The sequence below is a fragment of the Streptomyces longisporoflavus genome (assembly GCF_014649775.1).
Classification (GTDB): domain Bacteria; phylum Actinomycetota; class Actinomycetes; order Streptomycetales; family Streptomycetaceae; genus Streptomyces; species Streptomyces longisporoflavus.
In genome coordinates this window covers 111626-169296 of sequence record NZ_BMTR01000016.1, presented here as the reverse complement: position 1 = coordinate 169296, position 57671 = coordinate 111626, and the positions used below count along the sequence as shown (strand labels likewise).

43 protein-coding genes and 1 riboswitch (2 of these 44 running past the window's edge) are annotated in these 57671 nt (G+C 71.2%); of the genes, 16 read left to right on the top strand and 27 right to left on the bottom strand.

Annotated features, from left to right (window positions below; all coding sequences use genetic code 11):
• Window positions 1–410: the 5' portion of a phosphoribosylglycinamide formyltransferase gene (gene purN / locus IE226_RS29780; protein ID WP_190084494.1), read on the bottom strand. The gene continues 220 nt to the left of window position 1, outside the view; only the first 410 of its 630 coding nucleotides appear in the window; it begins with the start codon at window positions 408–410; its stop codon lies beyond the left edge, outside the window.
• Between the two features lie 174 nt (window positions 411–584).
• Between purN and IE226_RS29775 the strand changes: the two genes are divergently transcribed.
• Together IE226_RS29775 and IE226_RS29770 are read left to right on the top strand one after the other, a co-directional pair.
• Window positions 585–782, top strand: a complete 198-nt coding sequence (locus IE226_RS29775; protein ID WP_190084493.1) for a hypothetical protein — start codon at window positions 585–587, stop codon at window positions 780–782.
• Complete coding sequence (locus tag IE226_RS29770; RefSeq protein ID WP_190084492.1) at window positions 782–1621, top strand: hypothetical protein; 840 nt, start codon at window positions 782–784, stop codon at window positions 1619–1621. Before IE226_RS29775 ends, IE226_RS29770 begins: the two co-directional genes overlap by 1 nt.
• A 217-nt stretch (window positions 1622–1838) precedes the next feature.
• Here IE226_RS29770 and IE226_RS29765 read toward each other — a convergent pair whose 3' ends face one another.
• Window positions 1839–3734: a cell division protein PerM gene (locus IE226_RS29765; protein ID WP_190084491.1), complete on the bottom strand. Its 1896-nt coding sequence runs from the start codon at window positions 3732–3734 to the stop codon at window positions 1839–1841.
• 158 nt (window positions 3735–3892) lie between these two features.
• On the opposite strand from IE226_RS29765, the gene IE226_RS29760 reads away from it, so the two are divergent.
• A complete protein-coding gene (locus tag IE226_RS29760; protein WP_229871610.1) occupies window positions 3893–5146 on the top strand; it encodes a helix-turn-helix domain-containing protein in 1254 nt (417 codons plus the stop codon).
• A 228-nt stretch (window positions 5147–5374) separates the two neighbouring features.
• Here the strand turns inward: IE226_RS29760 and sucD are convergent, their stop codons facing one another.
• The 3 genes from sucD to IE226_RS29745 all read right to left on the bottom strand — a co-directional run bounded on the left by sucD (window position 5375) and on the right by IE226_RS29745 (window position 8829).
• Entirely contained in the window at window positions 5375–6259 is an 885-nt protein-coding gene (sucD, locus tag IE226_RS29755; protein WP_190084489.1) for a succinate--CoA ligase subunit alpha, read from the bottom strand.
• A gap of 21 nt (window positions 6260–6280) precedes the next feature.
• Window positions 6281–7459, bottom strand: coding sequence for an ADP-forming succinate--CoA ligase subunit beta (gene sucC, locus IE226_RS29750; protein WP_190084488.1), 1179 nt, complete (start codon window positions 7457–7459; stop codon window positions 6281–6283).
• A gap of 395 nt (window positions 7460–7854) precedes the next feature.
• The gene (locus IE226_RS29745; protein ID WP_190084487.1) at window positions 7855–8829 is read right to left on the bottom strand and encodes a hypothetical protein; all 975 of its coding nucleotides are present in this window, start codon (window positions 8827–8829) and stop codon (window positions 7855–7857) included.
• 441 nt (window positions 8830–9270) lie between these two features.
• On the opposite strand from IE226_RS29745, the gene IE226_RS29740 reads away from it, so the two are divergent.
• On the top strand, window positions 9271–10023 hold the full coding sequence (locus tag IE226_RS29740; RefSeq protein ID WP_190084486.1) for a hypothetical protein: 753 nt from the start codon (window positions 9271–9273) through the stop codon (window positions 10021–10023).
• A gap of 7 nt (window positions 10024–10030) precedes the next feature.
• On the opposite strand, the gene IE226_RS29735 is transcribed toward IE226_RS29740, so the two are convergent.
• The 3 genes from IE226_RS29735 to IE226_RS29725 all read right to left on the bottom strand — a co-directional run bounded on the left by IE226_RS29735 (window position 10031) and on the right by IE226_RS29725 (window position 15099).
• Entirely contained in the window at window positions 10031–11173 is a 1143-nt protein-coding gene (locus tag IE226_RS29735) for a vWA domain-containing protein (RefSeq protein ID WP_190084551.1), read from the bottom strand.
• Between the two features lie 161 nt (window positions 11174–11334).
• Window positions 11335–13839, bottom strand: coding sequence for a DUF5682 family protein (locus tag IE226_RS29730; RefSeq protein WP_190084485.1), 2505 nt, complete (start codon window positions 13837–13839; stop codon window positions 11335–11337).
• An 81-nt stretch (window positions 13840–13920) separates the two neighbouring features.
• Complete coding sequence (locus tag IE226_RS29725; RefSeq protein WP_190084484.1) at window positions 13921–15099, bottom strand: ATP-binding protein; 1179 nt, start codon at window positions 15097–15099, stop codon at window positions 13921–13923.
• A 155-nt stretch (window positions 15100–15254) separates the two neighbouring features.
• Here IE226_RS29725 and IE226_RS29720 point away from each other — a divergent pair, with 155 nt between their 5' ends.
• Window positions 15255–16637, top strand: coding sequence for an SWIM zinc finger family protein (locus IE226_RS29720; RefSeq protein WP_190084483.1), 1383 nt, complete (start codon window positions 15255–15257; stop codon window positions 16635–16637).
• A 326-nt stretch (window positions 16638–16963) separates the two neighbouring features.
• Window positions 16964–18640 (top strand): DUF5691 domain-containing protein, encoded by a 1677-nt coding sequence (locus IE226_RS29715; RefSeq protein WP_190084482.1) that lies wholly within the window; start codon window positions 16964–16966, stop codon window positions 18638–18640.
• 368 nt (window positions 18641–19008) lie between these two features.
• Here the strand turns inward: IE226_RS29715 and icmB are convergent, their stop codons facing one another.
• Window positions 19009–19425, bottom strand: coding sequence for a coenzyme B12-dependent isobutyryl CoA mutase small subunit (icmB, locus tag IE226_RS29710; protein WP_160506729.1), 417 nt, complete (start codon window positions 19423–19425; stop codon window positions 19009–19011).
• Window positions 19426–19829: 404 nt separating this feature from the next.
• Here icmB and IE226_RS29705 point away from each other — a divergent pair, with 404 nt between their 5' ends.
• Entirely contained in the window at window positions 19830–20684 is an 855-nt protein-coding gene (locus IE226_RS29705) for a lipase family alpha/beta hydrolase (RefSeq protein WP_190084481.1), read from the top strand.
• 207 nt (window positions 20685–20891) lie between these two features.
• Entirely contained in the window at window positions 20892–22475 is a 1584-nt protein-coding gene (locus IE226_RS29700; RefSeq protein WP_190084480.1) for a M23 family metallopeptidase, read from the top strand.
• Window positions 22476–22495: 20 nt separating this feature from the next.
• Here the strand turns inward: IE226_RS29700 and IE226_RS29695 are convergent, their stop codons facing one another.
• Window positions 22496–25051, bottom strand: a complete 2556-nt coding sequence (locus IE226_RS29695) for an ATP-dependent DNA helicase (RefSeq protein WP_190084479.1) — start codon at window positions 25049–25051, stop codon at window positions 22496–22498.
• 243 nt (window positions 25052–25294) lie between these two features.
• A riboswitch (cyclic di-AMP (ydaO/yuaA leader) is annotated at window positions 25295–25451 on the top strand.
• Between the two features lie 8 nt (window positions 25452–25459).
• Here IE226_RS29695 and IE226_RS29690 point away from each other — a divergent pair.
• Window positions 25460–26677 carry a C40 family peptidase gene (locus tag IE226_RS29690; RefSeq protein ID WP_190084478.1) on the top strand — a complete coding sequence of 406 codons (1218 nt, stop codon included), beginning with the start codon at window positions 25460–25462 and terminating at the stop codon, window positions 26675–26677.
• Window positions 26678–26773: 96 nt separating this feature from the next.
• Here IE226_RS29690 and IE226_RS29685 read toward each other — a convergent pair whose 3' ends face one another.
• A complete protein-coding gene (locus IE226_RS29685) occupies window positions 26774–27127 on the bottom strand; it encodes a hypothetical protein (RefSeq protein WP_190084477.1) in 354 nt (117 codons plus the stop codon).
• Window positions 27128–27446: 319 nt separating this feature from the next.
• Between IE226_RS29685 and IE226_RS29680 the strand changes: the two genes are divergently transcribed.
• Both IE226_RS29680 and IE226_RS29675 read left to right on the top strand, forming a co-directional pair.
• Complete coding sequence (locus IE226_RS29680; protein WP_190084476.1) at window positions 27447–28499, top strand: C40 family peptidase; 1053 nt, start codon at window positions 27447–27449, stop codon at window positions 28497–28499.
• Between the two features lie 119 nt (window positions 28500–28618).
• Window positions 28619–29263 (top strand): hypothetical protein, encoded by a 645-nt coding sequence (locus tag IE226_RS29675; RefSeq protein WP_190084475.1) that lies wholly within the window; start codon window positions 28619–28621, stop codon window positions 29261–29263.
• Window positions 29264–29306: 43 nt separating this feature from the next.
• Here the strand turns inward: IE226_RS29675 and IE226_RS29670 are convergent, their stop codons facing one another.
• Entirely contained in the window at window positions 29307–30137 is an 831-nt protein-coding gene (locus IE226_RS29670; RefSeq protein ID WP_308429565.1) for a LuxR C-terminal-related transcriptional regulator, read from the bottom strand.
• Window positions 30134–31423, bottom strand: coding sequence for an ATP-binding protein (locus tag IE226_RS29665; protein WP_190084474.1), 1290 nt, complete (start codon window positions 31421–31423; stop codon window positions 30134–30136). Before IE226_RS29665 ends, IE226_RS29670 begins: the two co-directional genes overlap by 4 nt.
• A 184-nt stretch (window positions 31424–31607) precedes the next feature.
• Between IE226_RS29665 and IE226_RS29660 the strand changes: the two genes are divergently transcribed.
• Window positions 31608–32945 carry a PspC domain-containing protein gene (locus tag IE226_RS29660; RefSeq protein ID WP_190084473.1) on the top strand — a complete coding sequence of 446 codons (1338 nt, stop codon included), beginning with the start codon at window positions 31608–31610 and terminating at the stop codon, window positions 32943–32945.
• Window positions 32932–33192 carry a hypothetical protein gene (locus IE226_RS29655; RefSeq protein WP_190084472.1) on the top strand — a complete coding sequence of 87 codons (261 nt, stop codon included), beginning with the start codon at window positions 32932–32934 and terminating at the stop codon, window positions 33190–33192. Before IE226_RS29660 ends, IE226_RS29655 begins: the two co-directional genes overlap by 14 nt.
• 64 nt (window positions 33193–33256) lie before the next feature.
• On the opposite strand, the gene IE226_RS29650 is transcribed toward IE226_RS29655, so the two are convergent.
• The 3 genes from IE226_RS29650 to IE226_RS29640 form a co-directional block, all read right to left on the bottom strand.
• Entirely contained in the window at window positions 33257–33781 is a 525-nt protein-coding gene (locus IE226_RS29650; RefSeq protein ID WP_190084471.1) for a DoxX family protein, read from the bottom strand.
• A gap of 132 nt (window positions 33782–33913) precedes the next feature.
• Window positions 33914–35179 carry a hypothetical protein gene (locus IE226_RS29645; RefSeq protein ID WP_190084549.1) on the bottom strand — a complete coding sequence of 422 codons (1266 nt, stop codon included), beginning with the start codon at window positions 35177–35179 and terminating at the stop codon, window positions 33914–33916.
• A 160-nt stretch (window positions 35180–35339) separates the two neighbouring features.
• Window positions 35340–36125, bottom strand: coding sequence for a class II aldolase/adducin family protein (locus IE226_RS29640; RefSeq protein WP_190084470.1), 786 nt, complete (start codon window positions 36123–36125; stop codon window positions 35340–35342).
• A 163-nt stretch (window positions 36126–36288) separates the two neighbouring features.
• Here IE226_RS29640 and IE226_RS29635 point away from each other — a divergent pair, with 163 nt between their 5' ends.
• The gene (locus IE226_RS29635; protein ID WP_190084469.1) at window positions 36289–36768 is read left to right on the top strand and encodes a pyridoxamine 5'-phosphate oxidase family protein; all 480 of its coding nucleotides are present in this window, start codon (window positions 36289–36291) and stop codon (window positions 36766–36768) included.
• Between the two features lie 98 nt (window positions 36769–36866).
• On the opposite strand, the gene guaA is transcribed toward IE226_RS29635, so the two are convergent.
• On the bottom strand, window positions 36867–38453 hold the full coding sequence (gene guaA, locus IE226_RS29630) for a glutamine-hydrolyzing GMP synthase (protein ID WP_190084468.1): 1587 nt from the start codon (window positions 38451–38453) through the stop codon (window positions 36867–36869).
• A gap of 544 nt (window positions 38454–38997) precedes the next feature.
• Here guaA and IE226_RS44920 point away from each other — a divergent pair.
• Entirely contained in the window at window positions 38998–39495 is a 498-nt protein-coding gene (locus IE226_RS44920) for a chorismate mutase (protein WP_308429564.1), read from the top strand.
• 781 nt (window positions 39496–40276) lie between these two features.
• Here IE226_RS44920 and IE226_RS29620 read toward each other — a convergent pair.
• Entirely contained in the window at window positions 40277–40861 is a 585-nt protein-coding gene (locus tag IE226_RS29620; protein WP_190084466.1) for a hypothetical protein, read from the bottom strand.
• A gap of 350 nt (window positions 40862–41211) precedes the next feature.
• Window positions 41212–41664, bottom strand: a complete 453-nt coding sequence (locus IE226_RS29615; protein WP_229871609.1) for a hypothetical protein — start codon at window positions 41662–41664, stop codon at window positions 41212–41214.
• Between the two features lie 219 nt (window positions 41665–41883).
• On the opposite strand from IE226_RS29615, the gene IE226_RS29610 reads away from it, so the two are divergent.
• Window positions 41884–42891: an LAETG motif-containing sortase-dependent surface protein gene (locus tag IE226_RS29610; protein WP_229871608.1), complete on the top strand. Its 1008-nt coding sequence runs from the start codon at window positions 41884–41886 to the stop codon at window positions 42889–42891.
• Between the two features lie 157 nt (window positions 42892–43048).
• Here IE226_RS29610 and IE226_RS29605 read toward each other — a convergent pair whose 3' ends face one another.
• From IE226_RS29605 to IE226_RS29570, 8 genes are all read right to left on the bottom strand, one after another.
• The gene (locus tag IE226_RS29605; protein WP_190084465.1) at window positions 43049–44887 is read right to left on the bottom strand and encodes a GMC family oxidoreductase; all 1839 of its coding nucleotides are present in this window, start codon (window positions 44885–44887) and stop codon (window positions 43049–43051) included.
• Between the two features lie 49 nt (window positions 44888–44936).
• Window positions 44937–46553 (bottom strand): succinic semialdehyde dehydrogenase, encoded by a 1617-nt coding sequence (locus IE226_RS29600; RefSeq protein ID WP_190084464.1) that lies wholly within the window; start codon window positions 46551–46553, stop codon window positions 44937–44939.
• A 139-nt stretch (window positions 46554–46692) separates the two neighbouring features.
• Window positions 46693–48432: a serine/threonine-protein kinase gene (locus tag IE226_RS29595; RefSeq protein ID WP_190084463.1), complete on the bottom strand. Its 1740-nt coding sequence runs from the start codon at window positions 48430–48432 to the stop codon at window positions 46693–46695.
• Window positions 48433–48549: 117 nt separating this feature from the next.
• Entirely contained in the window at window positions 48550–50358 is a 1809-nt protein-coding gene (locus tag IE226_RS29590) for a serine/threonine-protein kinase (RefSeq protein ID WP_190084462.1), read from the bottom strand.
• An 82-nt stretch (window positions 50359–50440) separates the two neighbouring features.
• A complete protein-coding gene (locus IE226_RS29585) occupies window positions 50441–52150 on the bottom strand; it encodes a serine/threonine-protein kinase (RefSeq protein ID WP_190084461.1) in 1710 nt (569 codons plus the stop codon).
• A 103-nt stretch (window positions 52151–52253) separates the two neighbouring features.
• Entirely contained in the window at window positions 52254–53957 is a 1704-nt protein-coding gene (locus tag IE226_RS29580) for a serine/threonine-protein kinase (protein WP_190084546.1), read from the bottom strand.
• Window positions 53958–54231: 274 nt separating this feature from the next.
• A complete protein-coding gene (locus IE226_RS29575; RefSeq protein ID WP_190084460.1) occupies window positions 54232–57225 on the bottom strand; it encodes a serine/threonine kinase C-terminal domain-containing protein in 2994 nt (997 codons plus the stop codon).
• A 145-nt stretch (window positions 57226–57370) separates the two neighbouring features.
• Window positions 57371–57671, bottom strand: partial view of a protein kinase domain-containing protein gene (locus IE226_RS29570; RefSeq protein ID WP_190084459.1) — the end only. 1970 nt of this gene lie beyond the right edge of the window; only the last 301 of its 2271 coding nucleotides appear in the window; its start codon lies beyond the right edge, outside the window; it ends in the stop codon at window positions 57371–57373.

Sequence of the window (57671 nt, the reverse complement as noted above, 5' to 3'; positions counted from 1 at the left end):
TACGCGAGCGCGTCGCGCACGCCGTGGGCCCCGGGGAAGCTGGGCAGCAGGGCGGGGTGCGTATTGACGAACCGGCCGCCGAACCGTGCGAGGAATTCCTTCCCCACGATCTTCATGAACCCCGCCGACACGACCAGATCGGGCGCGTACGCGGCGGTCGCCTCGGCGAGCGCCGCGTCCCACTCGTCACGCGTGGCGTGGTCCTTCACCCGGCAGACGAAGGTGGGAATCCCGGCGCTCTCGGCGCGCTCCAGACCCACGATGCCGTCGCGGTCGGCGCCGACCGCGACGATCTCGGCGCCGTAGCCCGCCGCACCGTCCGTCGCGATCTTGTCGAGCAGAGCCTGCAGATTCGTACCTGATCCGGAGACCAGCACGACGAGGCGCTTGGCCACAGGGCTCTTGGCCACAGCGGGGCCCTTTCTCGGGAGGTGCGTCTTTGTACGGTCGTACGAAAGCTTCGCGCCTCGCGATACGGGGAACTCTACGAAGCCGCCGACCGTCAGCAACGATACCGGCACACGGTGCGGCCCCTCACGGGACGGGGGCGCGGCCGGAAGGTAGCGTCTGCACCAAGACGTCACATGACGTCACACCGTCCGGAAGCCGTTCAGTCCACTGTCCGGCCTGTCGGTCGGCTGGTTGCTCGGCTGAACCGGGCGGCTGAACTGCTCGACCGACTGGGCGGCTGCTGCACGGTTGACCGGGCGGCCGAACTGCTCGGCGCACTGCTGGACAACCGTTACGAAGCTCGCTCGACCAAGGGGAAGACGCACACCTGATGCCGGACCGTAGCCTCCGCCTCCCGCTGTCCTTCGCGTTCGGGTTGCCGCACGGAGGGGAGCGCGGCTCGACGCTGCTGCGTGACGGCCGCCCGTCGTCTCCGCCGCAGGGCTCCTCTTCGGACTCGGGCGGCTCCGGGAAGAAGGACGAGAAGGGCGAGAAGGGCGAGAAGGAAGACAACCCCTTCGCGCCGCCGCCGGAGGGAACGCCGGACCAGCCGTGGCGCCCCCGCCCCGGCAACGGCGGCGAGGGCGAGGGCGACGCTTCGAACGGCCGGGGGCGTTCTCCCTGGGGCAGCCAGTGGAGCGACCGGCAGCCGGGGCGTTCCCAGGGCGGCGGCTTCGGCGAGCGGCCCGGCCAACAGGGCCCCGAGGGCCCCTCCGGGTCCGGCTCGGGGGGCGGCAACGGCGGCGGCATGCGCTGGGACCCGACCGACCCGGCCCAGCGCCGCGCCCGGTACGCCCTGCTCTCCGGCATGTGGGCCTTCTTCTTCGCCCTCTTCGGCTGGCGGTACGTCGCCCTGCTCCTGGGCGCGCTCGCGCTGAACTGGGGCATCAGCTCGCTGCGGGCGAAGCCGAAGCAGCCGGACCCGACGGCTCCGGCCACGCAGAAGCCGGTGGCTGACCCCGCGAGCTCGAAGCCGCAGCGGACGGCGGCGATCAGCGGCCTGGTGACGGCGTCGCTCGCACTGGCGATGGTGGCGGCGACGTTCGCCGCGCAGCTGGTGTACCGCGACTACTACACGTGCGTGAGCGACGCCCTGACAAGCCAGTCGGAACAGGAATGCAGCGACCTTCTGCCTGAACAGCTGCGGCCGTTGCTGGAAGAACGAGAGTGATTCTGGCCCCTGGGCCTTGAGCGGGGGGTCTGGGCCTCGGGCCTTGGGCGGGGTTCCGTCTGTTGCGTTGGCTTCGCCTGGTCGCCGCTTCGCGGCGGGGTTGGGCGGGGCGGCGAAAGTGGGGCGAGCCAAGGCCACGTGGCCAGCGACAGGCAACCGGGAACGCCGGGAACGCCAGGAACATGCGCCGCTCCAGCCGAGTGCCAACGGCGCCGCCTCATACCCCCGGCGGCGGCCGCTCCCCGTTCCCGTCCCGCAGCGCGGCCCAGCGAGCCTCGCGGGACGCTTCGTCGTTCCAGTCCGCCACGCCCCAGTCCGTCGTATCCACCGCCGGTGCGTCCGGCAGGAAGTCGTACGGCTCGAACGGCTCCGAGTCCACCGGCACCGGGGCGGCCGGCGGGCTCTGGAGCCGCGGCAACTGCGGCCGACGCAGACGCGAGACCCGCAGCCGTGGAACGCGCGGCTTCGGCAACCTGAGCCGGCCCCAGCGCCCCCCGCCCCGGGCCGGGGCGTCCCCCTCCGGTTCGTCACGTGTGCCCCCGGACGGGCTGGTCCTGGCCGCAGAGGCCCCCCGCACAGCCCCGGGCACGGCGGCCCCGGCTGAAGTGCCCCCGGGCGCAGCACCCCCGCCCGAGTCACCCCGCAGTGGCACCCCCCTCGCCCCAGCCCCCGCCCCAGCCCGCCGCAGCCGAACCCACCCCAGCACCCGCCCGCCCCGCCGCTGCTGCTGCTGCGTCCGAGGCGTCCGGGCCGCCAGGGACCTCCGGGACGTTTTGGCCCGACGCCGCTTGAAGCGCGGCGGCCGCGGCGGCTTCAAGCGCCGGGGATGCATGCGCCACATCCGGGCGAGCAACGCACCCGGCACCCCCACCACCCCCGCCCACCCCAACGCCGCCGGCCCCGTCTGCCACCACGTGGGCCCGAAGTCGGCCAGAGCGGCCACCCCCAGCGGACCGCCCGCAAGCCCCGTGAGGACCGCCACCAGCAGCCCGCACAGCACCGCCGCCGCCAGCGCCACCAGCGCCGTACGCCTCCATGACCACGCCCGTTCGCGCCGGCCGAGGACAGGCGCCGCCGCCAGCGCCGTGACCCGGGCGACCGCCACCCCCGCGGCCAACGGCACCGCCCCCGCCGCCCACCCCAACGGCGACCCGGGACCCTCCGCCGGTACCGCCGCGAGCAGCGGAAACGCGGGCAGGGTCGGGCCCGCGGTCACGGCAAGCGGCCCCACCGCGCTCCCGGCGCCCAGCGTGAAACCGGGCCCGAGGCTGAACGCCGCGCCCCACACCGCCGCGTTCGGCACCAGCGCCATGGCCAGCAGGAGCACCGCGAAGCGCCCCGACCACACGTCCGTGGCCTGCGCGAACGACGCCCTCACCAGTCCGCCGTGCAGCACGAGCGACGACGCGACCAGCAACGCTCCCCCGCCGACGAGCACCAACGTCCCCGCCGCTCCGGCCCGGGTGACGGCACGGACGTATCGACGTACGAAGAAGGGACGTACACCCGGCGGCAGCGCGCGAAGACCCACCCGTACCAGGAGGGGCAGCGGACCGCCGGGCCGGCCCAGCCCGGTCCAGATCCCCACCGCCGCCGCGACCCCGACGAGCAGCGGCAGATGCAGGACCACGCTCGGCCACAACGGCCGCAGCTCACCGCCGGCCGCGTAGAGCGTCGCGGTGACGCCGACGAGGAGGTATCCGCCGACCACCCCGCACCACGCGGTCCGCGGCGCCATCCCGCGCTCCTCGGGATCCGCCGCGTCCCGCGCCGCCCGGTGCGCCAGCCAGCCCGGAAGGACCATCAGGAGCATGGGCGCGACGCCGAGCGGCACCGGCGCCCCGGTGAGCGTGTCCGCCCTGATCAGCTCCGTGCCGTGGGCGAGCAGCCACACCGCGGCGGCGACATGCAGCGCCCCGCTGAGCCCGCTGTCCGGATAGGGCGAGCTGATCCAGAGGACCATCACCAGGACGGCGCACGAGCCGAGCCCGAGGCCCGCCGCGACAGCCCCTCCGAAGAGGCATGTCGCCAGTCCGGGTGAGCGGTCGCGCGCCCGCTCGATCAGTGGCCCGATGGGCGGCAACGGTGAGCTGCGGTCGGTGATTTGAGTCACGCCGCCATGCTCCCAACGACACGCGCTTTCTCCCCGTAACAGGCGAATATCGGATGTGTCGCCCAATATACGTTTATGTACTTTTTCGTACGACGGGTCAGTCGCGCCCGGCCGCCCGCCGCACGAAGGCCCACGGCCCACGGCGCGGAGAGTCCCACATGACCCAGAGCCCTGCCGCCCCCAAACGCCCGACCACGCTCGCCCAGGCCGGCCAGGGGGGACCCCCTCCGCTGCCGCCCCCGAAGGAACGCCGGCGCCTGCGTGCGGCGAAATCCCTCAGCCAGGCCGAGATCGCCGCGAAGATGGGCGTCTCACGGGAGACGGTCCGCTCCTGGGAGTCGGGCCGCTCGACGCCGCGCGGCCGCAGACGGGTCGCGTATGCAGAGCTGCTTGCCGAGATCGCGAACGAGCTCTCCCTCGCGGGCAAACGTTCGACGCGGCGTAACAGCTGGACCGATGATCTGCCGCCCGCCCTCGACACGAAGGGCGGCAAATCCCCCGCACGCATCCCGGTCGGCGCCGCGATGAACAGCCCGGCGGCCCGCCCCGGCCCCGTCGCGCCGGCGACCGCCGTCACTCCGACCCCAACCCCAACCCCGACCCCGACCCCGGCCCCGACTCCCGCCGAAGCCTTCGACGCCCTCTGTTCGACCTGCGCCCCCGGCCTCGTACGCCAGACCTATCTCCTCACCGGGCGCCGCACCCTCGCCCAGGAATCCGTGGAGCGGGCTTTCCAGCTCGCCTGGCAGCGCTGGCCCGAGGTCGCCGTCGACCGTGACCCCGAGAGCTGGGTGCGCGCGGCGGCGTACGAGTACGCGATGTCCCCCTGGCACCGCCTGCGCCCCACCCTCCGCCATCCGGACGCCCCGCCCGCCGCGCCCGCCGACCGCGCCTTCCTCAAGGTGCTGATGAGCCTGCCGCCCGCGCAGCGCCGCACCCTGCTGCTCTACGACGGCGTCGGGCTCGACCTGCCCGAGACCGCGGCCGAGACCGAGGCGAGCACCCCCGCGACGGCCAACCGGCTGATGAATGCCCGCGACGTCATCGCCGAGAAGCTCCCCGAGCAGGTACCGACGCCCGAAGCCCTGCACCAGCGCCTCGGCGAACTCTGCGGCGCGGAGAAACTGCGGCCCCCGAACCCGGGCCGGGTACGCACCGGGAGCGAACGGCGCGCCCGCTTCTGGACCCGCGCGGCGATCGCCTTCACGGCCCTGATCGTCGGCGCGACGGCCCTGACCCTCAGAACGGCCCCCACGCACTACGAACCGCCCCAGTCCCCCGGCAAGGCCATCAGCGGAATCCCCCCGAGAATGGGCCCCGCCGGCCTCACGATCGAGGACCAACTCCTCCACAAAAAACTCCGAGAAGACATGTCAAGCGGCCCAGAAAGACTGACACCCCTGGCGAGATGAGGAGCAGGGGCCGGTCGGGCACCTGGTTCCAGGGGCGCGGGTAACGGCGCACGGTCTTAGGGGCGCGGGGAACTGCGCATCGCTTCAGGGGCGCGGGGAACGGCGCATCGGTTTCAGGGGCGCGGGGAACGGCGCGACCAGCCACAGCCGGCCCGCAGACAAGCAAACAAAGTGGGCCCGCATCTCACCAAGAGATGCGGGCCCACTTTGAAAACGGTTCAGGCAACCTCAGCCCGCGAGGATCGCTCGCGCAAGCTTCGCCGTCTCGGTCGGCGTCTTGCCGACCTTGACGCCCGCGGCCTCAAGGGCCTCCTTCTTGGCGGCAGCCGTACCGGAGGAGCCGGAGACGATGGCACCGGCGTGGCCCATGGTCTTGCCCTCGGGCGCGGTGAAGCCGGCGACGTAGCCGACGACCGGCTTCGTCACGTTGGCCTTGATGTAGTCCGCCGCACGCTCCTCGGCGTCGCCGCCGATCTCGCCGATCATGACGATCAGGTCGGTCTCGGGGTCGGCCTCGAACGCCTCGAGGGCGTCGATGTGCGTCGTACCGATGACCGGGTCGCCACCGATGCCGACGGCCGAGGAGAAGCCGATGTCACGGAGCTCGTACATCATCTGGTACGTCAGCGTGCCGGACTTCGAGACCAGGCCGATACGGCCCGGCTTCGTGATGTCGCCCGGGATGATGCCGGCGTTCGACTGACCCGGCGTGATGAGACCGGGGCAGTTCGGGCCGATGATGCGGGTCTTGTTGCCCTTCGACTTCGCGTACGCCCAGAAGGCGGCGGAGTCGTGGACGGCGATGCCCTCGGTGATGACGACGGCGAGGGGGATCTCGGCGTCGATCGCCTCGACGACGGCGGCCTTGGAGAAGGCCGGCGGCACGAAGAGGACGGAGACGTTGGCGCCCGTCTTCTCCATCGCCTCGGCGACGGAGCCGAAGACCGGTACCTCGGTGCCGTCGAAGTCGACGGACGTGCCGGCCTTGCGCGGGTTCACGCCGCCGACGATGTTCGTGCCGTCACCCAGCATGAGCTTGGTGTGCTTCATGCCCGTGGCACCGGTCATGCCCTGGACGATGACCTTGCTGTCCTTGTTGAGGAAGATAGCCATGGCTGTTCTGTCCCTCGTCCCTTACTTCGCGGCCGCGAGCTCGGCGGCCTTGTCGGCCGCGCCGTCCATGGTGTCCACACGCTGCACGAGCGGGTGGTTGGCGTCGCTCAGGATCTTGCGACCCAGCTCCGCGTTGTTGCCGTCGAGGCGCACGACCAGGGGCTTGGTGACTTCCTCGCCCTTGGACTTGAGCAGCTCCAGCGCCTGGACGATGCCGTTGGCGACCTCGTCACAGGCGGTGATGCCACCGAAGACGTTGACGAAGACGGACTTGACGTCCGGGTCGCCGAGGATGATCTCCAGGCCGTTCGCCATGACCTCGGCCGAAGCGCCGCCGCCGATGTCGAGGAAGTTGGCCGGCTTGACGTTGTTGTGCGCCTCACCGGCGTACGCGACGACGTCGAGGGTGCTCATGACGAGACCCGCGCCGTTGCCGATGATGCCGACCTCGCCGTCGAGCTTGACGTAGTTGAGGTTCTTGGCCTTGGCGGCAGCCTCGAGCGGGTTGGCTGCGTCCTTGTCCTCGAGCGCCTCGTGGTCGGCCTGGCGGAAGTCGGCGTTCTCGTCGAGCGAGACCTTGCCGTCAAGGGCCAGGATGCGGCCGTCCTTGGTCTTCACCAGCGGGTTGACCTCGACGAGGAGCGCGTCCTCGGCGACGAAGGTGTCCCACAGGGTCACCATGGCCTCGGCGACACCCTCGGCCACCTCGGCCGGGAACTTCGCCTGCGCGACGATCTCGCGGGCCTTCTCGATGGTGACGCCGGCGTTGGAGTCGACCGGGACCTTCGCGAGAGCCTCGGGGGTCTTCTCCGCGACCTCCTCGATGTCCATGCCGCCCTGCACCGACGCCATGGCGAGGAAGGTGCGGTTGGTGCGGTCGAGGAGGTACGAGACGTAGTACTCCGCCTCGATCTCCGGGGACAGCTCGGCGATCATCACCTTGTGGACCGTGTGGCCCTTGATGTCCATCCCGAGAATGTCCGTCGCGCGAGCGACGGCCTCGTCCGGGTTGGCGGCCAGCTTCACGCCGCCGGCCTTGCCGCGGCCACCGACCTTCACCTGTGCCTTGACGACCGACTTGCCGCCCAGCTTCTCGGTGGCCTCGCGCGCCGCCTCAGGCGTGTCGATGACTTCACCGGCCAGCACCGGTACACCGTGCTTGGCGAAGAGGTCCCTCGCCTGGTACTCGAACAGGTCCACGCGCGTCCGTCCCTTTTCCGTGATCTCGCTGCGATCTCGCTGCTTTGTGGTCAGCTGTCTGCGTGGGCGTGCCGCGGAGGGCAACGTGACTGCGCTGTCACAAGGGAGGCGTAGGACGGAGTCCGATACGCGGCATGTCCGTCTCGCAGGTTATCGCCGTGGACCGTAGGTCCCTAAATCACAGATCACATTTGGGCGGTGATGACTGTCACAGATCGCGGATGCGAGCAGGGGGAGGGACGCCGGGAGAGGTGCCGGGAGGGCGGCCCCTGTGGTGGCAGGGGCCGCCCGTTTGCTCCTGTTACGGCTGGTGGAGCCGCAGATCGTGCCGCCGCACGACTGCCGCTCCCAGCTCCTCTTGTCCCTTTGTTGTCCCTGTGTTGTCCCTTTGGCCGTCAGACGCTGTACGGCGTCGACAGGTAGCCCGGGGTGACCGAGTCGGCCACGCCGTCGACGCCCGTGACGGCGTTACCGGCCAGGGAACGCGCGTCGGGGGCGACGGTGCCCGTCACGTCCTGCGCGAAGGGCGAGACCTGACCGACGACGCCACCGGCGAACGGCTGCACGTCACCCGTGACGCCGTACGCCAGCTCACCCGCGCTGCCGCCGACGCCCCGCACGACCGGCCGCACCTGGTCGGTGACGGTCTGCACGAGCGGCGAGACCGAACCGACGACACCGCCCGCGAACGGCTGCACGTCCTCGCCGACCACACTCTGCGCGAACGGCGGAACCTCGCCGACGACCCCACCGGCGAACGGCTGCACGTCTCCGACCACGCCCTGCGCCAGGTAGGAGACGTCGCCGACCGCCTGTCCCGCGACCGGCACGACGCCATCGACGGCGGTGGCGGCGACGGGCGGCAGCACGGCTTCGGCGGTCTCGTCGACGACGGGGGCGGCGGTCGCCTTGGTGTCGTCGAGGTGCGGAGCGAAGGCGGAGAGCGGACCGAAGAGGTAGTCGACGGAGTCTTCGGGGGTGGTGACGTCGGGGGTCTTGGGGGTTGTGACCTCGGGGGTCTCGGGGGCCTCGGGGGTCTCGGGGGTGGTGACCTTGGAGGCGGCGGCCTTCGCTTCGGCGGCGGTGTCCTTCACGTCGGTGACGGCAGACTTCGCGTCTGCGGCGGCGGCCTTCGCCTTGCCCCGGACGTCGGCGACATCTCCGGTGACGCCGGCAGCGTCCGTGACACCGGCAGCGTCGGTGACGTCAGCGACATCTCCCGTGACGTCGGCGACCGCGTCGGACGTGTTGTCCGGCAGGGCGATGGAGTGCTGCGGCAACTCGTCCGCGCTGGCGGCGGCGGACCCGAGCGCCCAGGCTCCCGTGACACCGGCGGCTATGACGATGGAACGACGGATGTTCTTGTTCATGCGTGCTTCAGATCCTTCGAACTCTGGCTGAGAATCCGACCCGGACACGTCCATGCGTCCTTCGGTCGGCGGGCAGACCTTTGCCACCCCCGCGCGGCAGGTCTTCGCGGGGAAAGGGCTGCCCTAGCCAGGGAATTCGAGAATGTCCCGGTGTCGCTCACGCACCGGCGCGGAGGCCGGGACGGCCCCGGCACCATGCAGCAGCCGCACCGACGCCCGGCTGCCGTACGACGCGGTGCACGGATCGCCGTGCCGCGTCGAACTCCCGTCACCGGCAAACTGTCCGCCCAGCGTCCGCGCCGGATCACCGGGAGGAGAGGGAGGGGCGAGAGGGGCGAGAGGAACGAGAGGGGTCGGAAACGGCGCGTTCCCGGCGCGGTGCGCGCAGTCCGCTGAGCCGCCGCAGAACAAGGCGTCACTACGGGCTTGCTGGCCGGCCGCATGCGCGCTGCCGATACCGGCAGCGGCACCGGTGCCGGTGCCGTACGTGGACTCGGCCCCCGCATCGTGCGCCCGAGCCGTCGCCTCACCCCGGCCTGCACGAGGGGCCGCAGGCCCGGCACCGGCACCCGCGTCGTCGCCGCCACCCACACCTTGGCCGAGGCCAGACTGCGGCAGCTCGGGCATGCTCGGCATACCGGGGACGTCAGGCGTGCCCGGCAGTCCGGGGAGGTCGGGCAGGTCGGGCGCCTCGGGCAACACCCGCTGCGGCGCGTCCTCGAGAACTCCGGGGACCCCGTCCACGACCGGCCGCACGGCACCTCGCGCGTCTCGGACCACGGGCTCGACGGCGTCGGCCACAGGCTCGACCGCAACATCACGCACCGCCCGACGCCCGAACCGTACGGCCTCGCGACCCTCACGCACGCTCTCCCGCACGGGCTCGGCCGCACGTTCACGCGCGGGTTGTACCGACCCTGCCGTACGCGCCGACTCCACACGCTCCGGAGCCGGTACCCCCTCCACCGCGTGCGCGCGCTCGCCGCAGAGGAACCCGAGCGCGAGCAGGCCCGCCAGCAACAGCACCACTTGCAGCGCGCGCCGCCCGGCCACGGCGCGCAGCATGCGCACAGCGGCATCGGGCAGAGCGATGGCTGCGGAAGTCAAGACGAGGGGGTTCCTCTACTGGGCCGGACGAGAGCCCGCCGATCCTCGCACGGGCCGCCCGTCCTTGCGCAAGCCCCCTGTTACTGATGCGTATTCATGTCCGGTTTGACGTATCCGGTATGGGAAGCGGGCGCTTTTCGATCGCCGCCGCCATCACCTCCGGGAAAAGATCCGGAGTACAGGCGAAGGCGGGTGCGTCCAGCGCCGAGAGCGCCGCCGCGTGCTCTCGGTCGTACGCGGGCGTCCCCTCGTCGGAGAGGGCGAGCAGCGTCACGAACTGCACCCCGGACGCCTTCATCGCCGCGACCCGCTTCAGCATCTCGTTGCGTATGCCCCCTTCGTAGAGGTCACTGATGAGCACGACGATGGTGTCGGCGGGCCGGGTGATCTGCGACTGGCAGTACGCGAGCGCCCGGTTGATGTCGGTCCCGCCGCCCAGTTGCGTGCCGAACAGGACGTCCACCGGGTCGTCGAGCTGATCGGTGAGATCGACGACGTTCGTGTCGAAGACGACGAGCCGTGTGTTGAGCGAGCGCATCGAGCCGAGCACGGCGCCGAACACCGAGGCGTAGACGACGGACGCGGCCATCGAGCCCGACTGGTCGATGCAGAGGATGACCTCTTTCTTCACGGACTGCGACGCCCGCCCGTACCCGACGAGCCGCTCGGGCACGATCGTCCTGTACTCCGGCAGGTAGTTCTTGAGGTTGACCGCGATCGTGCGGTTCCAGTCGATGTCGTGGTGGCGCGGCCTGTTCACGCGGGCACTGCGGTCGAGTGCGCCGGTGAGGGTGGCCCGGGTGCGCGTGGCGAGCCGCTTCTCCAGGTCCTCGACGACCTTGCGCACGACGGCCCGCGCGGTCTCCTTGGTCGTCTCCGGCATGGCCTTGTTCAGGGAGAGAAGGGTCCCCACCAGATGCACGTCGGCCTCCACGGCCTCCAGCATCTCCGGCTCCAGGAGCAGCGCGGACAGGCCGAGCCGCTCGATGGCGTCGCGCTGCATGACCTGCACCACGGACGAGGGGAAGTACTTGCGGATGTCCCCGAGCCAGCGCGACACAGAGGGCGCGGACGCCCCGAGCCCCGCCGAACGATCCCGCGACCGGTCCTTCTTCCCCGCATCCCCTCCCCCGTACAACGCCCCGAGCGCGCCGTCCATCGCCGCGTCCCGCCCGGCGAGCTCGCACCCCGTCCCATCGGCCGCGCCCCCGCCCAGCACAAGCCGCCACCTCCGCATCCGCTCCCCCGCCGCTCCTTCTCCTGCCGCTCCTTCTCCTGCCGTTTCTTCGCCCGCCGCTCCCCAGCTCACGTCACGCTCACCCTGCGTCATCGCCCCGCCTGTCAGCCCACCTGTCACCCCACCTGTCGGCCCATTCATCAGCCCGCCCGTCACCCCGCTCATCGGCCCACCCCCACAAGCTCGTTGCCGTCACCTCTGCCGTCACTGGCCCGGGCCCCGACCCCGGCCCTGGCCCCGCTCCCGGAGTCGGCCCCGCCCTCGACCCCGACCCCGAGCAACAGACCCAGCACCGGCAGAACCGCGTCCGCGCGCTCGGCGTCGAGTTCCGTTCCGAAGCCCGGTATCCCGCCGGTGACCGCCGAGGACGCGCCCCCTGCAGCCGGACCACGCCTCACCAGCTCGCCCAGTGTTCGCCGCACTCCCGGTTCGTACGCCGAGAAGGCGCGCCGCAGCAGGGGCAGCACGTCGGTGAAGGCGGCGTCGGATACCCCGCTCAGCCAGTCGTCGACCAGGCCCAGCAGCCGCTCGTCATGCACGAGCAACATGCCGCCCCCTGACCCGCCGCCCACGAACCCCTCGATCCAGGCGGCGGCCTCGGCTGGTTCGGTGCCCCGGGACAGAGCCAGCCCCATGAACCGGGCCGCCTCCCCTTCCGCCAACTCCCCGCCGTCCAACAGGATCCGCACGCACCGCCCGCGCACCACCCCGGCGACGCTGTCCCGCTCCCCGAGCACCCTCAGCACGGAGTACCACCGGTCCCGCATTCCGGCGCCCACCGAGCCCGCCGCTCCCGCACGAGCCGCCGCCCCGCCCGAAGACGCCCCCGCGCTGCCCGCTTTCCCCGCGCTCCCCCCGCTCCCCGTGCCCAGATCGCCCAGCAATCCCACCGCCTGGTGCACCGCGTCCACATGCCCCCGCATCCCGAGCGCCGCGTCCTGGTCGAGCCCCGCGCACGCGGGAGGCAGCCCGACGAACACCCGCTCGGCAAGCCCCACGGCGACCTCGCCGAGCGCGGCCGTGTCCGTGCCCCGCACGTCCCCGTACCGAAGGGACCGCACCAGCGCGGGCAGCGCCTGTGCCAGATGCCCGACGTCCGCGTCCAGCGCCGCCCGGTCCGCCAGGACCCGCATCACCACCGGCAGCGCGTCCGGCAGCTCGGCCAGCAGACACCGCTCGGCCAGCGCGGTGACATCGGCCAGCGCACCGGCACCGATGGCATCGGACTCCGCCCGCGCGGTGGCCGCCGCGACCACGGTCGTCCCCCACACGCCCGCCTCCGCCACCCGCACGGAAAGCTCCGGCTGCCACCGCAGCCGCCAGGTCTCCCGGAACGTACCCGTACTCCCCCGCGACGCGGCCGGCTCGCCCCAGCCGATCCCGAGCAGCCGGAGCCGGTGCAGCAGCCGGCTGCGCCCGGCGTCCGTCTCCTTGCGCAGGTCGAGCTCCAACTCCCGCTCCGCTGCCTCCGGTTTGAGCCGCAGCTTTCGCTGGAGCCGCGTGAGATCGCGCTGCAACGGCACCGCCGGAGCGGAGTCCGGCACCTCCCCGAGGACGTCCCCGACGACGAGCTTGTCGTGCACCAGGGAGAGCGGCACGTCGGAGCCCTCGCACATCACCGCCCGGATCGCGTCCGTCGTCTCGGTGAGCCCCGGCAGCGGGCGCCCCCGCATCGCGGCGAGCGTGTCAGCGAGGCGCACCGCCTCGATGACGTGCGCGGACGACACGAGCCTGTCCTCGTCCCGGAGGAGCCGCGCGACCTTGGTCAGCCAGCGCTCGACGGGGCGGTCCGGCGCGCTGAACAGATGCCCGTACCAACCGGGCGACGCGATCCCCGCTCCGTACCCGCTCGCCCGCGAGAGGCGGCGGTGCGTCCAGGGCACCCAGGTCATGTCGACCTTCGCCTTGGGCAGCCCCTTGAGCAGGGCTCGGTCGGCGGCCACCGTCGTCTTCCGGCGCAGCGCCGGCACGTGCCAGGCCCCGCACACGACCGCCACGTCGTCCGCCCCGAACTCCCGCTGTGCCGCCCGCACCTGGATCCGCATGTACGCCTCGCGCACCAGGTCACGGTCGTGCCCGCCCGTGCCGTACTCCTCGCGCAGCGCCGCCATCGCCTCGCCGAGTGCCTCGAACGGCGCGAACACGTCCTCGCCCCCGCCCCGGTGTTCGACGACGTCCTCCCACCACCGCTCGGGATCGTCGTATCCGGCGGTTTCCGCGAGCACCGCGAGGGGGTCGATCCGCACCGCGCCCGCGTCCCCCGCGGCTCCGGGCTCGCCCGGCTCCCCCGCCGCGGCGTCCTCCGTCTCCTGCTGCGCCAGCGAATGCGCCGCAGGAAGGTCCATGAACCGGACCGGCACCCCGGCGTCCGCCGCCCACCTGATGGCGACCCACTCCGGCGAGAACTCGGCCAGCGGCCAGAACGCCGACCTGCCCGGTTCATCCACCACATGCGCGAGCAGCGCGACCGGCGGCCGCATCGCCTCGTCCGCCGCGAGCTCCACCAGCGCGTCGGCCTCCGGCGGCCCCTCGATCAGCACCGCGCGCGGCAGGCCTGCCTCAAGCGCGGCCCGCACCGCGCGCGCCGACCCCGGCCCGTGGTGCCGCACGCCGAGCAGCAGCGGCCCCGCGCCAGCCCGAGTCGTCCCCCGTACCTCGTCGCTCATGTCCGCCCCTCCCGTGCTCGCACGAACCAGCCACCGTCACGCCCGCACCCGCCATGCCCACGCCCGTCACACCCGCCCCCGTCACGCACTCACCTCACGGCACGCGCGGTAGAAGTCCTTCCAGCCGTCCCGCTCACGGACCACCGCCTCCAGGTACTCCTGCCAGATCACGCGGTCCGCCGCCGGATCACGGACGACGGCGCCGAGGATGCCCGCGGCGACATCGCCGGGGCGCAGCACGCCGTCCCCGAAGTGGGCGGCCAGCGCGAGGCCGTTGGTCACGACGGAGATCGCCTCGGCCGTCGAAAGGGTGCCGCTGGGCGACTTCACCTTCGTACGACCGTCGGCCGTGACCCCGTCCCGCAGCTCGCGGAAGACGGTGACGACACGGCGGATCTCGTCGATCCCCTCGGGCCCGGACGGCAGGTCGAGCGAGCGTCCGATCTGGTCGACGCGGCGCGAGACGATCTCGACCTCGGCCTCGGCGGTCTCGGGCAGCGGCAGGACCACCGTGTTGAAGCGGCGGCGCAGCGCGCTCGACAGGTCGTTGACCCCGCGGTCGCGGTTGTTGGCCGTGGCGATCAGGTTGAAGCCGCGGACGGCCTGCACCTCCTGGCCCAACTCCGGTATGGGGAGGGTCTTTTCCGACAGGATCGTGATCAGCGTGTCCTGCACGTCCGCGGGGATGCGGGTCAGCTCCTCGACCCGCGCCGTCATGCCGTCGGCCATGGCCCGCATGACGGGGCTGGGCACGAGGGCGTCGCGGCTGGGGCCGTGCGCGAGCAGCTGCGCGTAGTTCCAGCCGTACCGGATCGCCTCCTCCGGCGTCCCCGCGGTTCCCTGCACGAGCAGCGTCGAGTCCCCGCTGACGGCAGCCGCCAGATGCTCGGAGACCCAGGTCTTCGCGGTGCCCGGCACGCCGAGCAGGAGCAGGGCGCGGTCCGTGGCGAGAGTGGTGACGGCGACCTCGACGATGCGGCGCGGTCCCACGTACTTCGGCGAGATCACCGTCCCGTCGGGCAGCGTCCCGCCGAGCAGATACGTCGCGACCGCCCAGGGCGAGAGCCGCCAGCGGGCAGGCCGGGGCCGGTCGTCCTGCGCGGCGAGGGCGGCCAGTTCGGCGGCGAAAGCGTGCTCGGCGTGCGGCCGCAGCGCCTCCGCCTCTCCCGCGGGCGCGGCTGCGGACGCGGGTGCGGATGTGGATACGGGCGCGGACTGGTTCTCGGTCGTCGAGGTCGTCGAGTCGACGGACACGGTCATGGAGCGATCCCCCTCCAGCTCGTCCGGACGCATCTGGCCCGGATGTGATTCCAACCGTGCACCACGCCACTGACAATCGACCTCGGCAAGCCGCTGACCTGCACAGACGCCGACTGCGGGGTCGATTGTCAGTGGCGGGATCTACCTTCGATTACATGACTCAGCAGGGGGCGCGCTGGACGGCGGATCAGGTCCTCGCATTGGCACCTGACGCGCCGTCACGCAAGGCGGGAAGCAAACTCGGCGTCGCCGGCCCATGGTCGGAGGCGGGCAGTTCGGGCGAGGGGACGGTGTGGGGACTGTGCAAGGGAAGTGGCAGCAAGCCGTATCAGACGGTCGTCGACATCGCGGATATCACCGGCGCCGCGGGACCGGCGTACAAGTGCAGTTGCCCGAGCCGCAAATTCCCGTGCAAGCACGCGCTCGGCCTGCTGCTGCTCTGGTCGGGCGAGGACGGGACGGCCGGTGCGGTGCCGGACGGTCAGCCGCCGGCCTGGGCGGAGGAGTGGCTGGCGGGGCGCCGTAAAAGAGCGGAGACGAAGCGGACTTCGGACGCGGCGCCCGGTTCGGCGCCCGTTGATCCCGAGGCCGCGCGCCACAGGGCGGAGCGGCGGGCCGAGCGGGTCACGGCGGGGGTGACGGAGCTGGAGCAGCGCCTCTTTGACCTGATGCGCGGCGGCATGGCGTCCGCCGAGCAGACGGGGTACGGGCTGTGGGAGGAGACGGCGGCCCGCATGGTCGACGCGCAAGCGCCCGGACTGGCGGCGCGGGTCAGGGAGTTGGGCGCGATCCCCTCCTCCGGGCCTGGTTGGCCGGTGCGGATGCTGGAGGAGTGCGCGCTCCTCCACCTCCTCGACCAGGGCTGGTTGCACCGCGATCAGCTGCCGGAGGCCCTGGCGGCCACGGTCCGCTCCCGCATAGGCCTGCCCACGTCGGCGGCGGGCGAGCCGGTGCGTGATAACTGGCTGGTGCTCGCGCAGTACGACACGGCGGACAGCAAGCTCACCACCCGCCGGATATGGCTGTACGGCGCGGAGTCGGGACGGACGGCCCTCCTCCTGTCGTACGGGGCCGCGGGCCGCGCACCCGCGCTCGCGCTGCCGGTCGGCCTCGCGCTGGACGCCGAGCTGACCTCGTATCCGGGCGCCGGGCAGCTGCGGGCCGACCTGGGCGAGCAGTTCGGCGCACCCGCACCGACGCCGGCCAGGCCGCAGGGCGTACGGACGGAACAGGCCACGCACCGTTATGGCGAAAGGCTGCGGGACGACCCCTGGCTCGATTCCTGGCCGGTGACGCTGGGCGAGGTGATACCGACCCCGCTCCCGGGCCCCGCGTCCGACAGCTGGCAACTGGTGGACGCGGAAGGCGGCACGGCCCTGCCCATCACCCCTTCCGCGGCGGCTCGAGCGGGCCTGTGGCGGCTGGTGTCACTCTCCGGAGGCGCTCCCGTGACGGTCTTCGGGGAGTGTGGTCACGAGGGCTTCACCCCTCTGACGGCCTGGCCGCGCGGAGTGGGAGAGGCGGTGCCCCTGTGCTGAGCACCACGCCTCACCGCCGTCAAGACGCCACCACCACCATCACCACCACCGCTACCGGCCTGCGGACAACGATGCGGGCACGACCGTGCCGGCACCGGCACCGCAACGCCCGCTGAAAGCACTGGCAACGCCAACAACACCAGAGCGCCACACGTGCACAGCCAAGTTCTCCGGCAGACCGGGTTCTCCGACAAATCCAGGCTCTCCGACAGATCCGGGACGGCAGATCCATACGAAAGACCGAGAGTTCCGCCCGACGGGCGGGGCCGTCGGAGAACCGGGAGTTCGCCCGAGAACCGGGAGAACCGCCCGAGAGAGGAGTCCACATGACCGGCACCACCGCACTCACCGAAGCCACCGTCACTCCCCGGGAAGACCTGGTCACCGCCGCGCTCCTCGGCACCGACCGCCGCACACCTCCCGTACGGACCGGGGACAAGGACGCACCGACCGCCCTCCTGGACGCGGCAGCGGTGCAGACCGTCCGGCGCAGAGCCGGACTGCGCCCCGCGCCCGCCGCGGCACCTCCCGAGCCCGCCGCGGACGACCCCAGGCCCCCGGTGCCGCCATCGGCCCGGCGCAGGCTCGCCACCCTGCTCACGGATCATCCCGGCTCGGGCAGCGGCGGGCGCCGGGGCGCGGTGCCCGACCTGATGGAACTGCTGCCCCAGTGGCTGGCGTTGGCCAACGACCGTGGCTTCGCGGCGCCGCCCGAGCTGCTGCCGGCCCTCCTGAACGCGGCCCGGGGGCGCACCGATCTCCGGCCGCAGGCCTTGGCCTTCGCGGGCCCGCGCGCCCTGTGGCTCGCGCGGCTCAACCCGGACTGGAAGTTCGCACTCCGCTCCGCTCCGGGCGGCGGGGTCGCCCTGCCCGCCCCTGAGGAGACGTCAGAGGTCAAACGGCTGTGGGAGGAGGGCCTCTTCGCCGAACGCGTCGCCCTGCTCGGCGCGGTGCGGGCCCATGACCCGGCTGCGGCGCGGGAACTGCTCGCCGCCACGTGGAGCACGGAGCGGGCCGAGGACCGCCTGATGTTCCTCGACTCCTTGCGCACGCACCTGTGCGACGCGGACGAGCCCTTCCTGGAACAGGCCCTCACCGACCGCAGCCGCAACGTCCGCGCCACGGCGGCCGAGCTCCTCTCGGCGCTCCCCGCGTCCGCCCTGGCCGCCCGGATGGCGGACCGCGCGGGCTCCTGCGTGGCCATCGACCACGCGCAGGGCACGAAGAACATGCCGACGCTCACGGTCGAGGCGCCGCACGAGTGCGACGCCGGCATGGAGCGCGACGGCGTCATCACGAAACCGCCGGCGGGCCGCGGCGCACGGTCCTGGTGGCTGGGTCAGCTGGTGGAAGCCGCCCCGCTCGGCACCTGGCCGGAGCGGCTCGGCGGCCGGACACCCGCCGAGATCGTGGCACTGCCCGTGGCCGACGACTGGCAGAGCGAGCTGCACGCCGCGTGGTGCCGCGCGGCCGTCCGGCAGCGCGACGCGGTCTGGTCCCGCGCACTGCTCGGGGCGCCTTCGTCGCCCGATGCGGCGGGGCCCGGCGCGGCCTCGCTCGCCGAGCGCGCGAAGCTCCTCGCCGCACTGCCCGCGGGGGAGCGAGCCGACTGGGTCGCGGGGTTCATCGCGACGCACGGCCTCTCGGAGGCGTTCCAGCTGCTCGGCGTGTGCGCGCTGCCCTGGTCGGAGCCGTTGGGGAGGGCGGTGGTCGACGCGCTGAACATCGCGCGGGACGCCGGGAGTTACCCCTGGAGCTTCAGCGGCGTGATGGGCCTTGCGGAGCGCTGCCTGGACCCGGCGGAGGCGGTCCGTCTCGACGTACTGACCGCGATACCGGACGAACCGGAGGATGCGTCTCCGGGCGCGGGCGGGTACTGGTCGGAGGCGTTCCAGCGGCTGGTCAGTACGTTGCGTCTACGCGCGGCGATGAGGGCGGAGCTGAGCGCGGAGCCGGGGCGACCGGACTCGCCGCCGGAAGGCCGGGAGGTGCCGTCATCTTAGGCAGCCCTCTTGAGAAGCGGCGGCACATGACCGCCCCCACCGGCGCCTGCGCCACGGAGCGAGGGCGTCCGGGCCCCCGACCCCAGCGGCAAGGGCCGCCGGCCGCAACCACCATGGAGCAGAGCCGACCAGCCGCCCGCGCCGCCGAAAGCCCGCATGCCGGCGCTCCCGCCACGGCAAGGGCCCGGCGACACACCCGTGCGCATGAGCGAGGCCGGGCGGGCGGCCCCGCAGCACGAAGCCCGCATGGCCCGCTTGTCCCGCTTGTCCCGCAAGGCGGCATGGCCCCGAAGCCAGGGCAGGCCGACGGCGTCACCGCCACCCGGAAACCGGAGAAGGCCGGCGCCCCCTCCACCGGGCGGAGTGCGTCAGGCGCCGGCCGGCTGACGGACGTTCGCGCGTACCCAGTCCACGATCGACGCCGTCGTCGCCCCCGGAGTGAAGATCTCCGCGACGCCCTTCTCCTTGAGCGGCGCGATGTCCGCCTCGGGGATGATGCCGCCGCCGAAGACCTTGATGTCCTCCGCGTCGCGCTCCTTGAGAAGTTCGATCACGCGCGCGAAAAGCGTGTTGTGGGCACCGGAGAGGATGGACAGACCGATCGCGTCGGCGTCCTCCTGGATCGCGGTGTCCACCACCTGCTCGGGCGTCTGATGCAGGCCGGTGTAGATGACCTCCATGCCCGCGTCACGCAGTGCCCTCGCGATCACCTTGGCCCCGCGATCATGACCGTCGAGACCCGGCTTGGCCACCACGACGCGGATCGGACCGGCTGCCACACCCATCACTGCCTCCATGTACCGATATCCCTCTGTCCGAGCACTGGCATCCCGTGCCGCACCGGCCGGGGAAGTGAACGAACGTTATCCCCAGCATCTCGCACCCGGCAGTTTCACGGTGTGGAGCGAGGGGGAAATCACACGATGGGACACGTTCGCTGCGCGCCACTCCCGTATTCAGCGGTCCTGGGACCGCCTCCGGGACGGCGCAAGGGGAGCCGCAACGAGGTCGCCGTGCCACCGCGCCGTCCGCTGCGCGCCGTGGTGATGCGGCGCATCGGCGATCGCGCCGGTAAGCAGGGCGCCACCGGCGCTGACCACGCACCGCCGTATGGCCTCTGCCACGCCTCCCCACTACGGGCACACGGGGGACAGAGCCGTCCTCTCGCGTGCCGACCGGGAGGTCGACCATGACCATCACGAGGGTCCTGCCCTTTCGTCCGCCCTGCCTTCTCCTGCCCGCCAGACTGGCGGGACTCTCGATGGCTCTGCTGAAAGCGACCGCACTCGAGGTGGCGATCCTCGCCGGCCACCTGCTTCTCTACCCGTCGGGCATCGTCCAGGAACGCAGGATCGCCGCCGAACTGCCGCCGCCCGACGCCCCCCGGCTCCCTGGGGAGAGCCGCCCGCCGGTCGTCCTGCTGCACGGCTTCATCGACAACCGCTCGGTATTCGTCCTGCTGCGCCGCTCCCTGGCCCAGCACGGCGGCCAGCATGTGGAATCCCTCAACTACTCGCCCCTCACGTGCGACATCCGCACCGCGGCCGAGCTGCTCGGCCGCCACATAGAGGAGATCTGCGAGCGCACGGGCCACCAGCAGGTGGACATCGTTGGGCACAGCCTCGGCGGCCTGATAGCCCGCTATTACGCACAGCGCCTCGGCGGCGACGCACGCGTGCGCACGCTGGTCACCCTCGGTACCCCACATGAGGGAACGCGGGTCGTGCCGCTGGCCGACGCGCATCCGATCGTGCGCCAGATGCGCCCCGGCTCGGACGTGATCGAGGAGCTGCGCGAGCCCGCGCCGGACTGCCGGACGCGTTTCGTGAGCTTCTGGAGCGATCTGGACCAGCTGATGGCTCCACTGGAGACGGCCTGCGTCAACCACCCCGATCTGATCGCACAGAACGTACGTGTCTCCGGTATCGGTCATCTCGCCCTGCCCGTGCACCCCGCGGTCGCCTCCGGAATCCGCCGGGCCCTCGATCTGCCGGCTCCGGAGACCCCTGCGACAGGTGCCGAGAACGGACTGACCGTGGCCTGAGGAACGGTTCCGGCACCTCGCGGAACAGGGAATTTGTCGAACGGAACTCGAACGCAGGGCCAAAGCTGTGCCCGCAGTCCGCCGAAAGACGGCCGAATGCCCGTTTCCTGAGAGCGTGAAACCAGACGAAGATTGTCGCGCCCGCATACCGCCGGGTACAGTCGCCGCACTGCTCTGCCCCCTGCTGCCGAGGCGAAAGAGAAGTTGGTGAACGACCGTCACCCGTCGGGGAGCTCGACACCCCCGGCCTCGGCACCCGCCGACCATGCGCCCTACGCGGCGTATGACCAGCAGAGCGCCGCGCACGGCACCTATGCCGATTACGACGGTTTCTCCACCGGAAGCTTCGACACCACGGGCAGCTATGCGACGGCCGGCCCCGACACCGGAAGCTTCGCGACCGACCCGCTCTTCGGCGACATGCCCGGCAGTTCGTACGACACCGGCCAGTGGGCCACAACGGGGACGCAGCAGACGCTGAACTACGACCCCTACGCCGCGCAGCACCAAGCCGCATACGACACCGGCGGGTACGAGACCGGCGGATACGACACCACGGCGATGTGGTCCACCGGCGGCCATCAGCACCTCTCCGCCGAAATCCCGGCCCAGGCCGGCCCCGAAGCGAGCGGCCAGTGGGACGCCACCGCATGGACCCAGCCGCAGCAGACCGGCCAGTGGGAGACCACGGCCTTCGACACGGGGGCGTACGACGCGACCGCGTGGAACTCGGGCGGCCAGGACATGACGTACGGCGCCGAGGCCACCGCGGCCTTTGGAGCGCAGGACACGCCCGAAGCGCCGGACACGTACGAGACTGCTGAAACGTACGAGCATTCGCCTTACGAAACCGGGTCCTACGCCTCCGAGTCGTACCCCGTGGGGGAACCGGGAGAACAAACGCCCGAGGCGTACGCCCAACCCGCTCCTGCCGAGCACGAGTTCACGCCCGACGAGGCTCCCGCCGATTCACTCGGCCCGGTCGAGCCGATCAGCACCGACGCCGCCGGTGATGACGTGTTGCCGGTCATGGACCGCTCCCACGCACCCCGTTCGCGGTCCCGCCGCCGCTCGCCCGCCAAGCGCTCCGCGCTCTTCACCGTCGCCGTGCCCTCCGCCTGTGTGATGGGCGTCGCGGGTATCGCCGCCGCCTCCGTGGGCGACTTCGGCGGCGACGAGAAGGAGGCGCAGGCGGCCACGGCCCCGGACCCCGCGACCGTGCAGCCCTCCGCCGCGAACAACAAGCTCGACACGCAGCTGGCCAACCTCTCCGCGGACGCCGGTGACTTCGCCGACCGCGCGAGCCGCACCCAGGAGCGCATCGACCTCAAGGCGGAGAAGGTCGCCGCCCAGAAGAAGGCCGCCGAGGAAGCGGCGCGCAAGGAGCGCCTGCGTCCCAAGTTCGCGCTGCCGGTGAAACAGCACGGTCTGAGCGCCTACTACGGACAAGCCGGCATCAACTGGATGTCCGCGCACTCCGGCATCGACTTCCCTGTGTCGTACGGCACCGAGGTCCTCGCCGCCACCGACGGCACCGTCTCCACGAAGTGGAACAGCGCCTACGGAAACATGGCGATCGTAACCGCCAAGGACGGCACGGAGACGTGGTACTGCCACCTCTCCACGCACAAGGTCTCCAGCGGCCCGGTCAAGGCGGGCGACCCCATCGCCTTCTCCGGAAACTCCGGCAACTCCACCGGCCCGCACCTGCACTTCGAGGTGCGCCCCGGCGGCGGCTCGGCGATCGACCCGATGCCGTGGCTGCGCAGCCACGGCCTCGACCCGACGTAACTCCCGGCCGCCGCCGCGCTTTACAGCTTCTCCACCGGCGCGTACCGCAGCAGCAGCCGCTTCGGCTTCGGCTCTCCGAAGTCCACTGTCGCCTCGGCGTTCGCGCCCGTGCCCTTCACCCCGACCACGGTCCCGAGACCGAACTGGTCGTGCGTGACCCGGTCCCCCACCGCCAGCGCGACCACCGGCTTCTCCGATGCGCGGCGCGTGGCGAAGGCCTGCGCGCCCCCGGTGCGCGAGCGCGACGACGACAAGGAGGAGACGATTCCCGCCGCGGGCCCGGAGGAGGCGGGGGCGCCGACGGAGCCCGTCCGCTTCCAGTCCAGGTGCGTCTCCGGGATCTCCTCCAGGAAGCGCGACGGCGGGTTGTACGAAGGCTGTCCCCAGGCGCTGCGCATCGAGGACCGCGTCAGATACAGCCGCTCCCGCGCGCGCGTGATGCCCACGTACGCGAGGCGGCGCTCTTCCTCGAGCTCCTTGACCTGGCCGAGGGAGCGCATGTGCGGGAAGACGCCGTCCTCCATGCCGGTCAGGAACACGACCGGGAACTCCAGGCCCTTGGCGGTGTGCAGCGTCATCAGTGTGATGACGCCGGAGCCGTCGTCCTCCTCGTCGGGGATCTGGTCCGAGTCGGCGACGAGCGCGACCCGCTCCAGGAACTCGGAGAGCGTGCCCGAAGCGCCGGCCGTTTCCGTGCCCTCGCCCGCGTCCTCTCCGCCCTCGGCCGCCCCTTCGCCTGCTTCACCGGATTCCCCGGTTTCGCCGGTTTCGCCGACTTCACCGCCTGCTCCGTTGTCCTGCTCGAACTCCAGGGCCACGGCGGCGAGTTCCTGGAGGTTCTCGATGCGCGTCTCGTCCTGCGGGTCGGTCGAGGCCTGCAGTTCGGCTAGATACCCGGTCCGTTCGAGCACGGCCTCCAGGACGACGGCAGGGCCGGCGCCGGACTCGACGATGGTCCGCAGCTCCTCCATCAGCACGTTGAACCGCTTGACGGCGTTCACCGAACGGGCCGCCATTCCGTACGCCTCGTCGACGCGCTTCAGGGCCTGCGGGAAGGAGATCTTCTCGCGCTGCGAGAGCGCGTCGATCATCGCCTCCGCGCGGTCGCCGATGCCCCTCTTGGGTACGTTCAGAATGCGCCGCAGCGGGACGGAGTCCTCCGGGTTGGCGAGCACGCGCAGGTAGGCGAGGACGTCCCGGACCTCTTTGCGCTCGTAGAAGCGGACGCCGCCGACCACCTTGTAGGGCAGGCCGACGCGGATGAAGATCTCTTCGAAGACACGTGACTGCGCGTTCGTCCGGTAGAAGATCGCGACGTCGCCGGCCTTCGCGTCGCCCGCGTCGGTGAGCCGGTCGATCTCGTCGGCGACGAACTGCGCCTCGTCGTGCTCGGTGTCCGCGACATAGCCGATGATGCCCGCGCCCGCGCCCGCGTTGGTCCACAGGTTCTTCGGGCGGCGGCTTTCGTTGCGCTCGATGACGGCGTTGGCGGCGGTCAGGATCGTCTGCGTGGAGCGGTAGTTCTGCTCGAGGAGGATCGTGGTCGCATCCGGGTAGTCCTCCTCGAACTGGAGGATGTTGCGGATCGTGGCGCCGCGGAAGGCGTAGATCGACTGGTCCGCGTCACCCACGACACACAGTTCGGCAGGGTCGTCCCCTTCGCCCCCGGAGGGGCCGACCAGCTCACGCACCAGGGCGTACTGAGCGTGGTTGGTGTCCTGGTATTCGTCGACCATCACGTGGCGGAAGCGGCGGCGGTAGTGCTCGGCGACGTCCGGGAACGCGCGGAACATGTGGACCGTCGTCATGATCAGGTCGTCGAAGTCGAGGGCGTTCGCCTCGCGCAGCCGCGACTGGTACATCGCGTACGCCTGGGCGAGCGTCTTCTCGAAGCCGTCGGCGGCCTGACCTGCGAAGGTCTCCTCGTCGATCAGCTCGTTCTTCAGGTTCGAGATCTTGGCGCTGAAGGACTTCGGCGGGAACTTCTTCGGGTCGATGTCAAGATCACGGCAGACCAGCGCCATCAGGCGCTTGGAGTCCGCGGCGTCGTAGATCGAGAAGGAGGACGTGAAGCCCAGCTTCTTCGACTCGCGGCGCAGGATACGGACGCACGCGCTGTGGAAGGTCGACACCCACATCGCGTTGGCCCGCGGCCCGACGAGCTGCTCGACGCGCTCCTTCATCTCGCCCGCGGCCTTGTTCGTGAACGTGATCGCCAGGATCTGCCCCGGGTGCACGTGCCGCTCGGCCAGGAGATACGCGATGCGGTGCGTGAGGACCCGGGTCTTGCCGGAGCCCGCGCCCGCGACGATGAGCAGCGGGGAGTCCGCGTGCACGACGGCCGCGCGCTGGTTCTCGTTGAGGCCGTCGAGGAGGGCCGCCGGGTCGATCACGGGGCGCGGGGCGCCGTCGCGGTAGTGCGCGTCCCGCGGTGCGGGCGCGTCGAACTTCCCGTCGAACAGGTCATCCGGAATGGACTCCGGAGCGCTGTCCTCGGGCGGCGGCGGGGGCTCCTCCTCCGAAGCCCGCGAGGGCTTGAGGTCCGCCAGGAAGCTGTCATCAAAGAGGCTGCTCATCGCCTCCCGAGTCTAGGCGGCCCCACTGACAACCCGATCCGGGTTCCGGCCACGTCACTCCGTCTACGCGCTGCCCGCGGACGGTCACTCTCCGCTTCAGCACGGCGTGCCCGCGTCAAGAGCTTCGTAAAGTAACGAAAATGTATCGGGCATATCGAACATCAACCTTCACACGGACCACACGAGTTGGCTAGCGTGCTGCGCGGGCTGCTCGTACTCCCACCGGCGAACCCCGCCGGGAACGGGCGGCCTCCGCCGAGTTCGATCTCCTCGGAGCCGGGGACCCACCATGAACTTGGGGTGAATCGGTCCCGTACGCAGTACGGGACTGTAGGGCAACCTTCCGGAACCACCCGCCCGAACCCGACAGCTAACCCGGTAGGCGGTCTACGGAAGGAGTCGCCTCCCTTGGCGTCGCACCGCAAGCCGCGGACCCGCATTGCCGCCCTACGCGCCACCCCCGCCCTCGGCATCACGACGGCGGCCCTCACCTCCGTGGCCCTGCTGTCACAGAGCGCGCAGGCGGCTCCGTCCGCGCCGCAGAAGCCCAGCCTCGAAGAGGTGCAGAAGAAGGTCGACGACTTCTACCACCAGGCGGGCGTGGCCACACAGAAGTACAACTCGGCCAAGGAGCGCACCGACAAACAGCGCAAAAAGGTCGATACCCTTCTCGACGACGTGGCCGAGCGCACCGACAAGCTGAACGAGGCCCGCCAGGAGCTGGGCTCCTTCGCCGCGGCGCAGTACCGCACCGGCGCCGTCTCCGAGACCGCCACGATGATGCTCGCCGACGACCCGCAGGGGTACTTCGACCAGAACCACCTGTCGGACCGGCTGACCGCGCGCCAGAAGAAGGCGGTCGACGACTACCAGACGAAGCAAGCCGCCGCGACGAAGCAGCGCGCGAAGGCCGCCAAGAGCCTTCAGACGCTGAGCGACTCGCGGGACGACCTCAAGACGAGCAAGCAGACCGTCCAGAAGAAGCTGGGCCAGGCGCGCACGCTGCTCTCCGAGCTGACGGCCGAGGAGAAGGCCCGGCTCGCGGCGATCGAGAAGAAGAAGGAAGAGGCGGCCAAGCGCAAGGCGGCCGAGCTGGCCCGCAAGCAGGAAGCCGAGGCGGAGGCCAAGCGCAAGGCCGCGGAAGAGGCCGCGGCCAAGGAGCGCGAGGAGAACGACGGGAACGACGAGACCCCCGACTCGGGCTCCGACACCGGTTCCGGCACGGGCACCGACACAGGTTCCGGCTCCGGCTCCGGCGACACGGACAGCAGTTACGCGACGAAGGCCGCGAAGGTCATCAATTTCGCCGAGGCGCAGATCGGCAAGCCGTACGTGTGGGGCGCCACCGGCCCCGACTCCTACGACTGCTCCGGGCTCACCCAGGACGCGTGGAAGGCCGCGGGGATCTCCCTGCCGCGTACGACGTGGGACCAGGTGAAGGTCGGCACGACCGTGAAGACAGCCGACGCCAAGCCGGGCGACCTGGTCTTCTTCTACGACGACATCAGCCACGTCGGGATCTACGTCGGCGACGGCAAGATGATCCACGCCCCGAAGCCGGGCGCGAACGTCCGCACCGAGTCGATCTACTACATGCCGATCCACAGCGTGGTGCGGCCCGCGTAGCCGTCACACCTCACACACCTCACACACCTTATGAAAGTGGCCTTCCACGCGCGCGTGGAAGGCCACTTTCATGAGCATCGGGTCAGTCAGCGTCGGTCAGGTCCACAGCACCGCGATGAAGATGTTCACGACGGTCAGCAGCCCGACGGCGCCGAACATCCCCTTGTCCACCTTTTCCTCGTCCCGCTTCACGTAGACCAGCGCGAGGATCACGATCAGCACGGCCATCTTGATGCCGATCTTGAGGTTGTTGACGGGATTGTCGTCCGCCTGGTTGAGGCCCACCAGGATGACGCCCGTGACGAGCATCGTCAGCGCACCGTGCAGCATTGCCGGGTTGAAGCGGGCCGTCCCCTGACCCATCTGCTTCATCTGGGTGAGGAAGCCGCCCAGGAGGGAGGCGATGCCGATGATGTGCAGGCCGACGAAGAGATGGGTGAGAACGTCCATGGCTCCGGAGCCTAGCCGGGGCATACCACCACTCCGTCGGCAGGTGGGCAGCAAGCGCCGCATCGGTCACAGACCTGCGTGAAGGGCGCCCGGCCCGGCAGATCACGCAGTCACATACGGTCACCGGCGGCACACTTCCGTCAGTAGCGCACAATCCGTCACCAGCTCGTGACGGCCAGGTTTAGCGTCCTTCGTCAGGTGACCGGCTCCCCACCGCCGTCCGGACCAGGGGCGGCAGTCGGCCACCACCGCCGAGAATCCGGCGGCGGTCCGCTACCCCTGTGCGGACTGCCGCCGGAACCTTAAGGAGTCCCCCTTCGTGGCAGCGCACCGCAAGCCCAGACAGCGCTCGCTCAGTGGCCATACGGCCCGTACCGCCGCCACCATCGCCCTTGCCGGGGCCGCCACGGCCACCGCCTTCGACGGCACGGGACACGCGGATCCGCGGCTCAGCCCCGCCGAGGTCAAGACCAGGGTCGACGCGCTCTACCGCGAGGCGGAGGTCGCCACCGAGAAGTACAACGGCGCCAAGGAGAAGTCCGAGAGCGCCGAGAAGTCCCTGGGCGAGCTGCGTGACGAAGCGGCTCGCAAGACGGAGAAGCTCAACACGGCGCGTGCGGGCCTCGGTTCGCTGGCGGCCGCGCAGTACCGCAGCGGCGGCATCGACCCGGCCGTCCAGCTCGCGCTCTCCTCCGACCCCGACCAGTACCTCGAACGTGCCGCGCTCGCCGACCGGGCGGACAGCCGCCAGGCCTCGGCCGTCTCCGGCGTACAAAAGCAGCTCCAGGAGCTGGACCAGCTGCACACCGAGGCCGACGACACGCTCACGCGCCTCAAGTCCCGCCAGGCGGAGCTGAAGAAGCACAAGAAGACCGTCACCGGGAAGCTCGCCGCGGCCAAGGAGCTCCTTTCGCAGCTCACCGGCGACCAGCGCGCGGAGCTCGCGGGTGGCGGCGAGCAGGACAGGGCCTCCCGCGCCGGCGACCGCAAGGATTCCCCGGGCGCCCTCGGCAAGGCCCCCAACGCCCGCGCCTCAGCGGCCGTCTCGTACGCCTACAAGGCGCTCGGCAGCCCGTACGTATGGGGCGCCACCGGCCCGGACGCCTTCGACTGCTCGGGGCTCACCCAGGCCGCCTACAGGTCCGCGGGGGTGGACCTGCCGCGCACGACGTACGCGCAGATCGCCGCGGGCCAACGCGTCCCGCGCTCTCAACTGCGGCCCGGAGACCTGGTCTTCTTCTACCAGGGCATCAGCCACGTCGGGCTCTACGTGGGCAACGGCCAGATGATCCACGCCCCGAACCCGAGCGCGCCGGTGCGCCTCGCCCCGATCAGCCAGATGCCGTTCGCGGGGGCCGCGCGGGTGGCGTGAGGTCCACGCGGGTGGCGTGGTGAGGCCCGCGCGGGTGGCGTGGTGAGGCCCGGACGGCGGCGTGAGGACCGTACGGGTGGCGCGCGGAGGGCCGCGAGCGCGCGAGTACTGTCAGGGCCATGCCCCGCCGTACGCTGCCTCCGCCTCCGCCGCCTGCCTACCTGCGCACCTGGCCGGACCGGAACGCGCTGCTGCACGACCGGGGCATGGCGCTCGAAGAGCTGCGCAGGCGAAGCCTCGGGATACACCGAATCCTGCTGCTCTGGCTGTTCGCACTCGGCTGCGTCATCGGCTGGGCCCTCCTGACGGTGCCGTTGGAGATGATCGAGGACCACGACCCGACGGCGTTCTTCATGGGCCCCCTCTGCACGATCCTGGGCCTGGGGGCCCTCGCTCCCTCGGTGTTCGGCGTCGTCGTGGGCATCCGCAGCGGCCGGAAGGCCCGCGAACTCACCGACAGCTGGCTGGCGCTGGACAGCCACCCCGCGTCGGACTCCGCTCTGCGCTCCCCCGGCCTCAGCCTCTGCTGGCTCCTGACGTCCCTCCTCGGGTGTGCGCTCGGCCTGTGGGCGTCCTTCGCTGCCGCCGCCTACGCCGAGCCGGGCCGGGACTCCTACAGCGACGTCGTGCTCGGCATGGGCACGGGCCTCATCCTGTGGCTGGCGGGCCTCATAGGCGTCACCAAGGCGGTGGTCCACTACCGCTGGGCGATACGGAGGCTGGGCCCTGTCCCCGCCCCTGCCGTGGACGGCGCGCCCCGCTGACCCCGGCCCGGTCCCACACCGCGGACGTGGCCGGTTCGGCCCGTCAGACCAGCCGCCGCGCGGTCGCCCACCGCGTCAGCTCGTGACGGTTGGACAGCTGAAGCTTCCTCAGCACCGCCGACACATGCGACTCGACCGTCTTCACGGAGATGAAGAGCTGCTTGGCGATCTCCTTGTACGCGTATCCACGGGCGATGAGCCGGAGGACCTCGCGCTCGCGCTGCGTGAGGCGGTCCAGGTCCTCGTCGACCGGCGGCGCGTCCGTCGACGCGAAGGCGTCGAGGACGAACCCGGCGAGGCGGGGCGAGAAGACCGCGTCGCCGTCCTGCACGCGGAAGATGGAGTCGACCAGGTCCGTACCGGTGATCGTCTTGGTGACATAGCCGCGGGCCCCGCCCCGGATGACTCCGATGACGTCCTCGGCGGCGTCCGAGACGGAGAGCGCCAGGAACCGCACGGGACTCTCGGCATCGGACATCAACGGCGCGCAGCGGCGCAGCACTTCGACACCGCCGCCGCCCGGAAGGTGCACGTCGAGGAGGACGACCTCGGGGCGCGTCGTCGTGATGACCGTGACCGCCTGGTCGACGTCCGCGGCCTCGCCGACGACCTCGACTCCGGTGATCGCGGTCCTGCCGATCTCGGCCTGGACGCCCGTGCGGAACATCCGGTGATCGTCGACGAGGACGACGCGTGCGCGGCGGCCTTCCGGGGCACCGCCCGCGGCGGCACCGGTCGCGGCGGCACCGGTCGCTTCGGGCGCGTCGCCATCGATCGCTTCGGACGCGTCGGCCGTCGCTTCGGCGGGCCGAGCCGACTCGCCCGCACCCTCTGTTCCACCCCTGGTCCCCATGGGCCCGCTCGCGTCGCTCATGTCGTCGCCGTCCTCTCCATCTCCAGCTCGACTTCCGTGCCGCCCCCCGGCACCGCGCGCAGCCGCGCCGTGCCGCCGTTGCGCTGCATACGGCCGATGATCGATTCTCGTACGCCCATGCGGTCGTCCGGCACGGAATCCAGATCGAAGCCGGGGCCGCGGTCCCGGACGGACACGAACACCGTCTCTCCTTCGACTTCGGCGAAGACCTGCACCGCACCGCCCTCGCCACCGTACTTGGCGGCGTTCACCATTGCTTCCCGCGCGGCCTGCGTCTGTGCGGTGAGCCGGTCGTCGAGCGGGCAGTCCCCGACTATGACGACCTCGATGGGGACACCGTGCTTGTCCTCCACCTCCGCGGCGTTGCGCCTGACCGCTTCGGCGAGGGTGTCGGGCTCGTCCGCCTCGTCCTTGCCCGTGCCCTGTGGTTTGTAGAGCCATTGCCGCAGGTCGCGCTCCTGGGCGCGGGCCAGGCGGCGCACCTCTCCCGCATTCTCGGCGTTGCGCTGGATCAGGGTCAGGGTGTGCAGGACCGAGTCGTGCACATGGGCGGCGACCTCCGCCCGCTCCTGGGCACGGATGCGCATCAGCCGCTCCTCGGAGAGGTCCTGCATCATGCGCACGAGATAGGGGCCGGCGAGCAGCGCGACGCCGACGAGCACGGCGAGCGCGGCCTGCAGCACGGAGCTGAGATGCGAGGTGGAGCCCTGCAGCACGACTATGCCGCTGACCCCGGCGCCGACGAGCAGCACCCCGGCCGCCGCGCGGGCGATGGTCAGGGTGCGCCTGCGGCGGCCGACGGCCATCCAGCGGGCCCGGCGGGCGTTGTCCGCCTGCCGCCAGACCAGGGCGACACCGGCTGCGACGAGCAGCGTCGGCCAGAGATAGGCCTTGGTCGAGCTGCCCAGATCGACGTTACCGACGAAGACCATGGCGACGACGACCATGGCGAGCAGCGCGACGAGCTGGCCCTTGTCCGGCTTGCGGGCCACGAGTCTGCGGCGTCCGTCGGGTGCCGTCTCGGCGGTGACGGCCGAGGGCGGGCGCATCGCGTCGACACCGCCGACGCCCAGCGGCACGAAGAACCAGAACGCCGCGTACAGCAGCGCGCCGAGCCCGTCCGCCATGAACAGTCCGGCGAAGATCAGCCGCACCCAGATGACGGGAAGACCGAGATGACCGGCGAGGCCGCGAGCGACACCGCCGAGCCAACGACCGTCGCCGCTGCGATAGAGCTTTCGCAGCGGCCGCTCGTCTTCGATGGATACTGCTGCGGCTTCCGGCATGCCACCGATATTCACACGCGTACGCGAGCGCGGGCATCAGGGTCGACCCCCGAGACGTCCCTGATCTCCGACCCCGACGGCCGGGACGCGGCAGTCGGGGCAGGGGCGTCTCAGGGACGATCTCAGGGTTCGTCCAGGGTTGTCCCGACTGCCGCGGCGGCCCCCCGCCCGTCACCATGGACACATGACAGACGAGCAGCCCGCCGGGACGGGCCCGCAGGCCGCGCCGCGCGATTCCTTCGACGCCACGGCGCAGGAGCCGGGCGGGCCGTGGTTCGTGCGGGCCTTCCGCCGCGACCGGCGGCACAAAAAGCTGGGCGGTGTGTGCGCGGGGCTCGGCCAGCACTGTGACATGGACCCGGTCATCTTCCGGATCGGGCTCGCGCTCCTCTCCGTCACCAGCGGACTCGGACTCGTCTTCTACGGCTTCGCGTGGCTGTTCGTCCCCTTCGACGACGAGGAGGAGAACGAGGCGCGCAGGCTCCTCTCCGGCCGGGTGGACGGCCAGGCTCTGACGGCCGTGCTCTTCGCGCTCGTCGGCTGCGGCGTCTTCCTCTCCTTGCTGAACAACGGCGGGGCGCTCACCTTCGCCGCGGTCCTCGCCCTGCTCCTCGCGGGCGCGGGGTACTGGTCGCAGCAGCGCGGCACGACCGACCCCGACCCGGTGGCGGCCCAGGCCGTCGCGGACGCCCCGCCCGAGGCGAAGGCACCGCCGGTGGCCGGCGCCCCGTCGTGGTGGCGGGACCCGATCATCAAGGACGGCACGTACGACGGGATCTCGGGCTACTTCTGGGGGCCCGAGGGAGTGGCCGTCCACTATCAGCCCGACCCGCCGCACGGGCGGATACCGCAGCGGGCACCCGAGCCCACCCCGCGGCCCAAGCCGCGCGGTCCGCGCTGGATCGGCGGCCTCGTCTTCCTGGGAGCCCTGCTCGCCGGCGGTCTCGGCACCGGCCTCACGTGGGAGGAGCAGTCGCTCGGCACCAGCCTGCAGACCGGCCTCGCCCTCGCGCTCGCCGTGTTCGGCCTTGGCATCGCTGTCAGCGCCTTCCTCGGACGCACCGGCGTGGGCTCGATCGTGCTCGCGGTGATCACGGCCGGACTCCTTGCCGGCTCGGCCGCGCTGCCCAAGGACATCAGCACCAGCTGGTCGGAGACGGAATGGCGGCCGGCCGCGGCGGAACAGGTCGAGCCCCGGTACGAACTGGGGACGGGCATCGGCACACTCGACCTCACCCGCGCCGATCCCGGCAAGGGCCGGACGCTGAACACCGGTGCCGAGGTGGGAGCGGGGCAGCTGAAGGTGATCGTGCCGAAGGCGGGCACGGTGAAGCTGCACATCGAAGTGGGCGTAGGCGACATCCAGTTGCCGGACGACCGCAAGGGAGACGTGGACATCGCTCCGGGCAAGGAGAAGTCGGTGACGCTGGACCCGCCCGCGGGCAGCAAGGACGGCGGCACGCTCGAGGTGCGCGTCGAGGTAGGCATCGGACAGGTGGAGGTGACCCGTGCTACGTCATGAATTCCATCCCGGCAAGCTGGTCCTGGGCCTGTTCCTGCTGATAGCGGCCATCGCCTACGCGGGCGACGCGGGCGGCATCTGGGACACCCCGTGGTTCGTGGCGTTCCCGCTCCTCGTCGCGGGTCTGCTCCTCGGAGGCGCGGCGGCAGCCGTGTCCTACGGCATACGCGGCCGACCCGTCGTTCGCACCGGCCGGTCCACCACCCACGCGGCGGACCGCTCGGCCGAGGACACCCCGGACGCCTAGCCAGGGGCGCTCGGACCGGCTCAGCAGCCCAGACGAGGCCAGCAGATCGGGCGAGCCCCCCAGCTCAGGCGAGCCCCGCGCTGTGCCTGCGCCGGGACGCGATCATCGCGTCGAGCGAGAAGACGGATGCCCCGGCAAGGATCAGCGGGAGCCACGCCATCAGGTAGGCCAGATCGTTGCCGTAGTAGTAGGGCTCGGTGGACCAGCTCACGGTCAGCCAGAGGCTGAGCGAGATCAGCGCACCGCCGAGCGCGGCGATCCGGGCGAAGAGGCCGACGAGGGTGCCGATGCCGACGGCCAGCTCGCCGAGGGCGATGGCGTAGCCGAAGCCGACGGGGTTCTTCAAGGAGAGGTCGACGAGGCCCGGGAAGGCGGAGATGTCGCGGACGCCCTCCATCATCTCGCCGATGGAGCCGGCGCCACCGGCGGACATGAAGGCGCTGTCGGTGAGCTTGTCCAGGCCGGCGTAGATGAACGTGACGCCGAGGAAGATCCGGAGCGGGAGCAGGGCGTAACGGGAAGCGCTCTCCCGCCAGCCGCTGCTTCTGACGTAGCTGGTGTGGCTGTCGGTGCGCATGCCGTGAGCCATAGCCCTCGCCGCCTCTCCCGTTGACCCGCTTCGCCCATGGACCCGTCACCTGACGATACGTACGAACAGGGGGGCCTGCTCAGTGGCTTGCACCGAATTCGCGAGGACCGGCCGGGGGCCGGGACGTGGGGCTCAGTCCGTCACGTCGATCGTGCAGCGGTTCGTCTCCACGCCCGCGGCCGTGATCACCTGGACGTCGACGCGCCCGGCCTCGACGTCGACCGGTACCGGGACGGTCAGGGTCGCGTCGGTCGGGTTGGTGAAGCCGCCCGGCACGGGGACGAGCGGCACATGGACGTGCACTGTTCCGATGCGAACGACCATACGGGCGAGGCGATCGGCGGTCTGCGCGCCCGGCGGCACGAATCCGGCCCCGCGGATCTCGATGTCGTCGCCCGTGCGGATGGGGCCGTCGAGATCACCGGCCTCGCGGGCGCGCACGACGGAGAGGATCACCGGACGGCCGCCCTCGGTGTACTTGCCCGTGAGGTATGTCGCCGCCGACACCAGGACGAGGAGGGCGAGCCCCCACGGCAGGTCGGGCAGCTGTTCGGGATGCCGCGCGAGGCGTACGGCGGCGAAGACCATGGCGACGGCGCTGACCAGGACGTACTGCGCGTCCGTGAAGCTGCCGCGGCCCCCGTCGTCGGTGAGCAGGTCGGCGGCTCGCGGGCGGTCGGCGGGCACTTTCTGCAGCCGCTGGCCGAGTACCCGCAGGCCCACCACGCGGCGTACGAGTACGGCGACCCCGCAGACCACGGCGAGGACGGTCACGGCGCCGGCAGCACGGGCGAGGTCGAGCCCGGCGATCAGTTCGTCCCGCTCACGGTGCCCCGACGCCCCGGCGAGCTCGCCCGCGAGGACGAGCACGGCGAAGACCACGAGCAGGACCCAACAGGCGGCCACCGCTCGGGAGGTGGAGAGGCGGTTGTCCTCGCCGAGCAGCGGGGCGATGACGCCGCCGCGCGCCCGGTGCGCATATCCGGCGCCGGTCAGCAGCCCGCCGACGATCACGGCCGCGAGTACTCCGCCGGTCCGGGCGAGGGTCCACCCGGTGCCGATCGCGGTGAGCGCCTGGACAAGGAGCAGTACGCCCACCGCCACCCAGACGACCCCGACGGTGCGCCGCCACAGCAGGCCGAGCCAGGCCTCGCCGTCGGCCCGCCCGCGTTCGGCGACGTCGCGGGCGGACTGGGTCAGCTCGTCCGACACCCACTGCCGGGAAGCGCCCGCCGAGTGGGCGACCGCCGCGGGCAGCCCCTGTCCCGCCGCCAGCTCGTCGCGTTTGGCGAGGAACGCGGCCACGGCACGCCGATGCCCCTCACGCGCGCCGTGCGGGCAGTCGCCGCACGTGCAGCCGCCCCCGTGTGCGCCCTGCCGCGCCTCCTGCACCGCCACCACCGCGTACGCCGCCTTCCCCGCCCTCGTTCGAGCACCAAAACGTGAACTTCCTTGCGATGAAAGGGGATTGTGCCGTACTGGAAGACGATCAGCTGCCCGGGGTCAGGTCAGCGAGGGTGACAACCGCGGCGCCGGGTTGACGGCGAAGGTCATCGGCTCAGGCCAGAAGATCCGGTTCGCTGCGGCTGATGTCCTGCCACAGCGACTGGTAGTTGATCCACGCGACGAGATCGCTGCCGAGCTGCTCGCGCGTGGCCACCGCCTGCTTGTGGCCGATGAGGATCGGGCGGCCCGCGGCCCGCGCGCTCAGCTGCACCTGACAGGAGCGCTCCATCGCGATGAACCACCAGGCCGCGGCGTCGACGGAGTCGCCGACGGTGAGCAGCCCGTGGTTGCGCAGGATGACCGCCTTGTGGTCGCCGAGCGCGGTGGCGATCCGCCGTCCCTCGTCCGAGTCGACGACGACGCCCGTGTAACCGTCGTACAGCGCGTGGCTCTCGTAGAAAGCGCAGGACTCCTGGGTGATCGGGTCGAGGAGTTCGCCGAGTGTGGACAGGGCCCGGCCGTGCAGCGAGTGGCAGTGCGCGACGGCGACGACGTCGGGCCGTGCCAGGTGCGCCTGCGCGTGGACGGTGAAGGCGGCCTGGTTGACGTGGTGGCGGCCCTCGACGACCTGTCCCTGCGCGTTGGCGAGGACCAGATCGCCCACGGTGATGTGCTTGAACGGCATCCCGAAGGGGTTCACCCAGAAGCAGTCCTCGTGCTCCGGGTCCCGCGCGGTGATGTGCCCGGACACCCCGTCCTCGTATCCGAGCCGCCCGAAGATCCGCAGTGCCCCGGCGAGCCGTTCCTTGCGGTAGCGCCGTTCGTCCGCCAACGAGTCGTGCACCGGCGGCATCGCGAACTGCAACCGCTCGACGGGTATCGGTATGGGCGCCTGCATGTGTCCTCCATCCTCGGCTGTACGGAGCGGAAGTTACCGCCGGTCAGCGCAGGAAGACAGGGGCCCCCTGTGAAGAGAGTGCGCACGCGGGGCGCGACGCCGGACGGAAATCGGTGCGGAAAACCGGACGGAAGGTGTCGGGTATCGGCGCGACACTCGCCGTATGACGACGAACTGGGCAGCCTTCGGCGCAGCAGAACCGACCTTCGCGCGTTCCGCCGAGGAGCGGTTCGGCCTGTTCACGCACCACACCCTGGCCACGCTCCGCAAGGACGGATCGCCGCGCACGACCGGGCTCGAGGTCCGCTTCCTGCACGGGGAGTTGTGGCTCGGCATGATGCCGGACTCGATGAAAGCACTCGACCTGCGCCGCGATCCGCGCTTCTCGATCCAGGCGAACCCGGGGCCGGGCACGGAGATGGCCGGCGGCGACATCCGGATCTCCGGCCGGGCGGTCGAGGTAAAGGATCCCGAGGTCATCGCGCGGTACGCGGGCGAGGTGAACCCGCCGGACCCGGACGCGTTCCACCTCTTCCGCACGGAGCTGACGGAGGTGGTGCGGACGTACATCGAGGACGGGAAGTATCTGGCGGTGCAGCTGTGGAAGCCGGGTGCGCCGGCGCGGACGACCAGGCGGACGTGACGAGAAAACGCCGGTGCCGCCGCCCTGCTTCGAGGGACGGCGGCACCGGCGTTCGAGTCCGGGCCCTGAGCGGGCCGGCCCTCAGCGGGCCGTGCGGACTACTCCCACTCGATGGTGCCCGGCGGCTTGCTCGTCACGTCGAGGACGACGCGGTTGACGTCGGCGACCTCGTTCGTGATGCGCGTCGAGATCTTCGCGAGGACGTCGTACGGCATGCGCGTCCAGTCGGCGGTCATGGCGTCCTCGGAGGAGACGGGACGCAGCACGATCGGGTGGCCGTACGTCCGGCCGTCGCCCTGCACGCCCACGCTGCGCACGTCCGCGAGCAGCACGACCGGGCACTGCCAGATCTCGCGGTCGAGACCGGCCGCCGTCAGCTCCTCGCGGGCGATCGCGTCGGCCTCACGGAGCAGGTCGAGGCGCTCCTTGGTGACGTCGCCGACGATGCGGATGCCGAGGCCGGGGCCGGGGAAGGGCTGGCGCTGGACGATCTCGTCCGGCAGGCCGAGCTCCTGTCCGACCATCCGCACCTCGTCCTTGAAGAGCTGGCGCAGCGGCTCGATCAGCTGGAACTCGATGTCCTCGGGGAGGCCGCCCACGTTGTGGTGGGACTTGATGTTCGCGGTGCCGGTGCCGCCGCCGGACTCGACGACGTCGGGGTAGAGCGTGCCCTGGACCAGGAACTCGACGGGCTGGTCACCGGGCGCCTCGGCGACGATCTCCGCCTGCGCCTGCTCGAAGACGCGGATGAACTCGCGGCCGATGATCTTCCGCTTCTGCTCGGGGTCCGAGACCCCGGCGAGGGCGGTCAGGAAGCGCTCCTGCGCGTCGACGACCTTGAGCTTCACGCCCGTGGCCGCGACGAAGTCCTTCTCGACCTGCTCGGTCTCGCCCTTGCGCATCAGACCGTGGTCGACATACACGCAGGTCAGCTGCGAACCGATGGCCTTCTGTACGAGGGCGGCGGCCACGGCGGAGTCGACGCCGCCGGACAGGCCGCAGATCGCGCGCTTGTTGCCGACCTGCTCGCGGATCGCGGCGAGCTGCTCCTCGACGATGTTGCCGGTGGTCCAGTCGGGCTTCAGGCCCGCGCCCCGGTAGAGGAAGTGCTCGAGCACCTGCTGGCCGTGCGTGGAGTGCATCACCTCGGGGTGGTACTGCACTCCGTACAGCTTCTTCTCGTCGTTCTCGAAGGCCGCGACCGGCACGACGTCCGTGGACGCGGTGACGGAGAAGCCCTCGGGCGCCGCGCTGCACGCGTCGCCGTGCGACATCCACACCGACTGCTCGGAAGGGGTGCCCTCGAAGAGCGTCGAACCGGGCTTGGAGACGGCGAGCGGCGTGCGTCCGTACTCCCGCGCGCCCGTGTTGTCGACGGTGCCGCCGAGGGTGGTCGCCATCAGCTGGAAGCCGTAGCACATGCCGAAGACGGGTACGCCGGCCTCGAAGATCGCGCGGTCCAGGCGCGGGGCCTCGTCCGCGTACACCGACGAGGGGCCGCCGGAGAGGATGATCGCGGCGGGCTTCTTCGCGAGCATCTCGGCGACCGGCATGGTGCTCGGCACGATCTCGCTGTAGACCCGGGCCTCGCGGACGCGGCGGGCGATGAGCTGGGCGTACTGCGCTCCGAAGTCGACGACCAGAACGGTGTCGGGGGCGGCGGCAGCGGGGGACGCTGATGGCACGGCGGCGGCCTTCCGGCGTTGAACGTGAGCTTGCGCGTGAGCAGAGGGCTCGTGCGTGAGCAGGGGGTCTGTTTTGTCGATTCTAACGGGCGTGCGGCCACCACCCTCGTCGCATCCGACGGAGCCACGTCTCACCGCATCTGGGGAGCCCCGACTCGCCACATCCAGGGGAGCCACGTCTCACCGCAACTGGGGGAGCCCCGTCTCCTCGCATCCGAGGGAGCCCTGTCTCGCCGCGTCCGAGGGAACCCCGTCTCGCCACATCCGACGGCACCCCACCTCGCGCGTCCGAGTCCCGCCTCGCCGCACCCGAGGGAGCCCGGTCGCGCCACATCCGACGGAGCCCCGCCTCACCGCACCCAGGGGAGCCCGACTCCTCGCGTCCGGGGGAGCCCCACCTCGCCGCATCCGCGGAGCCACGTCCCCGCACCCGGCGGCGCGCGGCGTCTCAGTATCCGGGCCGCGGCGTGACCGTGTTGACCGGGCATGCGCGCGTGGGGGCATACTGGCCTCGTGACCAAGCACCTCAGCTTCCTCTTTACCTATGGCAACCGGCCCGCCGGCTGCCATGGTCGAGCTGCTTGATCCACTGACAAGCGACTTCCCAGGCGCCCCGGGCCGACAAGGCCCGGGGCGTTCTGTCATTTCCGGACCTTGTCGCTCCGGGGCTCTCCACCGAAATCCGAGATCTCAGATCCACGGTCCGAGATCCCAGATCCCAGATCTCAGATCCGCAACCCACGAGGAGCCCCAGATGGCCACCGCCACGACCGACAAGACCGGCGCCCGCACTCCCGAGGCCGCCGACGTGATCGAGGGTGCGCGTGAGCGCATCGACGCGCTCGACGACCGCATCATCGGTCTCGTACAGGAACGGATGGCCGTGTCGGCCGTCATCCAGGAGGCCCGGATCGGCTCGGGCGGCCGTCGCGTCAACCTCTCCCGCGAGATGGAGGTCCTCGGCCACTACAGGGACGCGCTCGGCAAGCCCGGTACGTCGCTCGCGATGACGCTCCTGGAGCTGTGCCGGGGCCGGGTCTGAACCCTGCTGGTCGCGCCGAGGGCCGCCCCGGATCTGAGTTCGGGTCGGGTCTCACCCGTACGGCGCGTGACCGGGCCCGGAGGGACTTCGTTGGTCCCGATGTCCGTACCAGCCAGGGGCGGGCACGGAAAAACCACGCGTGGCTCCGCTGGAGCGATGAGGCGCACACCTCGTGTGCGCCGTGGGACCTCGCTCCAGATGCGTGACCGGACGGCAGGGGACAGCATGCCCGGTCACCCAGGGAACGGTCGGCTTCGGGGACGCCCGGAGCCGACCGGCCTCCGTCCCCCGAGGCACCCCGGCCAGCCGTCCCGGCCCAGTCAGCCGTCCCCGGCCAACCGTCCCTCGGCCCCAGCCAGCCCTCCGCAGCAAGTCGTCGCCCCAGCCGCTCCCGAACGCCCCCATGCGCCCCCAACGTCTACGGGCCCCGGATCTCTCAGTGTCTTCGGCTCATCCGTCCCCTCGGAACGCCACAGCTGTCCCTGTTCGTCAGGATCACGTCGAACCGGTTGCGCGGGTCACGGCGCATCCAGCACGATGCCTAGCAGGACAGGCCACAAGCGCGGCAGTGCACAACTCAATTGCCATTGGTCGAGACCACTAGTGCGCCCCCCGTGCGCCGGGGCGGCCACTGGCGCCACCCCGACTCGCGGCGCACTCCCCCGGCGCCGCTCCGCAGCACCGACGCTGCCCTGACGTCGGTGCTGACAGCCAAAGGGCCCCGCGGATCCGTCCCGCGGGGCCCTTCGGTCTGCCATGGCTGCCTTGCTACCCACGGTGGCTACTTCGTTCGTGCCAGCTTTGCGAGCTGCGCGTCGACGATCTCCTCGGCCACCACCGGGTCGGCCGGGTTTCCGTTCTCCTCCGCCCCGGCCGCCTGCGGGTCGAAGATGTTCACGGCGCGGAAGGCGATCACCGTCGAGCCGCTGCGTACGACCGAGACGCGGTGCCGTTCGAGGAACTCGCCGGAACGGTTCGCGAGCTTGTACGAAACGGCCTCATCGCCAGTGACGGGCGCGGGCTGGGGCCTGGTACCGAAGTAGCGGTGACCGCCGTCCCCGAACGTGGCGCACTTCTTCGACTTCGTCGCCGCACGCAGCGTGTCCATGGTCTTCTCGGCGTCGCCTTGGTCGTATGCGAGCAGCACGACCTCGGTCGTCGTGGTGTTCGCGACATCGGTGCTGCTCAGCGCGCGGCTGACGTGCGCCTTCGACTCCTGCGGGGCGGCGGCATCGAGCATCTCAGCCAGCGGGCGGCACTCGGCCGGGGTCACGCGCGCTTCCCCCGCCGCCTTCGCGGGGGCCTTCTCGACCTTGTACTTCTTCACGTCGCCCGAGGCGAGAGCCGCTTTCTCCAGCTTCGCCACGGTGGACGAGGCGCCGGGGGCCCGAGACGCGGACTTCGACGGCTTCCCGCGCCCGTCACCGGCACCGTCATCCTTACCGCCACCACCGCCGCTCCCGCTGCACCCTGCCGTAAGACAAAGCGCCGCCACCGCTGAAACAGCCACCACCACGCCGCGCGACACAGCTGAATTCACGTCCCCGCTCCCCCACTTTCGCCTTGCGTCGTGCGGAGTCACCCGCACTCCTCCTACGACGGAAGATCGTTACGGGCGGTTCCACCAGCGCCGCGCCACCACCCGTCCGGCCTACCGCCGGATCCTCCGGCCTACCGCCGGATCGCCCGGCCTACCGCCGGATCCCGCACCGACCGCTACTGCCAGATCCAGAACCGGAACGGGCTCAAAAGCACGATGGCCAGTGCCATGCCGCCCATCACGATCACCACGCTCCACACCCGGCGGCTGCGCTCCGAACGCCCGTCGCGCCGCGGGCCGGCCGGCGCGGACCGCCACTCGTCCGGCCGCCAGGCCCCGGCGACCCCCTCTCCCCGCGCCGCCTTGCGCTTCCTGCGCCTGCGGCCGAGGGCCCGCGACTCCGCGGCCTGCCGGAGAGCCTCCTCCTCGTCCAGGCGCCGCAGCCGCTCGGCCACCATGCGCGCCCGCGCGGACGGCTCCTTCGGCGCGGAGGAACGGATGTCGCGCAGGCTGTCGCGCTCGAACCGCTCCCACACGTCGTCCGGCAGACGGTCAGGTATCTCGTCCGGTATTCGATCCGGTATCTCGTCCGGCTTCGCCACGACGCCCCCTCCTGATCCCTTGCTCACGGCGGATCACCGTAGAGCGGGGAATTTCTACGGCACCCGGCAACAACCACACAAGGCGTGTGATCCAAGCCACATAAGAATTCTGTGAGTTAAAGGACAACCATTCACAGCCGACACGGGTCATGCATGCGTAACAACGGCCACACCCGCGTCCCCACCGCGGAGGCCTCCACCTCCGTATCGTCCACCAGGCGGTACGCCGGAACGACTGAGGTCTTCATGAAGCTTCGCCGTGTCATGGCCGCTGCGGCCGCGACTGCCGCCATAGCCCCGATCGCGCTGCTTTCGGCCCCGGCCGCCTTCGCGACGGACGACACCACCACCACTCCGCCTCCGAGCTCGTCGGCCCCCGCGTCCCAGACGCCGCCGGCCGAGACGACCCCGCCGGCCGAGACCACGCCGCCCGCCGAGACGACTCCTCCGGCCGAGACCACGCCTCCGGCCGAGACGACCCCGCCGGCCGAGACGACGCCCCCGCCCGCCGAGTCGGAAAAGCCGACCGAGGAGCCCTCCGAGGAGCCCTCGAACTGCCCGGTCGACGAGGACGGCACGGACGCCGACTCGAAGCTGGAGATCGGCCTCTCGGGTCTGCCCGGCAAGATCGTCGCAGGCAGCGGCTGGCACCAGTTCAAGCTGACCGCCGCCAACCCGACCGACGAGGACCTCGGCGAGGTCCAGTGGCTCGCCGCCGTGGACAACTTCACGGACAGCGAGAAGGAGAAGGACTGGCTCGCCAGCTACGCGCAGATCCAGTACTTCAACCCCGACTCCAAGTCCTGGGAGTCCATCGCGGACGAGGTCACCGGCGGCCTCTACTTCGGCTCCACCGAGCTGGGCGCCAAGGAAAAGGTCGACATCAAGCTGCGCCTCAACATCAGCGCAAAGGCGCCCGCCGGTGACGGCTACGCGCTCGGCCTCGGCGGCTACCTCGACTCCGAGCAGAACTGCGTGCACGAGTCGTTCGCGTTCTACGAGTTCACCGTCCTGAAGGCCGGCAGCGACAACGAGAACCCGGGCGAGGCCGACAAGAACGAGGACGGCAAGAAGCCCACCGGCGGCAAGGCTCCGCTGGGCGGCTCCAACGACATCCCGACCACCGGCAGCCTCGCCGAGACCGGCTCCAGCTCGGCGCTGCCGACCATCGGCCTCGTCGGCGGTGTCGCCGTCATCGCCGGTGCGGGCGCGGTCTTCGTCGTCCGCCGCAAGAAGGCCGACGCCTCCGCGTAAGCACGGGCGTCAGCACGCCGATGACGGCACGCCGGTGACACGGCGTGCCGGTAACGGCACACCGCCGCTCGGCGGCACCTGAAACACGCGAAGGACCTGCGCTCGGAGGGGGGTGCAGGTCCTTTCGCGTACGTACGGCCCGGCAGCGGGCGCGGAGTTACTTCTTGGCCGGCACGGCAGGCATCCCCAGGAAGGGAAGCTTCAGCGCGCCGAACGCGTCCGCCGGTACCGCCGGGGACTTCGGCTCGACGGCGGCGAGACGCACGTACTGCGCGCCCTGTGCGGGGCGGGTGTCCTCGGCGCCCTTGTTGGGCCAGAACGACATCGCTCGCTCGGCCTGCGCGGTGATCGTCAGTGAGGGGTTCACGCCCAGGTTCGCGGAGACCGCGGCGCCGTCGACGACCGAGATGCCGGGGTGGCCGTAGAGGCGGTGGTACGGGTCGATGACTCCGGAGTCGGCCGAGTCGCCGATCGGGCAGCCGCCCAGGAAGTGCGCGGTCAGCGGGGTGCCCATCAGCTCGCCGATGTTCGACCCCGCGAAGCCGTTGATCTCCTTGGCCAGCAGCGTCGCGGCCTCGGTGGCCTCGGGGATCTGCGTCGGGTTGGGGGCGCCGTGGCCCTGCCGCGCGGTCAGCAGCCCCTTGCCGAGGCCCTTCTCCTTGCGGTAGGTGGTCAGGGAGTTGTCGAGCGTCTGCATGACCAGGCCGATGATGGTCCGCTCCGACCACCGGCGGTTGGAGAGCGAACGCACCATCAGCCACGGGTGCTTGGCGACATTGCCGAGCCAGCCCGCGACGCGCGCCCTGCCGCCCGCCTTGATGCTGTACGGCACTTGCAGGATCGTCAGGCCGCCCATGGCGTTGGACTTCTTGCCGTAGCGGACCGGCTCGATGTGCGTGGTGGCGTTCGGGTGGATCGACGAGGTGATCGCGACGCCCTTGGTGAAGTCCGCCTTCGCGATGCCGTGCTGCTTGCGGTAGCGGCGGTCGGTGGTCTGCGAGCCGACCAGTGCCTCGGAGTTGGTACGGGTCAGCGCGCCGAGCCGCGCCGAGATCCGCGGGAGCAGACCGGTGTCCTTCATGCGGTGCAGGAGCGTCTGCGTGCCGTAGGTGCCCGCGGCGACGACCACGTGGCGTGCCGTGAACGTACGCCCCTTGCCCTTGCGCTTGCTGTCGGTGGGCAGCGTGGCGACGGCGTACCCGCCCCGCGAGTCCTCGGTGAGGGTGACGACCGACGTCATCGGGTGGATGACGGCGCCCGCCTTCTCGGCCAGGTAGAGGTAGTTCTCGTTGAGGGTGTTCTTCGCGCCGTGCCGGCAGCCCGTCATGCACTCGCCGCATTCGTTGCAGGCCTTGCGGGAGGGGCCCGCGCCCCCGAAGTAAGGGTCGGGAACTTCCTGCCCGGGCTTGGCCGTTGAAGAACCAGAGGCGTCCTGCTCGTCGCCGAAGAAGACGCCGACCGGTGCCATGTGGAAGCTGTCGCCCACTCCCATGGCCTCGGCGGTCGCCTTCAGGTGGACGTCCGACGGAGTCGTGGTCGGGTTGAGCCGCACCCCGAGCATGCGCTTGGCCTGCTCGTAGTAGGGGTTGAGCTCCTCCTGCCAGTCCGTGATGTCCTTCCACTGCGGGTCGTTGAAGAACGGCGCGGGGGGCACGTAGAGCGTGTTCGCGTAGTTCAGCGAACCTCCGCCGACGCCCGCCCCCGCGAGCACCATCACGTTGCCCAGCAGATGGATGCGCTGGATGCCGTAGAGGCCGAGAGCCGGTGCCCAGAGGTAGTTCTTGAGGTCCCAGGAGTTCTTCGGGAGCGACTCACGGGTGAAGCGGCGACCCGCTTCGAGTACGCCGACGCGGTAGCCCTTCTCCGTGAGACGCAGGGCGGAGACGGAGCCGCCGAAGCCCGAACCGACGACGATGACGTCGTAGTCGTACGACGCGTCGTCGTGCCCGACCGCCTCGCTGTCCGGCTGTTTCTGGACAGAGCTCTCCTGTGACATTGACTCTCCTCGTTGAGAACTGACCCCTAGAGAAAGGCTCTTGAGACGCCTATCGCAGGCGCAGTGACTTCATGACCTTCAGGCTCAGGCTCATGAACGCCGCGTACTTCTCGTCGTCCATGCCGAAGGACGGCGCGAGCGGCATAAGACGCTGGTGCGCGACGGTCTGCGCCTCGGTGTACTTCAGGATGCCCTCGGAGCCGTGCCTGCGGCCGAGGCCCGAGTCCTTCATGCCGCCCATCGGCGACTGCACGCTGCCGTAGGCGGGCGCGAAGCCCTCGTTCACGTTGACCGTGCCGGTGCGCAGGCGGGCCGCTATCTTGCGGCCGCGGCTGCCGTCCTTCGTCCATACCGAGGAGTTGAGGCCGTACGACGTGGCGTTGGCGAGGTCGACCGCTTCGTTCTCGTCGGTGAAGCGGTAGATGGAGACGACCGGGCCGAAGGTCTCCTCGCCGCACACCGCCATCGGGGACTCGACGCCGTCCAGGATCGTCGGCTCGAAGAAGTACGGGCCGATGTCGGGCCTGGCGACGCCGCCCGCGATCAGCTTGGCGCCCTTGGCGACGGCCTCGTCGACGTGCCGCTTGGTGGTCTCCAGCTGCCGTTCGCCGACCAGCGATCCCATCTCGGCGCCGTACGCGAGGGAACGGCCGAGGCGCATCGCCTTCGTCCGCACCGCGAAGCGCTCCACGAACTCCTCCGCGATCGACTCGTGGACGTACAGCCGTTCGATGGAAATGCACAGCTGTCCCGCGGACGAGAAGCAGGCGCGCACCGCGCCGGCCGCCGCCTTGTCGATGTCGGCGTCGTGCAGGACCAGCATGGCGTTCTTGCCGCCGAGTTCGAGCGAGACGCCGACGAGCCGGGCCGCGGCGCCCTGCGCGACCTCGCGGCCGGTGCGCGTCGAGCCGGTGAAGGAGACGTAGTCGGCGTGCTTGACGATCTCGGGGCCGATGACCGGGCCGTCCCCGATGACGACCTGGAAGACCTCGGCGGGCAGACCGGCCTCGATGATGAGGTCGCGGGCCCACAGGGCGGTCAGGCAGGTCTCCGTGTCGGGCTTCATCACAAGGGCGTTGCCCGCCACAAGAGCCGGCAGGGCGTCGCCGATGGACAGCTCGAAGGGGTAGTTCCAGGGTGCGATCTGGCCGACCACACCGCGCGGGTGCCGGTGCTCGGTGACCTTCGTCAGGGTCGGTACGACGCCGGTGTGCCGCTTGGGGTTCAGATACGCGGGAGCCTTGCGGCCGTAGTGCCGCGCGGCGACGGCGACGGCCTGCAACTCCTCGTGCGCGTGCAGCCGGGCCTTGCCGGTCTCCAGCTGGATGAGGTCGAGGACCTCCGCCTGGCGCTGCAGGACCAGGTCGTGGAAGCGGAGCAGGACCGCGGCGCGCTGTCGGACCGGCGTGCGCTCCCAGGAGATCTGCGCGACCCGGGCGCGCTCGAAGGCGGTGACCACGTCCTCGGGGGTGGACTCGGGCAGGTCCGCCAGCTTCTCGCCGGTGAACGGCATGTGGTTCATGGTCCGTCCCGAACCGATCACGTCCCGGGTGAGCTGCGCGATGAGCTCGGGAGTCACCACGTCGGCGGCGGTGCGCGCGCCTTCGGGGGCGGTGGCTGTCGGGTTCGTTCCGATGGCCGCTGCGGTGGCCTGCGAGTCCGTCATGGAGGTGAGCGTAGGCCCAGGTCAGGGTTTTGGGTACCCGTCGGTAATCAGCTTTCACCGCGCACACACATCGCGCCAGCGATCGCTGGCGGTAAAGGTCCTGATCAGGGGCTTAGCGAGAGTTGATCAAGCTGGTCCATCAATTTCGGGAGCCGCCGACCAGCGGGCTCCCCACGCCCAGCCGCTCGCGCGCCGCCTTGAACAGGTCGGTGCCCCGCTTCTCGTGCGTCTTGACGCCCTTCGGCATCCGCACCATCAGGTCGTAGTGCTCCCCGGCGTCGGTGACGATCAGGAGACGCAGCTCGCGGGTGACCATCGGCTCGGCCAGGTCGTCCTCCGCCTCTTCCGTGTACGTGGCGTCGAGCAGGGCCGCGTCCTGGCCGTGGAAGCTGGTCCGGGTGGTCGAGGTGTTCACCTGCTCGTAGCCGACGCCCTCGATCTCCTTGGCCTCGGCATTCGCCCAGGCGAGGGCCGGGGTGGGGGCGGCGGTCGCGGGCTTGGTGACGCGGAGGGAGACGAGGCCGTCGGGCTCGGAGTACTCGACGATGGGGTTGGCCGGGTCGCGGGTGATCTCGGTGTAGGTCGAGGGGACGGAGATCTCGGCGTCGACCTTGGGCTCTTTGTGCGTGGTCCAGTCACCGCTCCCGGCGGCCGGACTCTCCTTGTCTTTGCCGTTGCCGCCGTCCGCCTTGCCGCCGTCCGTTTTGCCGTCGCCCGTCTTGCCGCCGTCCGTCTCCCCGGTTTCCTTCTTGCCGGTGTCCGCCTCCACCTTGGGGTCGCCGCCGTCGCCCAGCGAGGTGCCGAGCCAGACGCCGCCGCCCACGAGTACGGCGCCGAGCACCGCGGCGGCGACGAGGCGGCCGGTGGCGCGGCGGCGCTTCGGCTCGGCCGATGCGGCGGATGCGGCGGCCTCCCCCGCATCCGGCGCGGGGCGAGGAGCGGGCCGCGACTCGGGCTTGAGCCGTACCGTCCCCACGTCGTCCGCCAACTCCCGCAGCCCCGAGGGGTCCTGTACCACCTCACTGTCGTACGGCTCCGGCAGCGCACGCCCATCCGCCACCGCCTCCAGAGCGAGCGCCACCTCCGGCGCACCGGGCCGCAGCGCGGGATCCCTGGACAGCAACCGCTCGATCAGCGGGCCCAGTTCGCCCGCTCTGACCAGCGGCGGCACCTCCGCCGCGAGCACGGCGGCCAGGGTGGACTCCACCGTCGTACGCCGGAAAGGGGACCAGCCCTCCACGGCCGAGTAGAGCAGCACACCCAGGGACCACAGGTCGGACTCGGGTCCCGCCGTGCTGCCCGACATCCGCTCGGGCGCGATGAACTCGAGCGAGCCGACGAACTCGCCGCTGACCGTGAGCGACTCCTCGCCCTGGATGTGCGCGATGCCGAAGTCGGTGAGGACGACACGGCCGTGCGACCCGATGAGTACGTTCGCGGGCTTCACGTCACGGTGCACGATGCCCTTGGCGTGCGCGGCGGCAAGCGCGCCCACCACCGCGAGGCCGATCCGCGCGGACTCGGCGGGCGGCAGCGCGCCCCGCTTGAGCAGCTCGTGCAGCGAGTCGCCGCGGATCAACTCCATGACGATCCAAGGCAGTTCGTCTTCCACGACCACGTCGTGGATCGCCACCGCCGCCGGGTGCTCCACCCGCGCGGCGGCCCGCGCCTCCCGCTGCAGCCTGGCGTACATGCGCCGCTGCGCCGCGTCGTGCGGATCCCCCGGCAGCCGGGGCTGCTTGACCGCGACGTCCCGCCCGACCAGTTCGTCGACGGCACGCCATACGGTGCCCATGCCACCGGACCCGATGCGTTCCGCGAGGCGGTAGCGGCCGCCGATCAGACGTCCGCCGCTGTGGCGACCCCCGTCAGTACTCATGTGCCATAAGTACCGTGCGGGGGCCCCGGAGATCAGCACGGTGATCCACCTGTGACTCGCTCACCGGCGTGACGCGGCGAGACCTCGCACTCCGGGGCGGGCGTGGAGTGTTCTGTTTCAGAGCTTCTCGATCTCCAAATCGGCGATGGCCGTCTCGGCCACTTCGCGCCCCCGCTCGGTGAAGTCGCCCTTGCCGGGGTAATCGATCCACAGCCGGTACATGTTCCCGGACTCGGTCCGGTAGTAGAAGATCTTGGCCTCGTGCGGCTGCTCGGTCTCCGAGTCGGTGTACTTGACCGTGTTCTCGGCGGCGTCCTTCTCCTTGTACTTGGCGTCCTTCGTCGTTCCCCGCGGGGCGGGATCGCCGGACATGTGGCTGAACGAGGACTCGCCGCTCGCCTTGAAGCCCTCCATGTCGGCGTACGCCTGGGACGCCGCGGACCCGAGGATCTTCTGGGTGGTGTCCGTCTTCTCGGCGAGGTCGAGCGTGATGAAGACGGCGCCGCTGGGGTCGGTGTACCGCACCCAGGTCTTGTCCGTGTCGGTGGCCTCCGGCTTGCTCTCCACGTAGTGCTCCGGCGCGGAGACGGTGGCGGCGACCACCTTCGACTCGTGCTCCTTCCAGCCCTCCGCGTCCGAACCCGCGAAGGGGTTCAGGGCGACCAGCACGCCCGCCGCCACGGCCACGACGGCGACTGCGGCGATGACGCCCAGCGCCTTCCGGCCGAGGAAGACGCCCTTGCCGCCGCCGCGTCCGTCACCGGTGACGGTGACGACCCTCGTCGGCGCCGCCTCCGGGGGCTTCGCCGCCTCCTCCAGGAGGGCGCGGACCTGCGCGGCGCGCGGGCGCTGGCCAGGATCCTTGATGAGGAGCCCGTTGATCGCCTGCGCGAGCGGGCCCGAGGCCGAGGCGGGCGCCGCGGGCGTCGCGTTCAGGACGGACTGCAGCGTCGCCGGGGTGTTGTTGCGACGGAACGGCGATACGCCCTCCGTCGCGGCATAGAGGACCACGCCGAGCGACCAGAGGTCCGACGCCGGTCCCGGGCGCTGGCCGAGCACGCGCTCCGGGGCGATGAACTCGGGCGAACCGACGAAGCCGCCCGTGTCCGTCAGGTTCGTCTCGCCCTCGATCTGGGCGATGCCGAAGTCGGTGAGGACGACGCGGTCGTGCCGGCCCAGCAGCACGTTGTCCGGCTTGACGTCACGGTGCAGGATGCCCGCCTGGTGGGCGGCGTCCAGGGCGCCGAGCACCTCCAGACCGATGCGGGCGGCGTCGCGGGCGCCCAGGGTGCCCTCGTGGAGCGCGGCGCCCAGCGAGCGGCCCTGAACCAGTTCCATGACGATCCACGGCTGGCCGTCCTCCACCGCCACGTCATGGACGTTGACCACGGCCGGGTGGTCCAGGCGGGCCGCGGCGCGGGCCTCGCGGCGCATCCGCTCGAAGACGTTGGCGCGCTCGCGCTCGGGCAGGTGGTCGGGGATCCGGGGTTCCTTGACGGCGACCTCGCGGTCCACGGTCTCGTCCTTCGCCCGCCAGACCGTGCCCATGCCGCCGTGACCGAGCTTGGAGAGGAGGCGGTAGCGGCCAGCGATCAGGCGGCCCGCGCCGGGGTCCGGCTCGGACGTCTGGTGCTGGTGGTTCTGCTGGTGCTGCTGGTGCTGCTGGTGCTGCTGGTGCTGCTGGTGCTGCTGGTGCTGCTGGATCGGTACCGCCTGCGTGGGCTGGGCGTACGGCGACGGAGGCGGGGTCGGCGCGGCGGGGTGCTGCCCCCTCTGCTGCGGCGGCTGCTGATGCTGCGGCTGCCCCGACCCGGACTGCTGCTGCGGCTGCGGCTGCGGCTGACCGGACTGCGGCTGCTGCGGCGGCTGTAGGTCGAAACTGGTTGGTTCGTACGGGCCGTAGGAGGCTCCCCCGTCATTGCTCATGGGTCCATGACTACCTTGCCGAAGGATTCGGTTCCACAGGGGTCACTGACTTGTGACAGGGGTGGTGCGCCGGGCCGCAACCTCAGCGGCGTACGAACGAGTCCACCGCCGTGTCGAAATACCGCCTGCCCTCCTTGGCCCTGCCGACCGGCGCCGAGACCCAGACTTCGTACATCCGGCCGCCCTCCTGCCAGCAGAGGTCGTACGTGTGCCGGTCCCCCTCCGCCTCCGTGAAACCGTCCCAGCTGAACTGCCACAGTGCGGCGGGCCGTCCGTTGTGCGAGGTCTCGGTGACCTCGCCGTCCCGGTAACCGGGGTTGTTCTCGGGCCCGTCGGCGTCAGAGCGGCGCTGCACGGCGAGCGGCCCGCCCGGCTGCGGGGCCGACTCCTTGATGCCGATACGGAAGGTGCCGCCCCGCGACTTGTAGAAGACGCGGGGGCCTTCCACCTCGCGCGTGAAGCCGTCCGGCACGGCGAGCGTGAAGCCCTTGGGGTCCTTCGTGACGCGGTAGCCCTCAGGTGCCTCGGGCGTCGAGGGCTTCGGGGTGCCGGAACTGCGCGTCACCGTCACCGTCGGGGTCGCCGAGGGAGAGGGCGTCACCGTCCGCGTCGGTGCGCTCTGGCCCTGCGACGCCGGCGGCGAGGGCGTACCGCCGTTCCCGCCGTCCCTGCCCAGCAGGAGCGCGGCGGACGCCGCGGCCCCGGCCACGGCGGCCACGAGGGCGGCGGCGAGAAGCATGGCGCGACGGCGACGGCGGGAAGGCCCGACCGGGTACGCGGGCGGACGGCTTGGCAGGTCACGGTAGGTGGGCGTGTAGTCCCCCGGGCCCCCGCCTGGTCTCCCGCCCGGTCTTACGCTCGGTCTCCCGCCTGACCTCCCGCCTGATCTCCCGCCGGTTCTGGCGCCCGGCAGCGCCGACGGCTGCCCGCCTGCCCGGCCCGCGGGCGTCGACGGCATGCGCCCCGTCTCGACGTACGTCCGCAGGAGCCGTTGGGCGTCGGCCACGCCGAGCCGCCGTTCCGGGTCGCGTTCGAGGAGGCCGAGGATGACGGGCAGCAGCGGCGCGGCGGCGGGCGGCGGGCGGATCTCGTCGAAGACGACGGCGTGCAGGACCCCGCTGATCGTTTCCCGGCGGAAGGGCGATTCACCGGTCAGCGCGGCGACGAGGAGCGCGCCGAGCGACCAGAGGTCGGACTCGGGCCCCGTCCGCTCGCCCGACATGCGCTCGGGCGCGGTGTACTCGGGAGAGCCCACGAAGGACCCGATCTCCGTGAGCGTCGTCGCGCCGCTGACCTGCGCGATCCCGAAGTCGGTGAGGACGACGCGCCCGGTCGCCTCCTCCATGAGGACGTTCGCGGGCTTGATGTCACGGTGCAGGACCCCGGCGGCGTGTGCGACGCGCAGCGCGCCGAGCAGGTCGATGCCCATCCTGGCCACGGTCCGCGCGGGCATCGGACCCGATCGCGCTATCCGCCCGGCAAGCGAACCGCCCTCGATCAACTCCATGACGATGTACGGGTGGTCGCTCTGCACGACGACGTCGTGGACGACGATGATGTGCGGATGCCGGAGCTGCGCCGCAGCGCGCGCTTCCCGCAGGGTGCGTTCGACCTGCTGCACCGCGTCGGACTCGGAGAGCGTGTCGTCGAGGGCGAGCTCCTTGACGGCGACCCGGCGGCCGAGGAACTGATCCGTGGCCTGCCAGACCACGCCCATGCCACCCCTGCCGAGCCGCGCATCCAGGCGGTAACGGCCAGCTATGACCCGGGCGTTGTCCCCCACGCTCCCCATGCGGCCATCATGCCCCACACGTGTGCGGACGGACCCTGTCGGCCTGTGCGGCGGACTGGTTCCGGCCGCTCGTCCCAGCCACCCCGGCCGCGGACGGCCGCGTTCAGCCCTCCCGCCAGCCCCGGAGTATGGCGTCGAACTGAGTGCGCGCCTTGTCCCAGTCGCCTTCGGGGGACGACATGTAAAGCACGTACTCGACGCCGTCACGGCTGATATAGCTCTGCGAGATGGCGCGGCGCGGGCCCGCGGTCGTGTCGTTCGCCCCCGCCGTCCAGCTGAACTCCCAGAGCGCGCCCTGCCGATCGCGGAAGGTGTTCTGGTCCAGTTGCAGCCGCTTGTAGTCGGGCAGCTTGGTCCGCAGGTTCTTCTCCAGCTCAAGCTGGTGCGTGTAGGGGCTTTCGAACGTCGTCCGGCGGTCGACGCTGATACGTACGAAGTGCCGCCCGTGGTCCGGGGTGTAGTCGATCTGGCTACCGTCGACCTCGCGCACCCAGCCCTTGGGAAGCATGAGGCTGAAGCCCTCGGCGTCCTTCACCCGGTGCCAGTCGGCGGGGATGCCGCCGACGGTCTTGCCCGGACCTCCGGCACTCGACTGCGACGTACCGCCGTCGGCGCTTTCCTGGAAGTACAGATAGCCGCCGAGTCCGCCCCCGCCGAGCAGCACGACCGCCGCGACGACGGCGACGACCGCGGGCCACTTGCGGCGCTTGGGGCGGCTGCCCGTGTCGTACCCCGTGTCGTACGGGGAATGGTGGGCGCCCTGGACGACGGTGCCGGAGTGGTGGGGGGCGGAGCCGGGGCCGTTACCGGTAGCCGCAGTGACCATGGTGCGGTCTCCGCTGCCGTGCCCGGCGCCATATCCGCTGCCGCTGCCGCCTGTGCCGCCGCCGGGGGCGACGGTGCCGGACTGCGGGGTGTGCTGGTGCGAGGTCTGCGGCTGCCGGGACGCGGTGTGGACCTGCGTCGGCACGTACGCGGGCCCTGCGCTCGGCCGGCGCCCCTCCGCCGCCTCGGCGAGCATCAGCTCGGCCGCTTCCGCGGTCGGCCGGGAGTCCGGGTCCTTGCGCAGGAGCGCGGCGATGACGGTGCCGAGCGCCCCCGCGTACTCCGGCGGGGCGGGCTCCTCCGTGACCACGGCCTGCATGGTGCCGATCGGCGACGTGCGCCGGAAGGGGGAGTTCCCCTCGACCGCCGTGTACAGCGTGGCGCCGAGCGCCCACAGGTCCGACGCCGGGCCCGGGTTGGCGCCGCTGACCCGCTCGGGCGCCAGATAGTCCACGGAACCGACGACCTCACCGGTCCGCGTGATCGTCGAGTCCCCCTCGATCGCGGCGATCCCGAAGTCGGTGAGCAGGATGCGCCCGTCGTTCGCCAGCAGGACGTTGCCGGGCTTGACGTCGCGATGCAGGACGCCTGCGGCGTGCGCGGCGCGCAGCGCCTTCAGGGTCCACAGGCCGATGCGGGCGGCCTCGACGGGTTCGATGCGGCCCTTGTCCTTGACGGCGTCCGCGAGCGAACAGCCCTCGACGAGCTCCATCACGATCCAGGGCCGGGCGTCGTACTCGAGGACGTCGTGAACGGTGACGACCGCGGGGTGGTTGATCCGGGCCGCGGCCCGCGCCTCGGCGTGCGTCCGCGCGAAGAGGACGGCTCGGTCGCCCTCCGGCACGTACTGGACAGCCGTCAGTTCCTTGACGGCGACGGTCCGGTGCAGCACCTCGTCATGTGCTCGCCACACCCGGCCCATGCCACCGCGGCCTATGGACTCTCCGAGCCGGTAGCGGCCCGCGAGGAGCAGGCCCTGCATCTGATTCACGATCCCCCGCATTGGTTCTGACATGCCCCAGATTAGGGAGCGGGTGGCGTGCGCGGAACCTTCGGGGGTGCTCGGAGACGCCACTGTGATGCGTGACGCAGCATTCCGGAGCCTTTCGGGCCGTCAACTCCCCTCGGCAACAGGGATGATGCAGCTCCGGTGAAGGCCTGTGAAACTTCATGCACATCTCTGAACGACCGTGACCGTTCAGGAACGACGCGTAGCCGGAACCCGTTCGGCGTTGCGGAAACGCCTGGCAACAGCCTCAGTCGGCCTGGTAAGTGGCTGAAGCCTGCTCGAAGAGACGCGACACCTCGTCCCGCTCGGCTTCGGGCCCCCGGATCTGCACGACGTGGTACTTCCCGCCGACGGCCATCGCCAGATTGCGTACGTAGGTCTCGCGCCCCTCCGCGTCCTGCCAGGTGAACTGCCCCTCGGCCATGGTCCGTCCGCCGACCTCCACCGTGCGCATCCCGCTGGACGTGGCCCACGTCGAGTCGCGGAACGGCTGGAGCTCGCGCTCGTGCTCGCGCTGGTACTTCATGGGGTCCTTGCCGTACTCGTCCGTGCCGTCCCGCCCCGGCACGACGATCAGCTCGAAGTCCCCGTGCGTGTACCGGACCTGCCCGCGCCCGTTCTTGGGCTGCCGGTCCCAGCCGCTGGCGACGGCCACCCGGAAGCCCTCGGCGTCCTTGCGGAGCGTGAAGCCCTGCGGCAGCTCGGGGCCGTTGGTCCGCGGCTGCCGCGAATCCGCGCTCTTCTCCGGCTTTTCGCTCGGCCGGTCGGACTTGCCGTCCTCGCTGGGCCGGGCACTGGAGCTGCCGGGCTCGGGGCCCTGACTGGTGCCGGGGTCCCCGGCGGAGCCGGCACGCTCACTGCCCTCGTTCTCCCCGGACTTGGGCATGAACGCCATGGCGTACGCGATCGCAGCGACGAGGCCGACCAGGATGAGCAGAAGGAGGAGACGCCCCAGGGAGCGCGGCCGGCCCGTACCGCTCTGCCGCGTCGGGCTGCTCCGGCGGGGCGGGCCGCTCCGGCGAGGGGCCGCCGCGGGCGCGGAGGCCGACAGTCCGACTTCGTGTGCTCGACTCTGCTGCTTGAGCTGCCTCTGCTGCTTCGGTTGCCTGGGCTGCTTGTGCTTGTGACGTCCGTTCTGCCGGCTCGACGCCGGGACGGCCGCGGGCCCGGCGGCACGCTGCTTCTCGGGTTTCCGCCGCTTCTCGGGCGCGCGCCGCTTCTTCCGCCGTACGAGATCACCGCGACGGCGTACGACAGGGAGGCGCCTGGCGTCGAACGGAGGCGCGGGCACGACGTTCGCACCGGCTTCCGGCTCCGGCGCCGAGCGGACCAGCGAACGCAGCCACCCGTTCAGCTCCTCGAAGTCGAGCCGCTCGGTGGGGTCCTGCCGCAGCAGCGACTCGACGACCGGCCTGAGCGGCCCGCATTCCTCCGCAAAGGCGGGCGGTTCCGCGCACACCAGCTGGACGAGCTCGAAGGTGCTGTCCTCCGGGTAGGGCGCGTGCCCCTGCACCGCCCTGAACAGCAGGGCGCCCAGGGCCCAGAGGTCGGTGGCGGGCCCGATGGGCGGGGCGAGCTGCCAGTTCTCGTGCACGGGACCGGCCTGCTCGGGCGCCCACCGCTCGGTCACGCAGCCGACCACGGTCATACGGGCATGCCGGGCCCGCTCCGCGGCAAGGGCGGTGGCGGGCCCACGCCGGACACCACTGCGCTCGGCGACGAGGGAGTCCCAGTAACTGTGACCGGTCGCACCAGGTGCGCCGGATACGCCGGGCTCGGCGGGGGCGGGGGCGGGGGCGGGAGCGGCTTGGGCGGGGATGGAGCCTGCGCCGCCCCGGGGGGCTACGCGACCCGGCTCTTCACGGCCGCGGGCCGGCCCCTGACCACCGAATTCCTGCTCGCCGAAGCCCTCACCGCCGTACCCCTGCCCATCAGAGCCCTGCCCGCCGTAGCCCTGCGTCCCAGAACCCTGCGTCCCGGAACCCTGCGCGTCAAAGCCCTGCCTGTCAGAACCTCGCGCCCCAGGCCCCTGCCCCTCAAAGCCCTGCCCGTGTAAGCCACGACCGCCGCTGCCATCCCCCGCATCGGCCCTCGCCGCGCTCGACGCCGCCGCCGCGCCCCCGCCCCTCGGCACCGCCCCGTGCCACTGCTTCGTACCGCCGACGCCGTACGGGTCCAGGATCCGCCCGGCGGCCTCGGCCTCCCCCGCGCCCCTGTCCTCCCGGCCGCCCTCGTCGTACCTCTCGGTGGCGGCTACCGAGTCGCCACCCGCACCGAAGCGCGCGTCCGCGCCGAACGCCCCGCCGCTCCTCTGCCCCGGCAGCTCCGCGTCCTCGTTCACCCGCGCCGCGGCCCGCGTCCCCGCTCGGTAGGCGGCTATGGCACTGGGCCGCGCCGTCCGTGCGCCGGCACCGGGGTCCATCGACGGGGAGGCCTCGATCGCGGCATGCCCACGCGAACCGTCACCCTCGACAACCGCATGCGCCTCGTAGGCCCCGTCAGGCTTTTCCGCCTCAGCCGCCTCAGCCGCCCCACCCGCCTCATCCGCGGCGGTATCCGCACCGGAGTCGGAGTCAGCCCCGCCCTCGACCTCGAACCCCGCCAGGAGTTCCTCGGGCCGAGGGTCGTACCCGCACAACGCCTCTTCGGCCGCGCCCGCCGCGAGGCCCGTGAGGACCACCCTGCCGTCGTCGCAGACCAGGACCGTGCGCGCGGTGATGTTCCGGTGGACCCAGCCGTGCGCGTGCAGCACCCGCAGCGCCGTCACCACGTCCGACGCGATCTCCGCCGCCCGGTACGGACTCAGCGGCTGGTCCGCGAGCAGCGCGGCCAGCGGCCTCGCGGCCACCAACTCGCTGACTATCCACAGCGACCCACCCTCGGCGAACACGTCGAAGACCTGGTCGAGCCGCGGATGGTCGGGTATCTGCGCGGCGGCCTGCGCCGCCTCTATCGCGCGCCGCACCGCCGGATCCGACGGCCTGCGCGTCGTACGCGCCGACGGCCGCCGTACCGCCCCCGCACTCACGAACCCCGCCGGTAGATCCCCGGCCGGGAGGTCGCGCTCGTCGAGCTCAAGCACTTCGGCGTCGACGACCTCGGGCAACGGCACCTGCCTGACCAGGACTTCCTGGCCGCTGTAGGTGTCGAAGGCCCGCGTCTCCGCGAGTTCGTACTCGTCCGCTGGAGGCAGCGGCAGGCGATAGCGGTCGGCGAGTACCCGCCCCGCGTATTCGTCCACGCCGCCTCCCGCGTCCGCCCGGTGGTCAAATCCGTTCGTTTTGTGCACTGTTGCGGCTGCGTACGGTCCGCAGACACTCACGATACGTGCCCGAGACAAACCGCATCGGAGGGATGCCAGATCTCACCGGGGCTTCTTCTCTTCGCTACTTCTTCGGCTTGAACGTCTTCGTGAACGTCTGCCAGGCGTCCTTGCGCTCGTCGCTGTCCCACTTGGCGTCCTTGGCGGTGTACATCATTCCGTAGCCCAAGTTGCCGTTGACGACGAAGCCGCGGTCTATCGAGCGGTACTTCGTGCCGCCGTCGACGTACGTGAACTCCCAGTCGGCCGTGTTGTAGTTCCGGTAGTCGACCTTCTCTATCCGGATGCGCTTGTACTGCGACCGGACCATGTACGACTCCTGGTTCTTCCAGTCGCCCACAGGGTCGGACTTCGGGGTGGAGGTC

What these genes read in the sequence shown, in the direction of transcription:
- IE226_RS29775 (WP_190084493.1), top strand. Translation starts at nt 585, where the DNA reads ATGACGTCACACCGTCCGGAAGCCGTTCAGTCCACTGTCCGGCCTGTC.
- IE226_RS29770 (WP_190084492.1), top strand. Translation starts at nt 782, where the DNA reads ATGCCGGACCGTAGCCTCCGCCTCCCGCTGTCCTTCGCGTTCGGGTTG.
- IE226_RS29760 (WP_229871610.1), top strand. Translation starts at nt 3,893, where the DNA reads ATGACCCAGAGCCCTGCCGCCCCCAAACGCCCGACCACGCTCGCCCAG.
- sucD (WP_190084489.1), bottom strand. Translation starts at nt 6,259, where the DNA reads ATGGCTATCTTCCTCAACAAGGACAGCAAGGTCATCGTCCAGGGCATG.
- IE226_RS29745 (WP_190084487.1), bottom strand. Translation starts at nt 8,829, where the DNA reads ATGAACAAGAACATCCGTCGTTCCATCGTCATAGCCGCCGGTGTCACG.
- IE226_RS29740 (WP_190084486.1), top strand. Translation starts at nt 9,271, where the DNA reads ATGCGCGCTGCCGATACCGGCAGCGGCACCGGTGCCGGTGCCGTACGT.
- IE226_RS29735 (WP_190084551.1), bottom strand. Translation starts at nt 11,173, where the DNA reads ATGCGGAGGTGGCGGCTTGTGCTGGGCGGGGGCGCGGCCGATGGGACG.
- IE226_RS29730 (WP_190084485.1), bottom strand. Translation starts at nt 13,839, where the DNA reads ATGAGCGACGAGGTACGGGGGACGACTCGGGCTGGCGCGGGGCCGCTG.
- IE226_RS29725 (WP_190084484.1), bottom strand. Translation starts at nt 15,099, where the DNA reads ATGACCGTGTCCGTCGACTCGACGACCTCGACGACCGAGAACCAGTCC.
- IE226_RS29720 (WP_190084483.1), top strand. Translation starts at nt 15,255, where the DNA reads ATGACTCAGCAGGGGGCGCGCTGGACGGCGGATCAGGTCCTCGCATTG.
- IE226_RS29715 (WP_190084482.1), top strand. Translation starts at nt 16,964, where the DNA reads ATGACCGGCACCACCGCACTCACCGAAGCCACCGTCACTCCCCGGGAA.
- icmB (WP_160506729.1), bottom strand. Translation starts at nt 19,425, where the DNA reads ATGGGTGTGGCAGCCGGTCCGATCCGCGTCGTGGTGGCCAAGCCGGGT.
- IE226_RS29705 (WP_190084481.1), top strand. Translation starts at nt 19,830, where the DNA reads ATGACCATCACGAGGGTCCTGCCCTTTCGTCCGCCCTGCCTTCTCCTG.
- IE226_RS29695 (WP_190084479.1), bottom strand. Translation starts at nt 25,051, where the DNA reads ATGAGCAGCCTCTTTGATGACAGCTTCCTGGCGGACCTCAAGCCCTCG.
- IE226_RS29685 (WP_190084477.1), bottom strand. Translation starts at nt 27,127, where the DNA reads ATGGACGTTCTCACCCATCTCTTCGTCGGCCTGCACATCATCGGCATC.
- IE226_RS29675 (WP_190084475.1), top strand. Translation starts at nt 28,619, where the DNA reads ATGCCCCGCCGTACGCTGCCTCCGCCTCCGCCGCCTGCCTACCTGCGC.
- IE226_RS29670 (WP_308429565.1), bottom strand. Translation starts at nt 30,137, where the DNA reads ATGAGCGACGCGAGCGGGCCCATGGGGACCAGGGGTGGAACAGAGGGT.
- IE226_RS29665 (WP_190084474.1), bottom strand. Translation starts at nt 31,423, where the DNA reads ATGCCGGAAGCCGCAGCAGTATCCATCGAAGACGAGCGGCCGCTGCGA.
- IE226_RS29660 (WP_190084473.1), top strand. Translation starts at nt 31,608, where the DNA reads ATGACAGACGAGCAGCCCGCCGGGACGGGCCCGCAGGCCGCGCCGCGC.
- IE226_RS29650 (WP_190084471.1), bottom strand. Translation starts at nt 33,781, where the DNA reads ATGGCTCACGGCATGCGCACCGACAGCCACACCAGCTACGTCAGAAGC.
- IE226_RS29640 (WP_190084470.1), bottom strand. Translation starts at nt 36,125, where the DNA reads ATGCAGGCGCCCATACCGATACCCGTCGAGCGGTTGCAGTTCGCGATG.
- IE226_RS29635 (WP_190084469.1), top strand. Translation starts at nt 36,289, where the DNA reads ATGACGACGAACTGGGCAGCCTTCGGCGCAGCAGAACCGACCTTCGCG.
- IE226_RS44920 (WP_308429564.1), top strand. Translation starts at nt 38,998, where the DNA reads ATGGCAACCGGCCCGCCGGCTGCCATGGTCGAGCTGCTTGATCCACTG.
- IE226_RS29610 (WP_229871608.1), top strand. Translation starts at nt 41,884, where the DNA reads ATGAAGCTTCGCCGTGTCATGGCCGCTGCGGCCGCGACTGCCGCCATA.
- IE226_RS29605 (WP_190084465.1), bottom strand. Translation starts at nt 44,887, where the DNA reads ATGTCACAGGAGAGCTCTGTCCAGAAACAGCCGGACAGCGAGGCGGTC.
- IE226_RS29600 (WP_190084464.1), bottom strand. Translation starts at nt 46,553, where the DNA reads ATGACGGACTCGCAGGCCACCGCAGCGGCCATCGGAACGAACCCGACA.
- IE226_RS29595 (WP_190084463.1), bottom strand. Translation starts at nt 48,432, where the DNA reads ATGAGTACTGACGGGGGTCGCCACAGCGGCGGACGTCTGATCGGCGGC.
- IE226_RS29590 (WP_190084462.1), bottom strand. Translation starts at nt 50,358, where the DNA reads ATGAGCAATGACGGGGGAGCCTCCTACGGCCCGTACGAACCAACCAGT.
- IE226_RS29585 (WP_190084461.1), bottom strand. Translation starts at nt 52,150, where the DNA reads ATGGGGAGCGTGGGGGACAACGCCCGGGTCATAGCTGGCCGTTACCGC.
- IE226_RS29580 (WP_190084546.1), bottom strand. Translation starts at nt 53,957, where the DNA reads ATGCAGGGCCTGCTCCTCGCGGGCCGCTACCGGCTCGGAGAGTCCATA.